Annotated in this window: 45 protein-coding genes, 6 tRNA genes and 3 rRNA genes (2 of these 54 running past the window's edge); 33 read left to right on the plus strand and 21 right to left on the minus strand. The window is 65.8% G+C overall.

Annotation, left to right across the window (positions count from 1 at the left end):
* The 16 genes from ACGHC0_RS07705 to ACGHC0_RS07780 form a co-directional block, all read left to right on the plus strand.
* A 16S ribosomal RNA gene (locus ACGHC0_RS07705) occupies positions 1 to 310 on the plus strand (it extends 1,219 nt beyond the left edge of the window).
* Positions 311 to 381: 71 nt separating this feature from the next.
* Positions 382 to 458 (plus strand) — tRNA-Ile (locus ACGHC0_RS07710).
* 31 nt (positions 459 to 489) lie between these two features.
* Positions 490 to 565, plus strand: a tRNA-Ala gene (locus ACGHC0_RS07715).
* Positions 566 to 926: 361 nt separating this feature from the next.
* Positions 927 to 3,804 (plus strand): 23S ribosomal RNA (locus ACGHC0_RS07720).
* Positions 3,805 to 3,918: 114 nt separating this feature from the next.
* Positions 3,919 to 4,031, plus strand: a 5S ribosomal RNA gene (gene rrf / locus ACGHC0_RS07725).
* Together the 16S, 23S and 5S rRNA genes with 2 tRNA genes alongside form the textbook arrangement of a ribosomal RNA operon.
* A gap of 67 nt (positions 4,032 to 4,098) precedes the next feature.
* Positions 4,099 to 4,845, plus strand: coding sequence for a pseudouridine synthase (locus tag ACGHC0_RS07730; protein WP_415267852.1), 747 nt, complete (start codon positions 4,099 to 4,101; stop codon positions 4,843 to 4,845).
* Between the two features lie 130 nt (positions 4,846 to 4,975).
* Entirely contained in the window at positions 4,976 to 5,896 is a 921-nt protein-coding gene (locus ACGHC0_RS07735) for a YncE family protein (RefSeq protein WP_368354676.1), read from the plus strand.
* Entirely contained in the window at positions 5,883 to 6,722 is an 840-nt protein-coding gene (locus tag ACGHC0_RS07740) for a polysaccharide deacetylase family protein (protein WP_415267853.1), read from the plus strand. The genes ACGHC0_RS07735 and ACGHC0_RS07740 overlap by 14 nt, the downstream gene beginning before the upstream one ends.
* Before the next feature lie 39 nt (positions 6,723 to 6,761).
* Positions 6,762 to 7,748, plus strand: a complete 987-nt coding sequence (locus ACGHC0_RS07745) for a sterol desaturase family protein (protein WP_415267854.1) — start codon at positions 6,762 to 6,764, stop codon at positions 7,746 to 7,748.
* Positions 7,749 to 7,781: 33 nt separating this feature from the next.
* Positions 7,782 to 8,666 (plus strand): EI24 domain-containing protein, encoded by an 885-nt coding sequence (locus ACGHC0_RS07750; protein WP_415267855.1) that lies wholly within the window; start codon positions 7,782 to 7,784, stop codon positions 8,664 to 8,666.
* 2 nt (positions 8,667 to 8,668) lie between these two features.
* Positions 8,669 to 9,490, plus strand: a complete 822-nt coding sequence (locus tag ACGHC0_RS07755) for a competence/damage-inducible protein A (protein WP_415268391.1) — start codon at positions 8,669 to 8,671, stop codon at positions 9,488 to 9,490.
* 157 nt (positions 9,491 to 9,647) lie between these two features.
* Positions 9,648 to 11,063, plus strand: coding sequence for a type I glutamate--ammonia ligase (gene glnA, locus ACGHC0_RS07760; RefSeq protein WP_368354680.1), 1,416 nt, complete (start codon positions 9,648 to 9,650; stop codon positions 11,061 to 11,063).
* A 203-nt stretch (positions 11,064 to 11,266) separates the two neighbouring features.
* Entirely contained in the window at positions 11,267 to 11,779 is a 513-nt protein-coding gene (locus ACGHC0_RS07765) for a hypothetical protein (protein WP_415267856.1), read from the plus strand.
* Between the two features lie 2 nt (positions 11,780 to 11,781).
* Positions 11,782 to 12,861, plus strand: coding sequence for a nitrogen regulation protein NR(II) (gene glnL, locus ACGHC0_RS07770; protein WP_415267857.1), 1,080 nt, complete (start codon positions 11,782 to 11,784; stop codon positions 12,859 to 12,861).
* Between the two features lie 41 nt (positions 12,862 to 12,902).
* Positions 12,903 to 14,561 carry a nitrogen regulation protein NR(I) gene (ntrC, locus tag ACGHC0_RS07775; RefSeq protein ID WP_415267858.1) on the plus strand — a complete coding sequence of 553 codons (1,659 nt, stop codon included), beginning with the start codon at positions 12,903 to 12,905 and terminating at the stop codon, positions 14,559 to 14,561.
* Positions 14,562 to 14,748: 187 nt separating this feature from the next.
* On the plus strand, positions 14,749 to 15,741 hold the full coding sequence (locus tag ACGHC0_RS07780; protein WP_415267859.1) for a ferritin-like domain-containing protein: 993 nt from the start codon (positions 14,749 to 14,751) through the stop codon (positions 15,739 to 15,741).
* Positions 15,742 to 15,849: 108 nt separating this feature from the next.
* Here ACGHC0_RS07780 and xth read toward each other — a convergent pair whose 3' ends face one another.
* Genes xth through ACGHC0_RS07800 form a run of 4 tightly spaced genes read right to left on the minus strand, consistent with a single transcriptional unit; the run spans position 15,850 to position 18,648 of the window.
* Positions 15,850 to 16,626: an exodeoxyribonuclease III gene (xth, locus tag ACGHC0_RS07785; RefSeq protein ID WP_368354685.1), complete on the minus strand. Its 777-nt coding sequence runs from the start codon at positions 16,624 to 16,626 to the stop codon at positions 15,850 to 15,852.
* 47 nt (positions 16,627 to 16,673) lie between these two features.
* On the minus strand, positions 16,674 to 17,171 hold the full coding sequence (locus ACGHC0_RS07790) for a dihydrofolate reductase (protein ID WP_368354686.1): 498 nt from the start codon (positions 17,169 to 17,171) through the stop codon (positions 16,674 to 16,676).
* An 8-nt stretch (positions 17,172 to 17,179) separates the two neighbouring features.
* Entirely contained in the window at positions 17,180 to 17,770 is a 591-nt protein-coding gene (locus tag ACGHC0_RS07795) for a DUF4337 domain-containing protein (protein WP_368354687.1), read from the minus strand.
* Between the two features lie 38 nt (positions 17,771 to 17,808).
* On the minus strand, positions 17,809 to 18,648 hold the full coding sequence (locus tag ACGHC0_RS07800; protein ID WP_368354688.1) for a thymidylate synthase: 840 nt from the start codon (positions 18,646 to 18,648) through the stop codon (positions 17,809 to 17,811).
* Positions 18,649 to 18,799: 151 nt separating this feature from the next.
* Between ACGHC0_RS07800 and ACGHC0_RS07805 the strand changes: the two genes are divergently transcribed.
* Positions 18,800 to 19,339 (plus strand): hypothetical protein, encoded by a 540-nt coding sequence (locus tag ACGHC0_RS07805; protein ID WP_415267860.1) that lies wholly within the window; start codon positions 18,800 to 18,802, stop codon positions 19,337 to 19,339.
* 10 nt (positions 19,340 to 19,349) lie between these two features.
* Here ACGHC0_RS07805 and ACGHC0_RS07810 read toward each other — a convergent pair whose 3' ends face one another.
* Positions 19,350 to 20,792: an FAD-binding oxidoreductase gene (locus ACGHC0_RS07810; protein ID WP_415267861.1), complete on the minus strand. Its 1,443-nt coding sequence runs from the start codon at positions 20,790 to 20,792 to the stop codon at positions 19,350 to 19,352.
* Positions 20,793 to 20,858: 66 nt separating this feature from the next.
* Positions 20,859 to 21,284, minus strand: coding sequence for a DUF2069 domain-containing protein (locus ACGHC0_RS07815; RefSeq protein ID WP_368354691.1), 426 nt, complete (start codon positions 21,282 to 21,284; stop codon positions 20,859 to 20,861).
* A 21-nt stretch (positions 21,285 to 21,305) separates the two neighbouring features.
* On the opposite strand from ACGHC0_RS07815, the gene ACGHC0_RS07820 reads away from it, so the two are divergent.
* A complete protein-coding gene (locus ACGHC0_RS07820) occupies positions 21,306 to 22,583 on the plus strand; it encodes a YihY family inner membrane protein (protein WP_415267862.1) in 1,278 nt (425 codons plus the stop codon).
* 33 nt (positions 22,584 to 22,616) lie between these two features.
* Here ACGHC0_RS07820 and hpnE read toward each other — a convergent pair whose 3' ends face one another.
* From hpnE to ACGHC0_RS07880, 12 genes are all read right to left on the minus strand, one after another.
* On the minus strand, positions 22,617 to 23,936 hold the full coding sequence (gene hpnE, locus ACGHC0_RS07825) for a hydroxysqualene dehydroxylase HpnE (protein WP_415267863.1): 1,320 nt from the start codon (positions 23,934 to 23,936) through the stop codon (positions 22,617 to 22,619).
* A 93-nt stretch (positions 23,937 to 24,029) separates the two neighbouring features.
* Positions 24,030 to 24,872, minus strand: coding sequence for a presqualene diphosphate synthase HpnD (gene hpnD / locus ACGHC0_RS07830; protein WP_415267864.1), 843 nt, complete (start codon positions 24,870 to 24,872; stop codon positions 24,030 to 24,032).
* A gap of 164 nt (positions 24,873 to 25,036) precedes the next feature.
* Positions 25,037 to 25,112 (minus strand) — tRNA-Gly (locus tag ACGHC0_RS07835).
* A gap of 112 nt (positions 25,113 to 25,224) precedes the next feature.
* Positions 25,225 to 25,298: transfer RNA gene (locus tag ACGHC0_RS07840), tRNA-Cys, on the minus strand.
* 55 nt (positions 25,299 to 25,353) lie between these two features.
* Positions 25,354 to 25,429 (minus strand) — tRNA-Gly (locus ACGHC0_RS07845).
* Between the two features lie 89 nt (positions 25,430 to 25,518).
* Entirely contained in the window at positions 25,519 to 27,945 is a 2,427-nt protein-coding gene (gene lon, locus ACGHC0_RS07850; RefSeq protein ID WP_368354695.1) for an endopeptidase La, read from the minus strand.
* Between the two features lie 134 nt (positions 27,946 to 28,079).
* On the minus strand, positions 28,080 to 29,345 hold the full coding sequence (gene clpX / locus ACGHC0_RS07855) for an ATP-dependent Clp protease ATP-binding subunit ClpX (RefSeq protein WP_011794599.1): 1,266 nt from the start codon (positions 29,343 to 29,345) through the stop codon (positions 28,080 to 28,082).
* A gap of 103 nt (positions 29,346 to 29,448) precedes the next feature.
* A complete protein-coding gene (gene clpP, locus ACGHC0_RS07860; RefSeq protein ID WP_011794600.1) occupies positions 29,449 to 30,057 on the minus strand; it encodes an ATP-dependent Clp endopeptidase proteolytic subunit ClpP in 609 nt (202 codons plus the stop codon).
* Between the two features lie 122 nt (positions 30,058 to 30,179).
* Entirely contained in the window at positions 30,180 to 31,490 is a 1,311-nt protein-coding gene (gene tig, locus ACGHC0_RS07865) for a trigger factor (protein WP_368354697.1), read from the minus strand.
* A gap of 68 nt (positions 31,491 to 31,558) precedes the next feature.
* Positions 31,559 to 31,645, minus strand: a tRNA-Leu gene (locus ACGHC0_RS07870).
* 127 nt (positions 31,646 to 31,772) lie between these two features.
* Complete coding sequence (locus ACGHC0_RS07875; protein ID WP_415267865.1) at positions 31,773 to 34,979, minus strand: efflux RND transporter permease subunit; 3,207 nt, start codon at positions 34,977 to 34,979, stop codon at positions 31,773 to 31,775.
* Positions 34,980 to 34,988: 9 nt separating this feature from the next.
* Positions 34,989 to 36,215 (minus strand): efflux RND transporter periplasmic adaptor subunit, encoded by a 1,227-nt coding sequence (locus ACGHC0_RS07880; RefSeq protein WP_415267866.1) that lies wholly within the window; start codon positions 36,213 to 36,215, stop codon positions 34,989 to 34,991.
* A gap of 102 nt (positions 36,216 to 36,317) precedes the next feature.
* Between ACGHC0_RS07880 and hpnC the strand changes: the two genes are divergently transcribed.
* Positions 36,318 to 37,268 (plus strand): squalene synthase HpnC, encoded by a 951-nt coding sequence (hpnC, locus tag ACGHC0_RS07885; protein ID WP_415267867.1) that lies wholly within the window; start codon positions 36,318 to 36,320, stop codon positions 37,266 to 37,268.
* 42 nt (positions 37,269 to 37,310) lie between these two features.
* Here hpnC and ACGHC0_RS07890 read toward each other — a convergent pair whose 3' ends face one another.
* From ACGHC0_RS07890 to ACGHC0_RS07900, 3 genes are all read right to left on the minus strand, one after another.
* On the minus strand, positions 37,311 to 37,967 hold the full coding sequence (locus ACGHC0_RS07890) for a hypothetical protein (RefSeq protein ID WP_368354700.1): 657 nt from the start codon (positions 37,965 to 37,967) through the stop codon (positions 37,311 to 37,313).
* Positions 37,964 to 38,521, minus strand: coding sequence for a pesticin C-terminus-like muramidase (locus ACGHC0_RS07895; RefSeq protein ID WP_415267868.1), 558 nt, complete (start codon positions 38,519 to 38,521; stop codon positions 37,964 to 37,966). Before ACGHC0_RS07895 ends, ACGHC0_RS07890 begins: the two co-directional genes overlap by 4 nt.
* A 292-nt stretch (positions 38,522 to 38,813) precedes the next feature.
* Positions 38,814 to 39,296, minus strand: coding sequence for an Hcp family type VI secretion system effector (locus tag ACGHC0_RS07900; protein WP_368354702.1), 483 nt, complete (start codon positions 39,294 to 39,296; stop codon positions 38,814 to 38,816).
* 573 nt (positions 39,297 to 39,869) lie between these two features.
* Between ACGHC0_RS07900 and ACGHC0_RS07905 the strand changes: the two genes are divergently transcribed.
* The 14 genes from ACGHC0_RS07905 to tssE all read left to right on the plus strand — a co-directional run.
* Positions 39,870 to 41,867 (plus strand): serine/threonine-protein kinase, encoded by a 1,998-nt coding sequence (locus ACGHC0_RS07905; RefSeq protein ID WP_415267869.1) that lies wholly within the window; start codon positions 39,870 to 39,872, stop codon positions 41,865 to 41,867.
* 105 nt (positions 41,868 to 41,972) lie between these two features.
* Entirely contained in the window at positions 41,973 to 42,479 is a 507-nt protein-coding gene (locus ACGHC0_RS07910; RefSeq protein WP_415267870.1) for a TssQ family T6SS-associated lipoprotein, read from the plus strand.
* Positions 42,480 to 42,500: 21 nt separating this feature from the next.
* The gene (gene tagH, locus ACGHC0_RS07915) at positions 42,501 to 44,816 is read left to right on the plus strand and encodes a type VI secretion system-associated FHA domain protein TagH (protein WP_415267871.1); all 2,316 of its coding nucleotides are present in this window, start codon (positions 42,501 to 42,503) and stop codon (positions 44,814 to 44,816) included.
* Positions 44,813 to 45,601: a PP2C family protein-serine/threonine phosphatase gene (locus tag ACGHC0_RS07920; RefSeq protein ID WP_013593952.1), complete on the plus strand. Its 789-nt coding sequence runs from the start codon at positions 44,813 to 44,815 to the stop codon at positions 45,599 to 45,601. The genes tagH and ACGHC0_RS07920 overlap by 4 nt, the downstream gene beginning before the upstream one ends.
* A gap of 58 nt (positions 45,602 to 45,659) precedes the next feature.
* Positions 45,660 to 46,226, plus strand: a complete 567-nt coding sequence (gene tssJ, locus ACGHC0_RS07925; protein WP_368354706.1) for a type VI secretion system lipoprotein TssJ — start codon at positions 45,660 to 45,662, stop codon at positions 46,224 to 46,226.
* 46 nt (positions 46,227 to 46,272) lie between these two features.
* The gene (gene tssK / locus ACGHC0_RS07930) at positions 46,273 to 47,607 is read left to right on the plus strand and encodes a type VI secretion system baseplate subunit TssK (RefSeq protein ID WP_415267872.1); all 1,335 of its coding nucleotides are present in this window, start codon (positions 46,273 to 46,275) and stop codon (positions 47,605 to 47,607) included.
* Between the two features lie 14 nt (positions 47,608 to 47,621).
* A complete protein-coding gene (locus ACGHC0_RS07935; RefSeq protein WP_368355603.1) occupies positions 47,622 to 48,974 on the plus strand; it encodes a DotU family type VI secretion system protein in 1,353 nt (450 codons plus the stop codon).
* A gap of 3 nt (positions 48,975 to 48,977) precedes the next feature.
* On the plus strand, positions 48,978 to 52,610 hold the full coding sequence (gene tssM, locus ACGHC0_RS07940; RefSeq protein WP_415267873.1) for a type VI secretion system membrane subunit TssM: 3,633 nt from the start codon (positions 48,978 to 48,980) through the stop codon (positions 52,608 to 52,610).
* Entirely contained in the window at positions 52,592 to 53,305 is a 714-nt protein-coding gene (tagF, locus tag ACGHC0_RS07945) for a type VI secretion system-associated protein TagF (RefSeq protein ID WP_368354709.1), read from the plus strand. Before tssM ends, tagF begins: the two co-directional genes overlap by 19 nt.
* Before the next feature lie 45 nt (positions 53,306 to 53,350).
* Positions 53,351 to 54,391: a type VI secretion system protein TssA gene (gene tssA / locus ACGHC0_RS07950; RefSeq protein ID WP_415267874.1), complete on the plus strand. Its 1,041-nt coding sequence runs from the start codon at positions 53,351 to 53,353 to the stop codon at positions 54,389 to 54,391.
* A 160-nt stretch (positions 54,392 to 54,551) separates the two neighbouring features.
* On the plus strand, positions 54,552 to 55,100 hold the full coding sequence (gene tssB, locus ACGHC0_RS07955; protein ID WP_013593959.1) for a type VI secretion system contractile sheath small subunit: 549 nt from the start codon (positions 54,552 to 54,554) through the stop codon (positions 55,098 to 55,100).
* A 13-nt stretch (positions 55,101 to 55,113) separates the two neighbouring features.
* Entirely contained in the window at positions 55,114 to 56,613 is a 1,500-nt protein-coding gene (gene tssC, locus ACGHC0_RS07960; RefSeq protein WP_013593960.1) for a type VI secretion system contractile sheath large subunit, read from the plus strand.
* A 124-nt stretch (positions 56,614 to 56,737) separates the two neighbouring features.
* Entirely contained in the window at positions 56,738 to 57,526 is a 789-nt protein-coding gene (locus ACGHC0_RS07965) for a type VI secretion system accessory protein TagJ (protein WP_368354712.1), read from the plus strand.
* Between the two features lie 16 nt (positions 57,527 to 57,542).
* A protein-coding gene (tssE, locus tag ACGHC0_RS07970) for a type VI secretion system baseplate subunit TssE (RefSeq protein WP_368354713.1) crosses the window boundary here: on the plus strand, positions 57,543 to 57,671 show its start. 393 nt of this gene lie beyond the right edge of the window; 129 of the gene's 522 nt are visible here — the first part of the coding sequence; it begins with the start codon at positions 57,543 to 57,545; its stop codon lies off the right edge, out of view.

The raw sequence follows: 57,671 nt of genomic DNA on the forward strand, positions 1-57,671 counted from the left end.
CATACAATGGCTGGTACAGAGGGTTGCCAACCCGCGAGGGGGAGCTAATCCCATAAAGCCAGTCGTAGTCCGGATCGCAGTCTGCAACTCGACTGCGTGAAGTCGGAATCGCTAGTAATCGCGGATCAGAATGTCGCGGTGAATACGTTCCCGGGTCTTGTACACACCGCCCGTCACACCATGGGAGCGGGTTCTGCCAGAAGTAGGTAGCCTAACCGTAAGGAGGGCGCTTACCACGGCAGGGTTCGTGACTGGGGTGAAGTCGTAACAAGGTAGCCGTATCGGAAGGTGCGGCTGGATCACCTCCTTTCTGGAAAACAGCATTCAATATTGAACGCCCACACTTATCGGTTGTTGGAAGAAGTCGGTGCTAACCGACATGGGTCTGTAGCTCAGCTGGTTAGAGCACCGTCTTGATAAGGCGGGGGTCGTTGGTTCGAGCCCAACTAGACCCACCAAATCTTCCGAACATAAGATGCGAGGATCAGTGGGGGATTAGCTCAGCTGGGAGAGCACCTGCTTTGCAAGCAGGGGGTCGTCGGTTCGATCCCGTCATCCTCCACCAACCAATACGCCCTGCGGTAGGGTGAAGAAACTAACACCAAAGCGGCTTCGCGAGAGGCCTCTTTGTTGTTGGTCCGGTATAGACCGGGTCAATCGGCTGTTCTTTAAAAATTCATAGAGTCGAATCAGCGTTGCCGGCGGAAAGCAGGAAACTGCACCGTGCCGCCGGTGACAAAAATTTGATTGCGTCAAAACGAATGTTCAATTGAGCGAAAGCTTGTTGAAATTCAGTAATGACGAATTGTTCTCTAGGTAGCAATACCGAAGAAGAATTCACATTACGGCATAACGCGCGAGGTGAAAGACCTCGCAAGTCCTTGAAAGAAAGCGGAGATGTCTCGCAAGAGATGTCAAAGTTATAGGGTCAAGTGACTAAGAGCATGTGGTGGATGCCTTGGCGATGATAGGCGACGAAAGACGTGATAGCCTGCGATAAGCTTCGGGGAGCTGGCAAATAAGCTTTGATCCGGAGATTTCTGAATGGGGAAACCCACCTCGCAAGAGGTATCGCATGATGAATACATAGTCATGCGAGGCGAACCGGGTGAACTGAAACATCTCAGTAGCTCGAGGAAAAGACATCAACCGAGATTCCGAAAGTAGTGGCGAGCGAAATCGGAGGAGCCTTCTAGTGATAGCACGACTGTTAACAAAACGGAATGGAAAGTCCGGCCATAGTAGGTGATAGCCCTGTATGTGAAAGCAGACGTGTGGTACTGAGCTAGAGAAAAGTAGGGCGGGGCACGAGAAACCCTGTCTGAATATGGGGGGACCATCCTCCAAGGCTAAATACTCATCATCGACCGATAGTGAACAAGTACCGTGAGGGAAAGGCGAAAAGAACCCCGGGAGGGGAGTGAAATAGATCCTGAAACCGCATGCTTACAAAAAGTCGGAGCCCGCAAGGGTGACGGCGTACCTTTTGTATAATGGGTCAGCGACTTACATTCAGTGGCAAGGTTAACCGAATAGGGAAGCCGTAGAGAAATCGAGTCCGAATAGGGCGTCCAGTCGCTGGGTGTAGACCCGAAACCAAGTGATCTATCCATGGCCAGGATGAAGGTGCCGTAACAGGTACTGGAGGTCCGAACCGACTAGTGTTGCAAAACTAGCGGATGAGCTGTGGATAGGGGTGAAAGGCTAAACAAACTTGGAAATAGCTGGTTCTCTCCGAAAACTATTTAGGTAGTGCCTCAAGTATTACCTTCGGGGGTAGAGCACTGTTTTGGCTAGGGGGTCATGGCGACTTACCAAACCAAGGCAAACTCCGAATACCGAAGAGTAGAGCTTGGGAGACAGAGCACCGGGTGCTAACGTCCGGACTCAAGAGGGAAACAACCCAGACCGCCAGCTAAGGTCCCTAAAATTGGCTAAGTGGGAAACGAAGTGGGAAGGCTAAAACAGTCAGGATGTTGGCTTAGAAGCAGCCATCATTTAAAGAAAGCGTAATAGCTCACTGATCGAGTCGTCCTGCGCGGAAGATGTAACGGGGCTAAGCCAGTTACCGAAGCTGCGGATGCACAGTTTACTGTGCGTGGTAGGAGAGCGTTCTGTAAGCCTGTGAAGGTGTCTGGTAACGGATGCTGGAGGTATCAGAAGTGCGAATGCTGACATGAGTAGCGTTAAAGGGGGTGAAAAGCCCCCTCGCCGTAAGCGCAAGGTTTTCTACGCAACGTTCATCGGCGTAGAGTGAGTCGGCCCCTAAGGCGAGGCAGAGATGCGTAGTTGATGGGAAACAGGTCAATATTCCTGTACCGATGTGTAGTGCGATGTGGGGACGGAGAAGGTTAGCTCAGCCAACTGTTGGATATGTTGGTTCAAGCCTGTAGTCGTGCCCGGTAGGCAAATCCGCCGGGCTTAGATGAGGGGTGATAACGAGTCTGCTTGCAGACGAAGTGAGTGATACCCTGCTTCCAGGAAAAGCCACTAAGCTTCAGCTACACACGACCGTACCGCAAACCGACACTGGTGCGCGAGATGAGTATTCTAAGGCGCTTGAGAGAACTCAGGAGAAGGAACTCGGCAAATTGATACCGTAACTTCGGGAGAAGGTATGCCGCAAGTAGGTGAACTTGTACAAAGGGAGCCCAAAGCGGTTGCAAAAAATCGGTGGCTGCGACTGTTTAATAAAAACACAGCACTCTGCAAACACGAAAGTGGACGTATAGGGTGTGACGCCTGCCCGGTGCTGGAAGATTAAATGATGGGGTGCAAGCTCTTGATTGAAGTCCCAGTAAACGGCGGCCGTAACTATAACGGTCCTAAGGTAGCGAAATTCCTTGTCGGGTAAGTTCCGACCTGCACGAATGGCGTAACGATGGCCACACTGTCTCCTCCTGAGACTCAGCGAAGTTGAAATGTTTGTGATGATGCAATCTCCCCGCGGAAAGACGGAAAGACCCCATGAACCTTTACTGTAGCTTTGTATTGGACTTTGAACGGATCTGTGTAGGATAGGTGGGAGGCTTTGAAGTGAGGACGCTAGTTCTCATGGAGCCAACGTTGAAATACCACCCTGGTGCGTTTGAGGTTCTAACCTAGGTCCCTTATCGGGATCGGGGACAGTGCATGGTAGGCAGTTTGACTGGGGCGGTCTCCTCCCAAAGCGTAACGGAGGAGTTCGAAGGTACGCTAGGTACGGTCGGACATCGTGCTAATAGTGCAATGGCATAAGCGTGCTTAACTGCGAGACTGACAAGTCGAGCAGATGCGAAAGCAGGACATAGTGATCCGGTGGTTCTGTATGGAAGGGCCATCGCTCAACGGATAAAAGGTACTCTGGGGATAACAGGCTGATACCGCCCAAGAGTTCATATCGACGGCGGTGTTTGGCACCTCGATGTCGGCTCATCTCATCCTGGGGCTGTAGCCGGTCCCAAGGGTATGGCTGTTCGCCATTTAAAGAGGTACGTGAGCTGGGTTTAAAACGTCGTGAGACAGTTTGGTCCCTATCTTCCGTGGGCGCTGCAGATTTGAGGAAGCCTGCTCCTAGTACGAGAGGACCGGAGTGGACACACCTCTGGTGTATCGGTTGTCACGCCAGTGGCATTGCCGAGTAGCTAAGTGTGGAAGAGATAACCGCTGAAAGCATCTAAGCGGGAAACTCGTTTCAAGATGAGATCTGCCGGGGCCTTGAGCCCCCTGAAGAGTCGTTCAAGACCAGGACGTTGATAGGCTGGGTGTGGAAGGCGTGCAAGCGCTTAAGCTAACCAGTACTAATTGCTCGTGCGGCTTGACCCTATAACTTTGACAACACCGTCAAGGTTGTTATGCCAAGTGACGCAATCAAACACAAACTGATTCACTCTATGAATTCGCCGTCATGCCACAAAGGCACGACAGCAACCCTTTATGCCTGATGACCATAGCAAGTTGGTCCCACTCCTTCCCATCCCGAACAGGACAGTGAAACGACTTTGCGCCGATGATAGTGCGGGTTCCCGTGTGAAAGTAGGTCATCGTCAGGCTCCTACAGCCCAAACCGCCCTCAGATCCACTCAGATCTGAGGGCGTTTTGCTTTTTGGAGATCGCGATTGCAGTTGCAAGAAATCCTGTATTCCCAAGGGTTTGGCACCAGAAGGGTGTGCGCAGGCCTGATTCAGCACGGCCATGTGCAACTGCGCGAGAAAAGCGATACCGGCGATGCATGGGTTTGCACCGATGCCAGTCTGGAAATAGATCCCGAGGGTCTGATATTCCACGTCCAGGGCAAGGTGTGGCAATGGCACGAGCGTGCCTACGTCATGATGAACAAACCTCCGGCCGTAGAGTGCTCACAAAAGCCATCCACCTATCCCAGTGTCTATACCCTGTTGCCCGATCCTCTGCGACAGCGGCCGGGGCCGGGAAAGATCCTCGGGGTGCAGACCATCGGCAGACTGGATCAGGATACGACGGGACTGTTGCTGCTGAGCGATGACGGCGGTTTCATCCACCGCGTGAGCTCCCCGAAGAAACAAATACAAAAGACCTACAGAGTGCATGCCAAGTATGATCTTTCTCAACAGCAGAAGGATCAGCTACTGCAGGGCGTCGTCTTGAACGATGATCCGAAGCCGGTGATCGCTGCGGACTGTGTGCTGCAACAAGGTTCGGTCTTCGACCTCACGGTCACTGAGGGCAAGTACCACCAGATCAAGCGGATGGTGGCTGCCGTGGGCAATCGTGTGGAGCAACTGCACCGCATCCGCATCGGCGGCCTGCATCTTCCCGAAGATCTCCAGCCCGGGGATTGGCGGTGGCTTGGGCAAGAGGATATTCGCAGGGTCTTCGAAGGTTGAGCTTCGGTGTGATACCGGTTGCAGTGGAAATGGTAGTGGCGGTGCAAGCCGCTTGGATATGAATATGCGCAAGTGCCCTCGGTGGCTTTTTTCGATCGTGTGCTCCGGCCTCTTCTGGACCGGGGTCGCCATGGCCTCAACCACACCACCTCCGGTGTTCGTGCTGAACTCTCTCGACGCCGACGTCAGCATCATCGACCCAGCCACATGGCAGGAAGTGCGGAGGATTCCCACAGGCAAGGAGCCGCACCACATGTATCTCACGCCCGACGAGAAATCGCTCGTCGTGGCGAATGCGCTGGCCGACAGCCTGACCTTCATCGATCCGCGCACGGCGCAGGTCCAGCGAACGGTAAGAAACATCGTCGATCCGTACCACCTTCGTTTCACGCCCGACATGAAGTGGCTGATCACGGCGGCGAACCGACTGAACCATGTGGATTTCTATCGCTGGGATGGCCATGACCTGACGCTGGTTCAGCGCGTGGCCACGGGGCGCACGCCAAGCCATCTCTGGGTGGACAGTGGCAGCCGCGTGGTGTATTCGACCATGCAGGACAGCGACGAGCTGGTGGCCATCGACATTGCCACGCAGAAGATCCGCTGGCGCACCAAGACGGGGCCCATGCCTGCGGACATCTACGGTTCCACGGACGACAAGTTCCTCTTCGTGGGGCTGACCGGCGGCGATGGCGTCGAGGTGTTCGATGTCTCGGGTGCGGAGCCCAGGCTGGTCCAGCGCATCAAGACCGGTAGCGGGGCGCATGCGTTCCGCGGGGCCGGCGACAAGCGCCACATCTTCGTCAGCAATCGCGTGGCCAACACCATCAGCAAGATCGACATGACCACGCAGAAGGTGGTGGATGTGTATCCGGCCCCCGGCGGACCGGACTGCATGGATGTCTCCCCTGATGGCCGGTGGATTTACGTCAGCGCCCGTTGGGCGAAGAAGATGCTGGTCATCGATACCGTGGAGCGCAAGGTGGTTCAGCGCATCAATGTGGGCAAGTCTCCGCACGGTGTGTGGACTCTGCAGCATGCGCCCCGGTAAGGCCTGGATGCCACGAGCGGGCCAGGTGTTGCGCGCGGGCTGCATCATCTGTACGGTGGCCGCGTCCCTGGCGCTGCCTGCCGGCGCTGCGCGCGCGGCATGCGACAAGCCTGTCTATCTGACCCTGGACACGGGCCACATGGGCGTCGCTCCCCTCATCGCCGATGTGTTGAAGCGCCAGCATGTGCTCGTGACTTTTTTCGCGGCGAACGAGAAGACGCAGGAAGGCGATGGCAGCCTGGGCAATTTCTGGGCGGGCTGGTGGAAGGCGCGCGCTGCCGAGGGCCACGCATTCGCATCCCATACCTACGACCACGTCTATTGGCGTGCGGATGCCGGTTCGGCGCAATCCCCGAGCTTCCGGGTGCGACCATCGGCCGGGCCGCAGGCGGGCAGGGAGTTCACTGTCACGGCGCAGCAGTACTGCGAGGAGATCGCAAGGTCGGAAGCCCGCCTGAAGGAGATCACGGGACAGGCGCCTTTGCCGCTGTTCCGGGCACCCGGTGGCAAGACTTCCGCTCGCCTGCTGCAAGCCGCCAAGCGCTGCGGCTACGCCCATGTGGGATGGTCTCCCGCCGGCTTCCTGGGCGATGAGCTCCCGAGCGAGCGCTACAGCAACGCGGCGCTGCTCCAGCAGGCGCTGGAACATATCCGGCCGGGCGACATTCTGCTGGCGCACCTGGGTATCTGGTCTCGCAAGGATCCGTGGGCGCCCGCGGTGCTCGAGCCCCTGATCGAAGGGCTCAAATCCCGCGGATTCTGCTTCCGCACGCTCCGGGAGCATCCGGAGTACCAGGGCTGGATTGCCGTTCATCCGGTGCGGTGACGGGAACCTGGGCGATCTCGGCGGATCGGAGCGAGGGCTATGGACGGGCTCAGTCAAGTATTCGATATGGCGCAGCAATGGCTGTTCGAGACCATCGTGCAGCCGGCGATGTTTTCGTTCGGTTTGGCCAACCTGCTGGAGGACGGCTACGCGGCCACCGGCTGGTTGCTGGTAGGTATCCTGCAACTGGGCGTCATGCTGTGCCTCATCGCGCCGTTGCAGCGGTGGAAGCCCGTGGAGCCGGTGACTGACCGCGCGTCCATTCGCACCGATGTGCTCTATACGCTGATCCACCGGCTGGGACTCTTCCGGCTCGCGCTGTTTTTCAGCGTGGATCCGCTATGGGATTCGCTGTTCGGCACCCTTCGGGTCGAGGGCTTCAGCACGTTCCACCTGGATGAGGTCTGGCCGGGCGTCACCGACGTGCCCTGGGTCAGCCTGCTGATCTACCTCGTGGTGTTCGACTTCCTGAACTACTGGATCCATCGGGGGCAGCACCATTTCGAATGGTGGTGGAAGCTGCATGCGCTGCACCATTCCCAGCGGCAGATGACCATGTGGAGCGACAACCGCAACCACCTGCTGGACGACGTGCTGACGGATGCGATCGTCGTGATCGTGGCGCAATTGATCGGGGTGCCGCCGGGCCAGTTCGTCGCCATCGTGGCGGTGACCCAGCTGAGCGAGAACTTCCACCACGCCAACCTGCGGGTGTGGTTCGGGAAGTGGGGCGAACGCTTGTGGGTGAGCCCGCGCTTCCATCGCTTGCACCATTCCATCGGCCTGGGTCACGAAGGGCCCGCCAGAAACGGGGAACGGACGCCGGCACTGGGGGGGCACAATTTCGGCGTGCTTCTGCCCTGGTGGGACATGCTGTTCGGAACCGCCAACTTCGAACTCCGGTACGACCCCACCGGTATCCGTGACCAGGTCGAGGCAGACTCGGAAGGCAGGGTGCGCGACTATGGCAGGGGCTTCTGGCGGCAGCAGTGGCGTGGATTGATGAGGCTGGCCGGCAAGGACTGAAGGGTTTCATCCTTCGGCGCTATGCTTGCGTCCATGAGGCTGCTCATCGATTCGTTCTGGCGTGCCGTGGGCTACTGCCTGCATCCGCGGGTGGTCGCGCTCTCGTTGCTGCCGCTGCTGGTGATCGCTCTGCTGACTGGATTGTTCTGGTACCTCTGGTGGGACGGCGCGGTGGCTTCCGTCGGTTCCCTGCTTGCGGGTTCCGGGTGGCTGTCATTCCTCTGGGGGTGGCTGCAGGGATTCGGGGTGGAGGGGCCGGCGCTACTGGCGCCCGTGCTGCTGGTGGTTTTGATCACCCCCGTCATCGTCGTGCTGTCGGTGCTCGCGGTGGCGATATTGATGGCGCCCGCGCTGGTGTCCCTGGTCGCGCGGCGCCGGTTCCCGTCGCTCGAGCGCCGGGGAAGCGGCTCCTTTCTGGCCAGCGTGGCCTGGTCACTGGGTTCGACCGTGGCAGCGCTGGTGGCGCTGGTCCTTTCCATTCCATTGTGGTTCATTCCGCCGCTGGTGCTGGTGTTGCCGCCGCTGATCTGGGGATGGCTGACCTACCGCGTGATGGCTTTCGATGCACTCGGCGAACATGCCGACAAGGCAGAGCGCGAGATGATCATGCGGCAGTACCGGATGCAGTTGCTCGGTATCGGCGTGGTCACGGGCTACCTGGGTGCCGCTCCCGGCATCGTCTGGGCCTCGGGCATCGTGTTCGCTGCAGCGTTCGTGGTGCTGATCCCCGTGGCCGTCTGGATCTACACACTGGTATTCGCCTTTTCTTCCCTGTGGTTCGCGCACTACTGCCTGGCAGCGCTGGAGCAGTTGCGGACCTCGGGCGCCAGTGGCCGGGCGGCGGCCGCGGCACCTGGTGCACCGGGCGGCTCGCCATCTCCTGTTCCTCCGACCTCCCTTCCTGGGCAACAGCCATGACCATGGTTCCATCGTTCGGTCTCATCATCGTCGGCGACGAGATCCTTTCCGGAAAGCGCGCCGACAAGCATCTGGCGAAAGCCATCGAGTTGCTCGGTGCCCGCGGCATTCCTCTGGCCTATGCGGACTATGTCGGAGACGACCCTGCGCGTATCACTGCCACCCTGCGAAGGGCGTTCGGGTCGGGCGATGTCGTTTTCTCCTGCGGCGGCATCGGTGCCACGCCCGACGACCACACTCGCCAGTGCGCCGCCAGCGCGCTCGGCACGGAGCTGGAGTTGCATCCCGAGGCTGCGGAGCTGATCCGCGAGAGGATGCGGGATGTCGCCCAGGAGCAGGGCGTGCCTTACGAGCCGGAACGCGCAGACAACGTGCATCGGCTGAACATGGGGGTGTTCCCCCGGGGCGCACGGATCATTCCCAACCCTTACAACAAGATTCCCGGCTTCTCGTGCGATGGCCAGGGCGGTGGTACCGTGCATTTCTTTCCAGGCTTTCCGGTGATGGCCTGGCCGATGATGGAGTGGGTGCTCGACGAGCACTGCCGGCAGTGGTTCAATCGCCGGCCGCATACCGAACGGTCAGTGGTGGTGTACGGTGCCATGGAGGCCGCGCTCACGCCGCTCATGGAGAAGGTGGAGACAGGGCATGCCGGCGTGAAAGTGTTCAGCCTGCCCAGCGTGGACCATCCGGTCCATGGCCGTCATATCGAGCTGGGGGTCAAGGGCGACTCGGCCCTGGTTCCGCCGGCGTGGAGTGAATTGCTCCAGGGGTTGCACGATTTTGGTGCGAGCCTTGGCCCCGAATTGGTGCGAATCACCTGACGCGGGGCCCTGGAGAGAGTGGGGCCCTTTTCTGGTGCATGCCGGACAACGGGCTGTTGCGGAAGACGTGCATGCTCCGCGTTAGTGCATGCTGGCACGTTATCTGCTTTTTGTAGGCCGTGTTTTTTTCAACAAACGCTAAATCCTGGAGATCCTGATGGCAAAGACCGTTGCAGACGTGATGAAGATGGTGAAGGAGAACGAAGTCAAGTTTGTGGACTTCCGCTTCACCGACACCCGCGGCAAGGAGCAGCACGTCACCGTGCCCGTGTCCGCCTTCGACGAGGACAAGTTCTCTTCGGGCCACGCTTTCGACGGTTCTTCGGTGGCAGGCTGGAAGGGCATCGAGGCTTCGGACATGCAACTCATGCCCGACCCCAATACCGCCAACATCGATCCCTTCTTCGAGGAAACCACGCTGTTCCTGCAGTGCGACGTGATCGAGCCGGGCGACGGCAAGGCCTATGACCGCGATCCCCGCTCCATCGCCAAGCGTGCCGAAGCCTACCTGAAGGCCTCCGGCCTGGGCGATACCGCCTATTTCGGACCGGAGCCCGAATTCTTCATCTTCGACGGCGTGCGCTGGAGCAACGAGCCCGGCCGCGTGATGTTCGAGATCGAGGAATACGAAGCCCCCTGGAATTCCGGCGCCAAGCTGGAAGGCGGCAACCGGGGGCACCGTCCCACCGTCAAGGGTGGCTACTTCCCCGTGCCTCCCGTGGACAGCACGCAGGACATGCGCGCTGAAATGTCCCTGATCCTGGAATCGCTGGGCATTCCGGTCGAGGTGTTCCACCATGAAGTGGCTGGCGCCGGCCAGAACGAAATCGGTACCAAGTTCAGCACGCTGGTCGAGCGCGCCGACTGGACCCAGGTGCTCAAGTACGTGGTGTGGAACGTGGCCAATGCCTACGGCAAGACCGCTACCTTCATGCCCAAGCCCTACGCCGGCGACAACGGCTCCGGCATGCACGTGCACCAGTCCATCTGGAAGGATGGCAAGAACCTGTTCGCTGGCGACGGCTATGCCGGCCTGTCCGATTTCGCGCTGTACTACATCGGCGGCGTGATCAAGCACGCACGTGCCCTGAACGCCATCACGAACCCTGGCACCAACAGCTACAAGCGCCTGGTGCCTGGATTCGAGGCTCCGGTGAAGCTGGCCTACTCCGCCCGCAACCGCTCGGCATCGATCCGCATTCCGTACGTGGCCAACCCGAAGGGCCGCCGCATCGAGGCACGCTTCCCCGATCCTTCCGCCAACCCGTACCTGTGCTTCTCGGCCCTGATGATGGCCGGCCTGGACGGCGTGGAGAACAAGATCCATCCGGGCGAAGCCGCCACGAAGGACCTCTACCACCTGCCCCCGGAAGAGGACAAGCTGGTGCCGACGGTGTGCCACAGCCTCGACCAGGCCCTGGAGTACCTCGACAAGGACCGCGCATTCCTGACCAAGGGCGGTGTGTTCACGGACTCGATGCTGGACGCCTACATCGAGCTCAAGATGCAGGAAGTCACGCGTTTCCGCATGGCTCCCCACCCTGTGGAATACGACATGTACTATTCGCTGTGATCGTGTGGCCTCCGGCGGTGCCGGAAGCTTCGATCCAGGAACGAAAGGCGGCTTCGGCCGCCTTTTTTCATGGCCGTGGCGATCGCCTGCCAGGGCCGCGCAAGACCCTGCGCCGCAGGGCTCATGCATGGCGGCACCGGGGCGATTGGGGGATACTTCCGGTCAGCTTCCGCGTGCCGCTCGCACGCATCGCGAGGACTTGAATGAAAAAAATTGTCTCTGCGCTCATGGCCCTGGCGGCCCTGGCACCGGCCGCCTGGTCGCAGGACCGCATCTACCGCTGCGGCAACGAATACACCAACAACGTGAGCCAGGCCCGGGAAAAGGGCTGCAAGCTCGTGGAGGGCGGCAATGTGACCGTGGTGCAGGGATCCCGGCCTTCGGGAGGCGGGGCTGCGCATTCCTCTGCACCGGCAGGCGCCGCCGCCGCATCGCCTTCCAATGCCCCGCGCGTGGACGCCAATGACCAGCGTGCCCGCGACTCCGACGCCCGGGCGATCCTGGAGGCGGAGTTGCGCAAGGCAGAGGCCCGGCTGGCGGATCTGTCCCGCGAGTACAACAACGGCGAGCCCCAGCGTACTGCACTGGAACTGCGCAATCCGCAGGTCTATATCGAGCGGACCGCCGAGCTCAAGGCCGCCGTGTCCCGTGCGGAAAGCGACGTGGCCGGCATCAAGCGCGAACTGGCACGCCTGCCGGCGCCAGCGGGCCGCTGAGCGTGGCTTCGAGCTCTTCCGCGCGTCCGGCCGCGCGTTATATAGCCCTGGATCTCGTGTCCACGCTGGTGGCAGTGCTGCATCAGGACGGTTCCGTGATGTTCGCGAACGCATCGCTGGAGAACATGCTGGGCCTGTCGCGGCGCACGCTGGAAAGCGCCGACTTCTGCTCCTTCTTCACGGATCCGGCGTTGCTGCAGACGGCCCTGGCCGGTGCCCGCGGGCAGGATTTCGCGGCATTGCGCTTCGAGGCCGGGCTGCGCCGCGGGCCTCTTCAGGAACAGATACCCGTCCACGTGAACGTGGCCGTGGCAGAGCAGACCGGCGAGATCCTGGTGGAGATGTGGCCGCTGGAAGCCCAGGCGCGGCAGGACCGGGAGGAACGCCTGCGGGAGCAGGCCCTGGCCAACAAGGAACTGATCCGCAATCTGGCGCACGAGATCAAGAATCCGCTCGGGGGCATCCGTGGCGCGGCCCAGTTGCTCGAGATGGAGCTCGACAATCCGGAGCTCACCGAATACACCCAGGTCATCATCCACGAGGCCGACCGCCTGCAGAGCCTGGTGGACCGGCTGCTGGCGCCGCACCGGCATCCGCACCTCGTGGGCGACGTGAACATCCACGAGGTGTGCGAGCGCGTGCGTTCGCTGGTTCTGGTGGAGTATCCCCACGGCCTGCGCGTGCTGCGCGACTATGACACCTCGATACCGGAATTCCGCGGTGACCGGGCGCAGCTCATCCAGGCGGTGCTGAACATCGTGCAGAACGCGGCGCAGGTCCTGACGGAGCGCATTGCCGCCGGTGATGCCGTGATCACGCTGCGCACGCGCGTCGCGCGGCAGGTGACTTTCGGACGGCAGCGGTATCGCTTGGCACTGGAATTGCATGTCATCGACAACGGACCGGGCGTACCCGAAGCGATCAAGGAGCGGATCTTCTATCCGCTGGTGACGGGACGCGATGGAGGGTCGGGGCTGGGGCTGACGCTTGCACAGACTTTCGTGCAGCGCCACCATGGCTTGATCGAATGCGACAGCGTTCCGGGTCGCACCGATTTCCGCATCCTCATTCCCTTGCCCTGAGGTCCGGAGACATTCATTTCGAGACAAGGTAGAACTCACACATGAAGCCGATCTGGATAGTAGATGACGACCCCTCGATCCGCTTCGTCCTTGAAAAGGCGCTGGCCCGAGAGAACCTGCCGACGCGCAGTTTCACCCATCCGCGCGAAGTACTCGACGCGCTGGCCGACGTAGCGGCCGGGGACCCGGCGCGGCAGGGGCCCCAGGTGCTGGTCAGCGACATCCGCATGCCGGGGGGCTCGGGCCTGCAGTTGCTGGAGCAGGTGCGGCAGCAGCAACCTGGCCTGCCGGTCATCATCATGACCGCGTATTCCGACCTCGACAGCGCCGTATCCGCGTTCCAGCGCGGCGCATTCGAATACCTGCCCAAGCCGTTCGACCTGCCCAAGGCGGTGGAACTGATCCGCCGTGCGGTGGAGGAAAGCCAGCGGGAGGAGGTCACGGAGGAGCGCCAGACCGCCACGCCCGAGATGCTGGGCCAGGCCCCCGCCATGCAGGACGTGTTCCGTGCGATCGGGCGGCTGAGCCAGAGCCAGGTGACGGTGCTGATCACCGGCGAGTCCGGCTCCGGCAAGGAACTGGTGGCCCGCGCGCTGCACAAGCATTCGCCGGTGTCCGAAGGGCCTTTCGTCGCGATCAATACGGCGGCTATCCCGAAGGACCTGCTGGAGAGCGAACTGTTCGGCCATGAGCGGGGCGCATTCACCGGTGCCCAGACCCAGCGCCGCGGCCGGTTCGAGCAGGCGGAAGGGGGGACGCTGTTCCTCGATGAAATCGGTGACATGCCGTTCGACCTGCAGACGCGCCTGCTGCGGGTGCTGTCCGACGGGCAGTTCTATCGGGTGGGGGGACATGCGGCAGTCAAGGCGCACGTCCGCGTCATTGCCGCAACGCACCAGAACCTGGAGCTGCGCGTCAAGGACGGGGTGTTCCGCGAGGATCTTTTCCACCGCCTCAACGTGATCCGGCTGCGGTTGCCCGCATTGCGCGAGCGGCACGAGGATGTACCGATGCTGACGCGGCACTTCCTGCAGCAGAGTGCACGCCAGCTGGGCGTGGAGCCGAAGCGCATTTCCGATGCGGCGCTGGCCCGGCTGGGGCAGTTCTCGTTCCCCGGCAACGTGCGGCAGCTGGAGAACATCTGCCATTGGCTGACGGTGATGGCGCCAGCGCAGCTCATATCGCTGCAGGATCTGCCTCCCGAGGTGCTCGATGGGCCTGCGTCCGTCGATGCGCCGCTTCCGGTGACCGATACGGCACGTCCGGATGCACCGGTGCAATCGACGGGGATCGCCGATGTGTCCGGTTCCGGCATGCCGTCGGGTACGGCGCTGCGGGATGAGCGCAGCAGCGGGTGGCCGGCGGGACTGGGCGGCGGTTCCATGGCCACGGGTCTCGGTGCTTCCCTGCCGGGCGCCGCCCCTGCCGTTCAGGCGCTGGCGCCGCAGGGCGCGGCGGGCGATCCGTCCGGGTGGGAGCATGCGCTGGAGGCGGAAGCCCAGAAGCTGCTGGCCACGGGGCAGCCGGAAGTGTGGGATGTGCTCACCCGCCGATTCGAATCGCGCCTGATCCGCACGGCACTGTCCACCACCCACGGGCGGCGCATGGAGGCCGCGCAGCGCCTGGGCATCGGCCGCAACACCATCACCCGCAAGATCCAGGAACTGGGGCTCGGCCCCTCCGACGACCCTGCGGGCTGACACGAAGCGGAGTTTCCGCCATGAAAGCCATGCTCTCATTTTTGTAGCAAAAAGGCGAGATGGGGCGCGTGTTTGCTCATCCGTTGCGCTGGCGGATATCCTACAGAGCAGCCACGCACGCGCCGACCCTCCGGACAAGCAGTGCCTTCCAGAATGAAGGCACTGTTCAACCAACCGGAGCGAATTCATGTCGGATTTCAACGATGCAAACCGCGACCCTTTGACCAATGAGCCTGGTGCCCATCCCGTGGGCACCGGCGTGGGCGCCGCGGGTGGTGCGGTGGCCGGTGCGGCCGCTGGCTCCTTCGGCGGGCCGATCGGCGCGGCCGTGGGCGGTGTCGCGGGCGCCGTGGTCGGCGGCCTGGCTGGCAAGGCCGCTGCGGAGTCCGTGAACCCCACGGTGGAAGACGCCTACTGGCGCGAAAGCTACCAGCGGGAGCCGTACTACCGCAACGGCCGCACGTACGACGAGTACCGCCCCGCCTATGAACTGGGCTGGAGTTCCGTGGGGCGCTACGAAGGAGACTTCGATACGGTGGAGCCTCATCTGGCGCGTGACTGGGGCCAGGCGCGGGGCACCAGCGGCATGGAGTGGGACGAGGCACGTCCGGCGACCCGCGCTGCCTGGGAACGCGCCGGCAGTGGCAGGGCCACCACCGCGGGCGGAGCCGGTGTGGGCGCTGCCGTGGGCAGCATGACGCAATCCACGACCGGTGATACCGCACTGGTGGACAACGACGACGTGGTGGACGTGCTGGACGATCTGCTGGAATCCTGCCGCGATGGCGAGTACGGATTCCGCGCATCGGCCGAGCATGCCGAATCCCCCGAACTCAAGGGCATCCTGCTGCGCCATGCCAGCGAGTGTGCCTCCGCGGCTGCGGAACTGGAACGCGAGATCCGCAACCACGGCGGGGAACCGTCGAGCGGCGGCTCCGTGTCCGGGGCGCTGCACCGGGGCTGGGTGTCCGTGAAGACCGCCTTGAGCACCCGTGACGACAAGGCTGTCCTGGAGGAGTGCGAGCGCGGCGAGGACGCTGCGGTGGCGCGCTACCGCAAGGCGCTGAAGGCCTCGCTTCCCGCTTCCGTGCGCAGCCTGGTCGAACGCCAGGCGGAGGGGGCCCAGCGCAACCATGACGAGGTGCGGGACCTGAGGGACCGTTACAAGGCTGCTCCCTGAGTTCGGCCGTAGGCATCGCCTGCCTGACGGCGAGCGATAGGCCGTGGCCCGCAGCGGAAGTCCTGCTGCGGGCCGCGGCGTTTTCACGCCGGGTGTATGCGCACCATGTCAGCCGAGCGTGGCGACAACCGGCGCGTGGTCGCTGGGCTGCGGGTTCTTGCGAGGCTGCCGGTCGATCGTGCAGGCGGTCACCTGGCCGCGCAGGGCTTCGCTCACCAGGATGTGGTCGATGCGCAGGCCCCGGTTTTTCTGGAAGCCCAGCATGCGGTAGTCCCACCACGAAAAGCTCTTCTCGGGCTGGTCGAACATGCGGTAGGCGTCCGTGAGACCCAGTTGCAGAAGACTCTGGAAGTGGGTGCGCTCTTCCACGGTGTGGTGGATGGTGTCTTTCAAGCCCACGGGATCGAAGGAGTCACGGTCTTCCGGCGCCACGTTGAAGTCGCCCACGAGCACCAGCCGGGGGTGGGCGAGCAGTTCCTCCCTGATCCATCGGTGCAGGGCGCCCAGCCAGAGCATCTTGTATGCGAACTTTTCCGTGCCCGGGGCCTGGCCGTTCACGAAGTAGCAGTTGATGAACCGGAGCGGACCTTGGGGCGTGTCCAGCGTCGCTGCGATCACGCGGGCCTGGGCGTCTTCGTGGCCGGGGATATTGCGCACCACGTCGCGCACGGGCGCGCGGCTGAGGATGGCGACTCCGTTATAGGTCTTCTGCCCGAAGCTCACGGCGTGGTAGCCGGCGGATTCGAAGGCATCGTGGGGAAATTTTTCATCGACGAGCTTGAGTTCCTGCAGGCCGATGGCATCCACGGGGTTGTCGGCCAGCCAGGCCAGCACCTGGGGCAGCCGTACGGAGAGGGAGTTGACGTTCCAGGTGGCCAGCTTCATGGGAGGAGATTGATGAGGGGAAGGACGGAGCTTGCCGGCGGGCGGCTTCAGCGGCGCCGATAGCTGACGAAGGAAAACGGAAGGGCTGCACTGCCGGAAGAGGTCTGCACGGGGGTGCGTGCGGTTTCCTCCCATTCGGGGCCCAGCGCGGGGGCGAAGGCGTCTGCTTCGAAATCCCGGTGTATTTCGGTGACCTCCACGCCGTCCGCCATCGGAAGGGCCTGGGCGTAGATCTGCGCCCCGCCCATCACCCACACCGTGTCACCATGCGGCCGGGCCAGTTCCAGCGCCTGCTCCAGGCTGGATGCGGGCAGTGCTCCGTCCGAATGCCAGCCGGCCTGGCGCGTGACCACGATGTTGGTGCGGCCGGGCAGGGGGCGGAAGCGGGGGGGCAGGGAGTCCCAGGTCTTGCGCCCCATGACCACCGTGGCACCCAGGGTGAGCTGCTTGAAATGCGCCAGGTCTTCTGGCAGGTGCCAGGGCATGGCGTTGTGGAGGCCGATGCCGCCATTGGCAGCACGGGCATAGATGAGCCGAAGGTTCATGGCTCGCCTCAGAGATGAAGGGCCGCGAGGGCGCCGATGGCGATTCCGAGGCCGGCGACGCCATACATGCCCCACTGCAGCCACTTGCGGCGCGTGAGCAGGGCGATGGCCGCCAGCGCGATGGCGACCTGCAGCACGGTGGTGGCCTGGGCCCACCGGTGGTGCTGGTGCATCTGCTGCTCGCTTTGTTCATCCAGCGCCAGCGACTGGGCTTCCAGCGCCTCGGCCTTGCGCTTGATGTCGTTTTTCTCCTGCTCGTAGCGTTCCAGCCGGGTCTGCAGCTCGGCCTTGCGGTTGTCCGGCGCCAGGTCTCGCGCGAGTTCGGTGACCGATTGCTTGGTGCTCTTGGACTGGTAATAGGCCCACTGGTTGGCCGCCTCGGTCTTCTTGATGGCGGCATCGTTCTTGATGAGGCCCGCATTGGCCTGCGTGGCGCCGCCCATGTACGAGAAGACGGCGCCCACCGTGGCGATGATGGCTGTCGCCATGGCGATGCGGTTGGTCATGCCGCCGTGGTCGGCATCGGGATGGGCGTGCTGGGCGGCGTGCTCGACGGCGTGGTCGTGCGGCCCATGGACGTGAAAGCCGTGGGAGGACATCGGGAAGAAGGTGGAAACGTTTGGAAAGAACGGGACGGTCAGACTGCGACCGGTGCCTTGATGGCGGGATGGTGCGCGTAGTCGCGCACGTCGAAGTCCTCGAACCGGTAGTCGAAAAGGCTGTCCGGCCGGCGCAGGATGTGCAGCGTGGGGTAGGGGTGAGGAGCGCGCGAAAGCTGCAGTTCCACCTGCTCGAAATGGTTGCTGTAGATGTGGCAGTCGCCGCCCGTCCAGATGAAGTCGCCCACGTCCAGGTCGCACTGCTGCGCCATCATGTGGGTCAGCAGCGCGTAGCTGGCGATGTTGAAGGGCACGCCCAGGAAGATGTCGGCGCTGCGCTGGTACAGCTGGCAGCTCAGTCGGCCTCGCTCGCCGGCGGCCTGTGGCGGTGCCACGTAGAACTGGAAGAACGCGTGGCAGGGCATGAGGGCCATCTTGTCCAGGTCGGCCACGTTCCAGGCGCTGACGATGATGCGGCGCGAGTCGGGCTGGGTCCTGAGCGTTTCGACCACCTGGCTGATCTGGTCGATGTGGCCGCCGTCCGGCGTGGGCCAGCTGCGCCACTGCACGCCGTAGACCGGCCCCAGGTCGCCATCCTCCCGTGCCCATTCGTCCCAGATGGTGACGCCGCGCTCCTTCAGCCAGTGGTTGCTGCTGGAGCCGGTGAGGAACCAGAGCAGCTCCGTGATGATGGACTTGAGATGGACCTTCTTGGTGGTGACCAGCGGAAAGCCCTCGTTCAGGTCGAACCGCATCTGGTAGCCGAACACGCTGCGGGTGCCCGTGCCGGTGCGGTCGCCCTTGGCCACGCCATGGGTGTAGACGTGGCGCATGAAGTCTTCGTACTGGGAGCGCACGGGGCGGGCGGGGGCATTCATGGGCAGCAGGCGCAAGCGCGTTCGCAACTATGGAGCCGTGGATTCTAGGGCGTGGGCCGGCGGGCTGCCGGAGCCGGACCTGGAGCCCGTGAAGGCGCTAAGCTCGGGCGTTGCTCCATTCATCCCAGGCCCCCGGGCCGGCTCTGCCTCCATGCCCCATACATCGTCGCGATTCTCCGTTCCTTCCCTGGCGGGGTGGCCGCTGGCCGCACTGCTGTCGCTGGCGGGTTGCGCCAGCAACGTGCCTCTGTCACCTGCGCCGGCGCCCACCACGCTGCCGCCCGCCCCGGCAGCAGCGGCTCCTGCCGCTGCCGCTCCTGCGGCGGCCGATCGCTGGGCCGGAATGCAGGCACTGGTAGGGCGCTATCCCTCGGACGGCGTGGATTTCCTGCGCGCAGGGCCGATGGCCGAGCGCCTGAAGGGCCTGCTGGGGCCCGTGAACTACCCCGTGCTGCTGCAGAACATGGGCACCAGCGGACCGCTGCGCAAGGAAGGAAACCTGCTCTACATTACCGGCAACCGGCCGCACCAGGGCGGATCGGAGTCGGCGGCCGTGGTGCTCGACCCCACGCGCGACGCGATGCGCGTATGGCTGCAGACGGGCGATGAGGAGTGGGACGTGCAGGACTACGGCCGCGGCGTGCAGATGCCGGCTGAAGTGCGCACGATGATGGAGAACGCGCGTCGCTGAGCCGCTGCCATCAGGCGGTTGCCTGGTCTGCCCGTACCGGCAGCAGGCATTGCGGGTTCATCAGTCCCTGCGGGTCCAGCGCGCCCTTGATGGCGCGCATCATGGTGAGGGCCACGGGCGACTGGTACTGCTGCAGCTTGTCCACCTTGAGCGCGCCCACGCCGTGCTCGGCGGAGAACGAGCCGCCGAACGCGGCCACGGCCTCGTAGACGAGATGGTTCACGCGGTCTTCCTGGTCGCGCAGGAAGGCCTTGGCATCGCCCTCGGCCGGCGCCTGCACGTTGTAGTGCAGGTTGCCATCCCCCAGGTGGCCGAAATTCACCAGGCGCACGCCCGGGATCTCGCGCTGCAGCAGTGCATCCGCATGCTCCACGAAGGCCGGGATGCGGGAGATGGGCACGGAGATGTCGTGCTTGATGTTCAGCCCTTCCTCGGCCTGTGCGAGCGGAATGTTCTCGCGGATGTGCCACAGCTGGTGCGCCTGGGCGAGGTTCTCCGCCACCACGGCGTCCACCACGCAGCCGGCATCGAAGGCGGTCTCCAGCAGTGACTCGAAGCGGGCGCGGGCGTGCTCCTCGGATTCACTGTCGCTGTTTTCCAGCAGCACGCCGTAGGGCAATTCCTCCTGGTCGATGAAGGGCACGCGCAACTGCGGCATGTGTTTGTTCACGAGGCTGAGCGCGAAGCGGCCCATGACCTCGAAGCCCGTCAGGCCGGCACCGAGGTGGCCATGGGCCAGCGCGAGCAGCTGTACCGCATGCGCCATGGACGGTACCGCGGCCCAGGCCGTGAGGCTGGCTGCCGGACGGGGGTAGAGCTTCATGGTGGCGGCGGTGATGATGCCCAGCGTGCCCTCGCTGCCGATGAACAGGTCGCGCAGGTCGTAGCCGGTGTTGTCCTTGCGCAGGCCCTTCAGCCCGCTCCAGACCTCGCCCTGCGGCGTGACCACTTCCAGCCCCAGGCACAGGTCGCGCGTGTTGCCGTAGCGCACCACCTGCGTTCCGCCGGCGTTGGTGGCGAGGTTGCCCCCGATGGTGCAGCTGCCTTCGGCTGCCAGGCTGAGCGGAAAGAGCAGTCCGGCCTTTTCTGCCGCGTCCTGCAGGTTCTGCAGGATGCAGCCGGCCTCCACCGTCATGGTGAGGTTGTCCGCATCGACGTTGCGCACCGCATTCATGCGCGTGAGGCTCAGCACCACCTGCGTGCCCGATGCATCGGGGATGGAGCCCACCGCCAGGCCGGTATTGCCGCCCTGGGGCACCAGCGCCGTGCCGTGGGCGGCGCAGGCTTTCACCACGGCTGCCACCTCGGCGGTGCTGGCCGGACGGACCACGGCCAGGGCCTTGCCACGGGCTCGCCGGCGCCAGTCCTGCTCCCAGGCCGTGAGGTCGCCATCGGCCAGGACATGGTGGGCGCCGACGATCTGGCGCAGGGTGTCGATCAGGGAGGCGGTCATGGAAATCTTCTCGCAGCAACGGAACGGAACGGAACAGGAACGCAGGGCGGCAGCGGCGGACCGGTGTCAGCCTGGAGGTGTGGCGGAGCGCGTCCGCGCAGTGCGGACGCCTGCATGGCGCTGCCGGAGCCGCACGTGGAGGGCGCATGCCGTGAACAGGCCCAGGCAGAGCACGATCTCGACGCATGCCAGCCAGCGGCCCGGCGGGGCATCGCTCCACGCGCGCACCACCCCTTCGGTGAAGTACAGCCACACCACCAAGCTGACCCAGCGGTAGGTGTACATGCGGCGCTTGAGCAGGCCCGCCAGCGGGAGGGCGAGCGGCAGGGCCTTGAGTGCCAGCCAGGAGCCGCCGGGGCGCAGCGGCGCCAGCCAGAGTTCCCAGGCCAGGCACAGGACGATGAGGCCCAGCAGGCTGCCCACGGCGAGCCAGCGGGTGAGCGCGACGGTGGGGGCCGATGGGGCGGGGATGGACGCGGAGGATGCAGGCATCGGGATGGCATCATATCGGCCATGTCCATTGCCCACCTCGCGCAGCGCTTCGAAGCCGTGCTGTCGGACCTGTCGCGCTTTCCCTGGCGCACGACCGCGCACACGCTGCGCGAGCGCTTCCGGGAAGACCGCCTGGGTCTCACGGCCAGCAGCCTGACGTTCACCACGCTGCTGGCACTGGTGCCTTTCTTCACCGTGGCGCTGGCCATTTTCACGGCCTTCCCGATCTTCCGCACGCTGCAGACGGGGTTGCAGCGCTGGCTGGTGGACAGCCTCGTGCCTGACAGCATTTCACGGCAGGTGCTGGGATACCTGACCCAGTTCGCCGCCAAGGCGAGCGGGCTGGGGGTGGCGGGTTTTTCCATCCTGCTGGCCACGGCCCTCGCGCTCATCCTCACGATCGACCGCACGCTCAACAACATCTGGCGCGTGCCCCGCTTGCGCCCGCTGGGGCAGCGGGTGCTGATCTACTGGGCCGTCATCACGCTCGGACCCCTGGTGCTCGCCGCGAGCCTGGCACTGACCACGTCGGTTGCCTCCAGCGCATCGCGCGGCCTCGAAGGTGCGTTGCCGGACAGCGCCCGGCTGCTGTTCGACTCCATCGAATTCCTGCTGCTGGCCGGGGGCACGGCGGCGCTGTACCGCTATGTGCCCAACACACAGGTGCGTTGGCGGCATGCCTGGTCCGGCGGGGTATTCGTGTCGGTGGGCATCGAGGTGGCCAAGAAGGTGCTGGGGCTCTACATCGCCTCCGTGCCCACCTATTCGGTGCTCTACGGCGCTTTCGCGACCCTGCCCATCCTGCTGGTCTGGATCTACGTGGCGTGGGTGATCGTGCTGCTCGGCGCGGTGGTGGCGGCCTACCTGCCCAGCCTGCTCACGGGGGTGGAGCGAACCGCCAACGAGCAGGGTTGGAGCTTTCAGCTGGCGGTCGAGGTGCTGCAGCAATTGCATGCAGCCCGCTGCACGCCACAGCGCGGGCTGGATGCCGGCGGACTGGCCCAGGCGCTGCGCGTGGATGTACTGCAACTCGAGCCGGTGCTGGAAGTGCTGACCGGGCTGGACTGGGTCGTGCAGGTCAACGAGGCGGCCCATGGAGCGGCCGACGACGAAGCTCCTCGGTATGTGCTGCTGGCGGAACCTGCCACCACCTTGCTGGAGCCTCTGGTGCAGCGGCTGCTCGTCGAGCGTGGAGAGAGCCTGGAGCGCTTCTGGGGCAACACCGGCATGGCCGTGCTCAAGCTCGCCGACGTGCTTCCCCGGCCCGGTGCTGCAGTGGCCGGTACCGGGGCTTCGTGAGGCACGCCCGCTCCGCGCAGTCCTGAATAGCTTTCAGAGGCTGCGGCCGGCCGCGGTGCCTGACAGCACGGCGCCTTCGAGGGTGGCGGGATAGGGCCCCGCGACATAGTCGCCGCAGGCCACCAGGCCGGCGACGATGTCCTGCGCAGGTCGATCCAGTGCAGGCACGCAGGCGAAGGTGGCGCGCTTTTCGACCACCGTCCGCAGCACCTGCAGCCCCTCCAGCCCCAGTTGTTCCCGTGCCTGCCGGAGGACGGCCTGCTCCAGCACCGTCCGCTCGCCTTCGAACGCGCTGGCCACGAACGCGAGCAGCCCTGGCTCACCGCCCAGGCGACCGCGGTCGAACACGAACTGGGCCGGAGCCCCGGGACCGCTGTGCAGGGCCAGCATGGGGGCATTTGCTGCCAGCGCAGGTGGCAGAGGCCCGGCCGCCTTCGTGTACACGGTGGCGATGGCGGTGAAACGCAGTGCCGCCGCGGCGGCCGCCCATGTTCGCAGGGCTGCGGCGGGGCGCGGCGGGGCTGTGTCCGCCGCTGCGGCCACCAGCCGGGCGGCCTCGGTGCTCGTGGTCGCCACGATGACGGCGTCGAAAGCCTGGCCATCCAGGCGCCAGGCCTGACCTCCGCCGCCCGGGGCGATCTCGAGGGACTGGATGCGTCGGCCGGCATGCACGGCATGCCCGTGGGCCTGCAGCCAAGCAGCCGCAGCCTCGGGCCACAACGCGCTCAGGTCCCGGCGAGGCAGCAGCAGGTGGGAACCGCCACGCCCACTGAACAGGCTGTCGCGCAGCACCCGCAGGAACACGGCGCCGCTGGCGGCCCCGATCGGCGTATTGAGCGCAGAAACGCACAGGGGATCGATGAATTCGCGCAGCAGCCGCCCGGAAAGCCCTTGGCAGAGCTCTTCCACGGTGACGTGTGGTGGGCAGCGAAACCCTGAAAGCCGCCAGCGCACCGCGCGGCGCAGCAGGGCCATGCGGTCGGCCAGGGGCCAGCCACGGGCTCCCGCGATGCCCCGGATCGCATCCCAGGGCGGCGCCGCGTCGGGAAAGCGCAGTCCCTTGCCATCCGGGAACACGAGCGCGAGCGGGGTGCGCAGCAGCGCGGCATCGGGATCGATGCCCACCAGTTGCATCAGCCGCAGGCATTCGGAGTAGGCGCCGATCAGGATGTGCTGGCCGTTGTCCAGGCGGCCGGGGGCCTGGGTGTTTGCGCCTTCCGCAGGCGCCAGGGCACGGGCACGGCCTCCCAGCATGCGGGCTGCCTCGAAGACGGAAACGGTGTGGCCTGCCTGCGCGGCAGCGATGGCCGCGGCCAGGCCGGCCCAGCCCGCGCCGATGATGGCCACCTGCATGGCGTCAGCCGACAGTGCGAGGGCAGGGGGCCACCCTGCGGGTGCGACAGGCGGCCAGGGGCGGGCTTGGCCGGAACGAGCGGCGCAGCGCCATCACATCCGCCCCAGCGCCTGCATCTTCCACGCCAGCCACAGCTTGCGCAGGGGCGTGAGTGCGATCCGCTGGTGCAGCACCTGGAACTGGTCCCTCTCGATTTCCCGCAGCAGGGTCCGGTAGATGCTGGCCATCATCAATCCGGGCTTCTGTGCCCGCCGCTGGTCGCCCGGGAGCAGGGAGAGCGCCTTGTCATAGAGACCATGGGCGCGTTCGGCCTGGAAGCGCATCAGCGCCGTGAAACGGTCGGAATACTGCCGCTTCAGGATTTCGTGGGCCTTGACGTCGAACTGCTGCAACTCTGCCACGGGAAGGTAGATGCGGCCCATCATCGCGTCCTCGCCGACGTCCCGGATGATGTTCGTCAGCTGGAACGCGAGGCCCAGGGTATGGGCGTACTCCACGGTGCGCTCGTCGGAAGGGCCGAAGATGCGGGCCGCCACTTCGCCGACGATGCCGGCCACCAGGTGGCAATACCGTGAAAGGCCCTGGAAGTCCAGGTAACGGGTCTGCTCGAGGTCCATCTGGCATCCCTCGATCACGGCCTGCAGGTGGCGCTCCTCGATGCCGTAGGTGCCGGTGTGCGGCATCAAGGCCTGCATCACGGGGTGCGTAGGGGGCTGGCCTGTGAACGACCGGGCGACTTCCGCCTGCCACCAGGCCAGTTTGGTACGGGCCACGCCGGCGTCCGACACCTCGTCCACCACATCGTCCACCTCGCGGCAAAAGGCGTAGAAGGCGGTGATGGCAGCCCGCCTGGCGGGGGGGAGGAACAGGAATGCGTAATAGAAGCTGCTGCCGGACGCCGCGGCTTTTTGTTGGACGTACTGTTCCGGTGTCATGAAGGAGGATTGTCCCATGCAGAAGCAGCATCCCGAGCCCGTACGTACGCCGCAAAGAGCACGGACGCGGATGCCGGAAGAGGGGGCATATCGGCCGGATGAAAAACAAAAAAGGCCCCGAAGGGCCTTTTTGCTGAACACCCGCATTGCGCATGTTCCATATATGGAGCGGGAAAAGAGTCTCGAACTCTCGACCTCAACCTTGGCAAGGTTGCGCTCTACCAACTGAGCTATTCCCGCATTGGATGTTGATTCGTTGCCTCGTCAACAAGCCTTGAATTGTAGCACTGTTTTATGGTGCTTTGCCAAGTGGGCTTGAACACCGATCGATGTACAAGCCACTGTCCGTATCTGGAGGCGCGGGCCGGAGTCGAACCGACCTACACGGATTTGCAATCCGGTGCATAACCGCTTTGCTACCGCGCCGAAGATGCTTCCCTTGGCAAAAAGGGGAAGCTTTGGCTTCCCCTTTTTTGGAGTCTGGAGCGGGAAAAGAGTCTCGAACTCTCGACCTCAACCTTGGCAAGGTTGCGCTCTACCAACTGAGCTATTCCCGCATTTACCGAAGCCTTGCATTCTACAACGTTTGGCGTCGATGAAGTGAATTGTAGCGCACTTTTTGGGTGGTTCCGGAAAAATTTCGCGTTCAATGCTTCACGGAGTCCGTGGAGCCCTGCGCCTGGCGGTTTTCCCGGGCAGTGATGGACGCGGCGATCTCTTCTTCCGTCAGTGCGATCGGCTTGCGTTCGAGGGCAACTTCCAGCACCTTGTCGATCCACTTGACCGGAATGATCTCCAGGCCGCTCTTCACGTTGTCCGGGATCTCCTGCAGGTCCTTGACGTTCTCCTCGGGGATCAGCACCGTCTTGATGCCGCCACGCAGCGCCGCGAGCAGCTTTTCCTTCAGTCCGCCGATGGCCGTGACCTCGCCGCGCAGGGTGATCTCGCCGGTCATCGCGACATCGCTGCGCACGGGGATGCCGGTGAGGGCCGATACGAAGGCCGTGGTCATGGCAGCACCGGCGCTCGGGCCGTCCTTGGGCGTGGCACCGTCAGGCACGTGGATGTGCATGTCGCGTTTCTCGAACACCTCGTCCTTGATGCCCAGGCGGTGGGCGCGGCTGCGCACCACGGTGCGGGCAGCTTCGACGGATTCCTTCATGACGTCGCCGAGCGAGCCCGTGCGCGTGATGGTTCCCTTGCCGGGCATGGTCGCGGCTTCGATGGTGAGCAGGTCGCCACCGACCTCGGTCCACGCGAGGCCGACCACCTGGCCTACCTGGTTCTGCTGCTCGGCGCGGCCGTAGGTGTGCTTGCGCACGCCCAGGTATTCGGCCAGGTTGTCTGCCGTGACCACCACCTGGGGCTCGAGCTTCTTGAGCTGCAGGCCCTTGACCACCTTGCGGCAGATCTTGGAGAGTTCGCGCTCGAGCGAGCGCACGCCTGCCTCACGGGTGTAGTAGCGGATGACGTCGCGCACCGCGCTTTCCTCGACCCGCAGTTCCTCGTCCTTGACGCCGTTGTTGACCATCTGCTTGGGCAGCAGGTACTTGATGGCGATGTTCGCCTTCTCGTCTTCCGTGTAGCCCGAGAGGCGGATGACTTCCATCCGGTCCAGCAGGGCAGGGGGGATGTTCATGGAGTTCGAAGTGGCGACGAACATCACGTCGCTCAGGTCGAAATCGACCTCCACGTAGTGGTCGCCGAACTTGTGGTTCTGCTCCGGGTCGAGCACTTCCAGCAGTGCGCTGGAGGGGTCTCCGCGGAAATCCGTGCCCAGCTTGTCGATCTCGTCGAGCAGGAAGAGCGGATTGCGGGTGCCGACCTTGTTCAGGCTCTGCAGCACCTTGCCGGGCATGGCGCCGATGTAGGTGCGGCGGTGGCCGCGGATTTCCGCCTCGTCGCGCATGCCGCCCAGCGCCATGCGCACGTACTTGCGGCCCGTCGCCTTGGCGATGGACTGGCCGAGCGAGGTCTTGCCGACCCCGGGCGGGCCCACCAGGCAGAGGATGGGGGCCTTGACCTTGTCCACGCGCTGCTGCACCGCGAGGTATTCGAGGATGCGGTCCTTGACCTTGTCCAGGCCGTAGTGGTCCTCGTTGAGCACTTCCTCCGCGTTGGCGAGGTCGTGCTTGATCTTGGTGCGCTTGCTCCAGGGCAGGCCGGTAAGGACCTCGATGTAGTTGCGCACGACGGTGGCTTCCGCCGACATGGGCGACATCAGCTTGAGCTTCTTGAGTTCGCTCTCGGCCTTCTTGCGCGCGTCCGCGGGCATCTTCGCGGCCTTGATCTTCTTCTCGATCTCCTCGATGTCCGCGCCTTCCTCGCCCTCGCCCAGTTCCTTCTGGATGGCCTTCACCTGCTCGTTCAGGTAGAAGTCGCGCTGGTTCTTCTCCATCTGGCGCTTGACGCGGCCGCGGATGCGCTTGTCCACGTTGAGGATGTCCACTTCGCGGTCGAGCTGCTCGAACAGGTTCTCGAGGCGTTCCTTCACGTCGGCCAGGTCCAGCACGGCCTGCTTGTTCTCCAGCTTGAGGGGCAGGTGGGCGGCGATGGTGTCGGCCAGGCGGCCCGGATCGTCGATGCTGGCGATGGAGGTGAGGATCTCGGGCGGGATCTTCTTGTTCAGCTTGACGTACTGGTCGAACTGCTGCATCACCGCGCGGCGCAGCGCTTCGATCTCGCTGGGCTTGTGGTCGCCGTCGCTGGCGGGCACGGGCGTCACGGTGGAGGTGAAATGGCTCTCGTGGTCCTCGATGGAGGCGACCTGCGCCCGCTGCTGGCCTTCCACCAGCACCTTGACGGTGCCGTCGGGCAGCTTGAGCATCTGCAGGATGGTGGAGACGCAGCCCACATCGAACATGTCGGAAACCAGCGGCTCGTCCTTGGCCGCCGTTTTCTGGGCCACCAGCATGATGCGCCGCTCGGCGTCCATGGCCAGTTCCAGGGCCTTGATGCTCTTGGGCCGGCCCACGAACAGCGGAATCACCATGTGGGGGAACACCACCACATCGCGCAGGGGCAGCAATGGGAGGTCGATGGGGGTGGCTGGCAGGGGGGTATGTCCGGACATGGGAATCCTTGTGAAACTGAGTGGAATATGGTCCACCAGCCGGTATTTTCAACCCGCGGCACCATCCTGGATGAGCGGGGCCGCGGCAGGGTATCCGGCCGCGGGCGCGCACCTCCCCGGCAGGGGAGGGCGGCTCAGGCCTTCTTGGCCGCTTCCCGGTAGACGAGCAACGGGGCCTTGTTTTCCTCGATGGTGGATTCGTCCACCACGACCTTCTCCACGTTGCTGGTATTGGGGAGATCGAACATGGTCCCGATCAGGGACTGCTCGAGGATGGAGCGCAGGCCGCGGGCGCCGGTCTTGCGGGCCAGGGCCTTGCGGGCGATGGCCTTCAGGGCGGCGGGGCGGATCTCCAGCTCCACGCCTTCCATGGCGAGCAGCTTGCTGTACTGCTTGACCAGGGCGTTCTTGGGCTCCGTGAGGATCTGCACCAGGGCGTCCTCGCTGAGTTCCGCCAGCGCCGTGACCACGGGCATGCGGCCGACCAGTTCGGGGATGAGGCCGAACTTGATCAGGTCTTCCGGCTCGATCTCGGTGAACACCTCGGTGAGCGAGCGCTGCTTCTTGCTCTTGACGGCGGCACCGAAGCCGATGCCCGAGGCCTCCGTGCGGTTCTCGATGACCTTCTCCAGGCCGGCGAAGGCGCCCCCGCAGATGAACAGGATGTTGGTCGTGTCGATCTGCAGGAAATCCTGGTTGGGATGCTTGCGGCCACCCTGGGGGGGGACGCTGGCCATGGTGCCCTCGATCAGCTTGAGCAGCGCCTGCTGCACCCCTTCGCCGGAGACGTCGCGCGTGATGGACGGGTTGTCGGACTTGCGGGAGATCTTGTCGATCTCGTCGATGTAGACGATGCCGCGCTGCGCCCGCTCGACCTCGTAGTTGCAGCTCTGCAGCAGCTTCTGGACGATGTTCTCGACGTCCTCGCCGACGTAGCCGGCCTCGGTGAGCGTGGTGGCGTCGGCCATCACGAAGGGCACGTCGAGCATGCGGGCGAGGGTCTGGGCCAGCAGGGTCTTGCCCGAGCCGGTGGGCCCGATCAGCAGGATGTTGCTTTTCGCGAGCTCGACCTCGTCCTTGCCTGCCTTGTCCTTGTGGCGCAGGCGCTTGTAGTGGTTGTACACGGCCACGGCCAGGGTGCGCTTGGCGATTTCCTGGCCGATCACGTAGTTGTCGAGGTTGGCCTTGATCTCCGACGGGGTCGGCAGGTCGCCGCGGGAATCCCGCGCGCCTTCGGTGGAGGGCAGCTCGTCGCGGATGATCTCATTGCACAGGTCGATGCACTCGTCGCAAATGAAAACCGACGGGCCAGCGATGAGTTTCTTCACCTCGTGCTGGCTCTTGCCGCAGAAGGAGCAGTAAAGGGTTTTTTCGCTGGAAGAGCCTTTTTTCTCGGCCATGGGGGCATTGCCTCGTGTTGCGGGAACTGTGGGCGGGATGATAACGAAATGGCGGCGGACGCTTTCCCCGGGAGGAAAGCGCCGCCGGAGGCAACGCCGCCGGTCAGGGACGCTGGGTCACCACCTGGTCGACCAGGCCGTATTCCTTGGCCTCGTCGGCAGTGAGGAAATAGTCGCGCTCGGTGTCGGCCTTGACCTTTTCCAGGGGCTGTCCGGTGCGTTCCGCCAGGATGCGGTTCATCTGGTCCTTGGTACGCAGGATGTCCCGTGCATGGATCTCGATGTCCGTGGCCTGGCCGCGGGCGCCGCCGAGCACCTGGTGGATCATGATCTTCGAATTGGGCAGCGAGAAGCGCTTGCCCTTGGCGCCGGCCGCCAGCAGGAAGGCGCCCATGCTGGCCGCGAAGCCCAGGCACATGGTGGACACGTCCGGCTTGATGAACTGCATCGTGTCGTAGATGGCCATGCCGGCCGTCACGCTGCCGCCGGGGGAATTGATGTAGAAGGAAATGTCCTTGTCGGGGTTCTCGCTCTCCAGGAACAGCAGCTGTGCCACGACCAGGTTGGCGGTCTGGTCGTTCACCTCGCCGATCAGGAAGACGATCCGCTCCTTGAGCAGGCGCGAATAGATGTCGTAGGACCGCTCGCCGCGTCCCGACTGCTCGATCACCATGGGAATCATGCCCAGGGCCTGTGTTTCCAGTGCGCTCATGTTTTCTCCAGTCATGCAGATACTGTACCGAGAAATGAATTGGGGCCTGTGCTCGCCAGCACAAGCCCCGGATGGCAGGCAGGAGCCGGCGCGCTGCGGATGCATGCGCCGGCGCCGCGGTTTCAGCCCTGGCCCATCAGTTCGTCGAAGGAAATGGCCTTGTCCGTGACCTTGGCCTTGTCCAGCACGAAGGCCGTGACGTTGTTCTCGATGACCACGGCCTCGACTTCGGCCAGGCGCTGGCGGTCGCCGAAGTACCAGCGGACCACGTCCTCGGGCTTCTCGTAGCTGGCGGCGAGCTCGTCCACGTGCGCCTTCAGCTGCTCGGGGGTGGCGTGCAGGTTGTTGGCGCGCACGAGTTCGGCCACGACCAGGCCCAGGCGCACGCGGCGCTCGGCCTGCGGACGGAACACGTCCTCGGGGATCTCGGCCTTGTCGGCGTCCTTGATGCCGCGCTGCTTCAGGTCGGCACGGGCGCCTTCGAGCAGGCGGGCGATCTCGGACTGCACGCTGGCGTTGGGCAGGTCCAGCTCGGCCTTGGACACCAGGGCTTCCATCACGGCCTGCTTGTTGCGGGCCAGCAGGCGGAACTTGACCTCGCGCTCGAGGTTCTTCTTGATGTCGGCGCGCAGGCCTTCCACGGTGCCGTCGGCGATGCCCAGGGACTTCGCCAGCTGCTCGTTGACTTCGGGCAGGTGGGCTGCCTCGATCTTCTTCACGGTGACCAGGAAGTCGGCGGTCTTGCCGGCCACGTCCTTGCCATGGTAGTCCTCGGGGAAGGCGAGGGGGAAGGTCTTGCTCTCGCCGGCCTTCATGCCGCGCACGGCGTCTTCGAATTCCTTGAGCATCTGGCCTTCGCCCACCAGGAACTGGAAGTCTTCGGCCTTGCCGCCGGAGAACGTCTCACCGTCGATCTTGCCTTCGAAGTCCACGGTCACGCGGTCGCCGTCTTCGGCAGGCGTGCCCTGGGCGCGCTGGGCGAAGGTGCGGCGCTGCTTGCGCAGGATGTCGATGGTCTTGTCGATGGCGGCGTCGGTGACGTCGGCGGAGATCTTCTCGACCTCGGCCGTGGACAGGTCGCCGATCTTCACTTCGGGGAACACCTCGAACACGGCGTCGAAGGTCACCTGGCCTTCGGGAGCGCCTTCCTTCTCGGTGATGCGGGGCTGGCCGGCGACGCGCAGGTTGGCTTCGTTGGCGGCCTGGGCGAAGGCTTCGCCGACCTTGTCGTTCAGCACCTCGTATTGCACGGAGTAGCCGTAGCGCTGGGCCACGACGTTCATCGGCACCTTGCCGGGACGGAAGCCGTCCATCTTCACCGTGCGGGCCAGGCGCTTGAGGCGCGAGTCCACTTCCGACTGGATGGCGGTCAGGGGCAGGCTCAGCGTGATCTTGCGCTCGAGCTTTTCAAGGGTTTCAACAGTAACGGCCATGGCTCTTCCTCTATGTAATGGGACCGTGACGGCCGTCCCGTGCCGGGACCGCCTCACCGTGTTGTTCGTGGTGCGCGGGGGGGGACTCGAACCCCCACACCATTGCTGGCGTCAGGACCTAAACCTGGTGCGTCTACCAATTTCGCCACCCGCGCTTTTCCCACTTGGCTTTCCGCCTGCTGTTCCCAGCGGGCTACCGACAAAAAGCGGCGGACCCGGGGGACCGCCGCTGTGTGAAATTGGTCAACCTTCGATTTTACCCTGTCGGCGAAGCGTCCCCGGTCAGGCGGGTTGCGGCGGCCGCGTTTCGGGCCGCCGAACGCGGAACCACGCAGCGTACATCGCAGGCAGTGCCAGCAGCGTGAGCACCGTCGCGACGATGAGCCCACCCATGATGGCGACGGCCATCGGCCCCCAGAAGACACTGCGCGACAGGGGGATCATCGCCAGCACGGCGGCGGCGGCGGTGAGCACGATCGGGCGCAGCCGGCGCACGGCGGATTCCACGATGGCATCCCATGCCGGCACGCCGCGCGCGCGGTCGCTCTCGATCTGGTCGATGAGGATGACGGAGTTGCGCTGGATCATGCCCATGAGCGCGATCACGCCCAGCAGCGCCACGAACCCGAAGGGCCGGCCGAGCAGCAGCAGCGCACCCGCCACCCCGGCGATGCCGAGCGGACCGGTGAGGAACACCAGCACGGCGCGGCTGAAGCTGTGCAGCTGGAGCATGAGCAGTGTGAAGGTGATGAACAGCATGATGGGCACGCCCGCCGCGATGGAGGCAGAGCCCTTGGAGCTTTCCTCCACGGAGCCGGCGACCTCGATCCGGTAGCCTGCGTCTCCCGATGCATGCCATCGGGCTTCGAGCTGGCGCAGTCCGGGCAGCAGTGCCTCGGTGACGGTGGCGCCCTGCAGGCCCTCGATCACGTCGCCCTGCACCGTGATGGCGTACTCGCGGTTCTGCCGCCACATGACCCCGGGCTCCCAGGCGAACACGGGGCGCGCGATCTGGGTCAGGGGAATGGCCTTGCCCGACGCGGTGGGAAGGTAGGCGTTCGCGATGTCCGTGATGGCCTGCCGCTCGTCCGGAGGCTGCCGGAACACGATGTCGATCAGCCGGTCGCCCTCGCGGTACTGGCCGACGGTGGTGCCGGTGAACACGGTGCGTGCAGCCTGGGCGATGGACTGGCTGGTGACGCCGAGTGCGCGCGCCTTGTCCTGGTCGATCTCCAGGCGCATGGTCTTCACGGATTCGTTCCAGTTGTCGTTCACGCCGAGCATCTGCGGGTGTTCGCGCAGGATCTTGCGCACTTCGTCCGCATGCTGGCGCAGCCGCGCCGGATCGTTGCCGATCACGCGGAACTGCACGGGATACGCCACGGGCGGGCCGTTGGGCAGCAGCTTGACGCGGGCGCGCACTTCGGGGAACTCTTGCGCCAGCATCGCCGGCAGCGCGTGCCGCAGCGCTTCGCGTTGCTTCAGGTCCTGGGGCAGCAGGATGATCTGCGATACGTTGGATTGCGGGAAGACCTGGTCCAGCGGCAGGTAGAAACGCGGCACGCCCGAGCCGATCCAGGTGCTGACCGAGGTCACGCCGGGCTCCTCGACGAGGCGCTTTTCCATGCGCTTGAGCACGGCCTCGTTCGCGGCGAACGAGGTGCCTTCGGGGAACCAGGCGTCGATCAGGATTTCCGGGCGGCTGGAGTCCGGGAAGAATTGCTGCTGGACGCGCCCCATGCCCATGATGCCCAGCGCGAAGAGCAGCAGCGTGACGCCGATGGTGATCCAGCGGTGCTCCACGCACGCATCCACGGCGCGGCGGAAGGTGTTGTAGAAAGGACTGTCGAAGACCTCGTGCGGCCCTTGCTCCGCACCGGGGGCGGCTCCGGCCGGATGGTCTTGCGCCTTCGGGTGATCGGGCACCTTGAGCAGCAGCGTGCCCAGGTACGGCACGAAGTACACCGAGACGAACCACGACAGCACGAGCGCGATCACGGTGACTGCGAAGATCGCGAAGGTGTACTCACCCGTGACCGACTTGGCGATGCCGATGGGCAGGAAGCCCGCCGCGGTGATCAGGGTGCCGGTGAGCATCGGCATGGCCGTGATCTCGTAGGCGAAGGTGGCGGCGCGGACCTTGTCGTAGCCTTCTTCCATCTTCCGCACCATCATCTCGACGGCGATGATGGCATCGTCCACCAGCAGCCCGAGCGCGATGATGAGCGAGCCGAGGGAGATCTTGTGCAGCCCGATCTTCCAGTACCACATGGCCAGGAAGGTCACGGCCAGCACCAGCGGGATCGTGATGCCCACCACCAGGCCGGGGCGGATGTCCAGCGTCCAGCGGCGCCACAGCGGCTGGCGGCCGGGGCGCGTGTGCAGGCCGAGGCTCAGGAAGCTCACGGCGAGCACGATCACCACGGCCTCGATGAGGACCTTGACGAACTCGTTCACGGACGACGACACGGCGCGGGGCTGGTCCTGCACATTCACGAGGCGCACGCCGGCCGGCAGGGTCTGCTCGATGCGGCGCGCGGCTGCGTGCAGCGCTTCGCCGAGGCGGATGATGTCGCCGCCCTTGGCCATCGACACGCCCAGCGCGACGACTTCCCGGCCCTGGTGGTGCACCTTGATGGAGGGCGGGTCGATGTAGCCGCGGCGGACTTCCGCGATGTCGCCCAGCCGCAGCTGTGCACCGGAGGCGCCCCGGATCGGCATCGCGCGCAGTTCCTCGACGGCGCCGAACTGCCCGGCCACGCGGACCTGCACCTGGTCCTGCGGGGTCTGGACGGTGCCCGCGCTCTCGACGGCGTTCTGCTGGCCGAGCTGGTTCAGGACCTGGTTCATGTCCAGGCCGAGCTGGGCGAGCCGTTTCTGCGAGATCTCGATGTAGATCTTCTCGTCCTGGATGCCGAACTGCTCGACCTTGGCCACGTCCTTGACGCGCAGCAGCTGCTGGCGGATGTCGTCGGCGAAGGTCTTGAGTTCGGCCGGGCTGAAGCCTTCCGCCTCGATCGCGTAGATCACGCCATAGACGTCGCCGAATTCATCGTTGAAGAAGGGCCCCTGCACGCCCTGCGGCAGGGTGGCGCGCATGTCGCCGATCTTCTTGCGCACGGTGTACCAGACGCCGGCCACCTCGCCGGGCGGGGAAGAATCCTTGATCTCGAAGATGATCTGCGACTCCCCCGGCTTGGAGTAGCTGCGCATGCGGTCCGCGTAGGGCACCTCCTGCAGGGTGCGCTCGAGCTTGTCGGTGACCTGCTCCGCCACCTGCTGCGCCGTGGCGCCGGGCCAGTAGGTGCGCACCACCATGGCGCGGAACGTGAAGGGCGGATCCTCGTCCTGGCCGAGCTGGAAGTAGGCGGCGATGCCCAGCACCATGAGCACCACCATGAGATAGCGCGTGAGCGCGGGATGGTCCAGGGCCCATCTGGACAGGTTGAAGCCCCCGGACGGCTGCGGTTGCGATGTCGCTTGTTCCATGGGGTGCTCTCAGCGGGGGGATTCGGCCGCGGAGGCGGGCAGGGCGGCGGGCGCGGGAGTGTCGGCGGAAGGAACGCGGGGCCGGTAGATCTGCACCTTCTGGCCCGGCGAGAGCACATGCACGCCCGTGGCGACGACCTGCATGCCGGGAGTGAGCCCGGCGCCGACCACCACCTCGTTGCCGTCGGCCCGCGCGATCCGGATCACCTGCGAGCGCACGGTGCCGCTCGACGGTTCATAGACCCAGACGGCGGTTTGCGTGCCTTCCTGCCGCAGTGCGCTGGTCGGCAGCTTGATGGCTTGCGCGCCATCCTGGTCCGGCATGTCCGGCGTGACGTAGGCCGTGGCGCCCAGGGGCGGCGGGTTGTCCGACGCCAGGGCGACCTTGGCGAGGAAGGTGCGGGTGACGGGGTCTGCGCTGGCCGCGACCTCCCGGATGCGGCCCTGCACGGAGGGCCCGCCCGACCAGAGCCGCACGGATACGGATTGCCCCGGGCGCACCCTGGCCACCCGGTCTTCGGGGACGGAGAACACCACGTCCCGCGGGCCGTCCTGCGCGATGCGCACGACGGGCGTGCCCGCCGTGACGACCTGACCCGGTTCGGCGTCGATCCCCGTGACCACGCCGGCCGCGTCGGCCAGCAGGCGCGTGTAGCCCGCCTGGTTGCCCTGGGAGGCCGACTGCGCCCGCGCCTGATCGAGTGATGCTTCGGCGGCCTTCAGCGTGGCTGCGCGGCGGTCCAGCTCCGCTCCGCTGATGAAGTTCTGGGCTTTGAGCGCGGAAAAGCGCTGGTAGTCGGCGGCTGCGAGATCCCGCTGGGTCTGCGCGGACGCCACCTGGGCGCGCGCGGCCTCCAGGGACAGCTGGTAGTCGCGGGGGTCGAGTTGCGCCAGCAATTGCCCCGCCTGCACCCGCTGGCCGAGCTCTGCCTGGCGCTGCACGATCTTGCCCGCAACGCGGAAGCCCAGGCGGGATTCCACCCGTGCCCGCACTTCCCCGGCGTACTCGAGGCGGGTCTGCAGCGGGGCCGTGCCCGTGGTCAGCAGCTTGACGGAGCGCTCCGGTTCGGGGGCGGGCGCAGGCTTGGAGCAGCCGAAGAGCGCGAAGGTGGCGGCCAGAACCGCCAGCGCAGTCCGCTTCCGGCCTGCACGAAGCTGCTTCCACGAAAAAGCCCCACGGAGGGGCTGGGCTGGCGGGGGCAGGCGGTGCATGCGGGGCGGCGCGAGAGGCGGCATGGCGATCCCAAAAGTTGTTAATGACTGACTGGTTAGTAATCTAGGTGAAAGCCTCGGCAGCTGTCAAGCGACAATCGAGGGGTGTCCAAACCCTCGCCCTCCATGCCCCGTCCCGAGTCCCGCGACCTTCCTTTGGGGGGCGGAGATTTGCATTCCGCTTCCCCGCCTGCCGGCACGGATGGCGCTTCCGGATCGGGGGGGCTGCCTGGCGTCGTGCGCGCCCGGCCGGTGACGCACTACGAGAATTTTCCCGTGGCCTCGTGGCTTTGCCCTCCCGCTCTGCGGGAGCCCATTGCCGCCGTCTATGCGTTCGCCCGTACGGCGGACGACCTGGCCGACGAAGGCGAAGCCACCGCGGCCGAGCGCCTGGATGCGCTGGACGAATACACCCGGGAATTGCATCGCATCGCCGCGGGTGCCCCGCCGCAGGCGCGATGGGCGGAGGTGTTCGGGCCCCTGCAGGGTGCCATCGGCACACATTCCCTTCCCGTCGCACTGCTGGAGGACCTGCTCGGCGCCTTCACCCAGGACGTTCTCCGGACCTCGGAGGGGCTGACCTACGCGGACAGGGACATGTTGCTGGACTACTGCCGGCGGTCGGCCAATCCCGTGGGCCGCCTGCTCCTGCACCTCTACGGAATCGCCGATCCCCTGGCGCTGCGCCGGAGCGATGCGATCTGCACGGCCTTGCAGCTCGTCAACTTCTGGCAGGACCTGAGCGTGGACCTTCCGCGGGGGCGGCATTACGTCACGGATGCCGATCTGGCCCGGTTCGGTATCGACCGCGCGCTGCTGCAGCGGCAGCCGCTTTCCCCGCAGGCCCGGGCCCTGGTGGCCGACTGCGCGCTCTGGGCGCGGGCGCTCATGGTCGAAGGGGCCGGGCTCGTGCATCAGTTGCCCGGTCGGATGGGATGGGAACTGCGCCTGGTCGTCCAGGGAGGGTTGCGCATTCTCGACAAGGTGGAGGGCATGCGTGGTGACAGCCTGTTGCGGCGCCCTGTCCTGGGGCCCGGCGACTGGATGCGCATGGCAGTGCGCGCCGTGGCGATGTAGGTGCGGGCAGGCCTGGCATGCGCCGGGCCTGCTCCTGCGGGATCACCGGGCCGGGGCTGCCGCGGTATAAGAGCCTGTCGCCGTTCGCGGCGGGTGGACGACCATGCTGGCATACCCGCGGTAGGTGCCGGTCTTCGATTCGTCGGTCACCCAGACGAGCAGGTCCTGCTTGCCGGCCTTGCCGTTGTCGATGAGGGCCACGACCTCCAGGCGGAAGAACTGGTCAGGGGTATCCACCTGGACGGCGTTGCCATCGAAGCGGGGCACGCCGGGCAGCAACGCCTTCAGCGAGTGCTTGCCGGCATCGGCCCTATTGCGCAGGGACGACGGGAACGAGCGCAGATCCAGTTTCTGGTAGAGGGCCTTGGCCTGCCGTGCGGCTGCCGGAGCCCCTGCCGCCGCGAATGGCCTTCCGCCTACCTGCCGGATGCTGTCGCAGAGCCGGTATTCGCTCCGGATCTCGAAATTGCGGGTGGACTCGACGGGTTGGGCCTTGCCCAGGAGTTCCGAGTAGTCGAGGCAGTTCTTCGCCGAGGCGCCGTTGTCGAATGCGAGCGGCGTGCGCGCTGCCGTGAGCGACGCCTTGGGGTTCTGCAGTGCCGCCAGCAGCTCCGCGTTGGCGATATGCGCGGCACCGTCCGCGGCATGCGCGGCAACCGAGCCCAGGACGGCGGCAGCGAGTGCGATCCATCGCTTCATTTGATCTTCTCCAGCAGGGCGGCTTCCTTGCCGCGTCGGGTAGGGTACACGTCGCCGAAATTCTTGAGCAGCTTCACGGCCTCGGTCCAGTCCTGCCCCGTCACGGCCTTCCAGAATTTCGGCGTGGCGGAGTCCAGGTTGACGCCGTACTGGAACGACACCGACGCGATGACGGTCTGCGCTTCCGCGGGCAGGTCGATGAAGTGCTTCTTGTCGGTGGTGGCCGAGTCGTACTTGAGTTTCAGGCTGGCGATGTGGCTGGCCTTGGTTGCCTTGTCGATGGATTCGGCTTCGGCGGCGGAGATGGCCAGGGGGGTTTTCTCGACGAGCTTCTTGGCGTCGGCCCCCTTGGAGCCCAGGTAGGGCTTGAGCTTTTCGATCAGATTGCTGGCCAGTCCCAGGTTCTTGAGGTCATTCTCGGACCGCTGGCCGAGGTCAAACCCCGTCGCGATGGTCACGCCGCTCTTGCTGACATTTGCCGCGGGTACGTACCCGGTCGTCTGGGAGCCCCCCTCCAGGGCACTCAAAAATGCGTAGTCGATTTGTTCTGGCATGGTTGATGGATGAGGGTGTTGATTTTATCGTATTTGCATATTTGGGGAATCTCGTGACACCCCTGTGCGGAACGGATTTTGGGTCGTCGGAGAATGGCGGGCGCCGCCAAAAATCAAGGCATGGCGAATTCGGCCTTGGAGTCACTATTTCTGCGAAGGCGCGGCATTCTTCTCAGGTATTTTTTTGCATCGACCCATGCAAAAAAAGTGTGATGGTTCGCCTGGCTATCTGGCAGCAATAAAAAAAGCCGGAGCCTCATGAGGCATCCGGCTTGCGCGGGGACGCAGGAAATTAAATTTCTTTGTTGAGCTTGATGTCGTAGCCTGCCTGGCTTTCGGCGCCCTTGCCGCCCTGGTTCGTCTGTTCCCAGTATTGCGTCTTGATTTTGGCTGCCTGGAAGGCGTAGTTCACCAGCACTGCGTCGCTGCCGTCGGTGCCGCTCACCGTCACGCTCGTGACGAGCACGTCGGTGAGGGTGATCTTGCCGAATTCGATCTGCGTGCCACCCGCCTTGCACATCGAGATCTCCACCTGGCCGAGGTGCTTGCCGGTCGCGCAGTGCTTGAGGACGGCCGGATACGCCTTGTCGATCTTCGCCACGACGTTCAGGTCGTGGAAGGTGACCTTGCCGGCGCCAGCGCCGCTGCCCGTGGACATCGAATTGGGCTGCGTAGCGCCCCAGGTGAAGGAACGGATGTCGGTCCAGCTCTTGTGATTGGCGTCTTGGGATTCGCCGCTGGCACCTTCAACCTTCATGAACATATCGACGGACATGGAATGCTTCCTTTTTGGATGGACTGCGCAGATGCGCTTTTGAGATAGAAATGGAACCGGTCCGCTCTTGCTGTGCGGGGCCTGCTCCTCACGAACGGGGCCTTCGCCAGGAGAAGCCCTGACCATAATCGCTTGCGACGTCCCCCCTCCCAGGGGCTGCGCGAAAGTGCTCGGGCCGGCTTCTCCGGATGCCTAGTTGCGCCGCCGATCATAGGGAGGGGGCATGCATTTGGAAATACTCCAATTTTCAACATTGTTCATCCGAGAGAAACAAAAGAAACAATTTGTCTTTTTGCTCGACGGGATGCGGGATGACAGGGCTGTGTCACATGTTCCCGTTACACTTGCCGGTCCCCGCCGAGCCGCTTGCGCAACAGCTCGGCGGTAGCCAGCGGGATTGCGGCCGGCAATACACTTTTCCGCCATCTCCATACAGATTAGAAACACAGCCGCCTGGGAGTGATGCCTTGACTTTGGTGCTCGACGTGCAGGAGACGGGATTTCGCGGCAGGGCAGTGCCCGGCGGCGGGCGACGTTCGCGCCGTCTGCAGCGGTGCTTGGAAGCGTGAACTCATGGACAAGGAATTCAGTGGCTCGGCGAACTGCCTAGGTCCCGGCGTGCAGGTCGGTGAATACCGGCTGAACGATGTCGTGGGCGAAGGCGGGTTCGGCATCGTTTACAAGGCGCGCGACCTGAGCCTTGACCGCATTGTGGCGATCAAGGAGTACATGCCGGCCACCCTGGCGGGCCGCAAGGACGGCAACGAAGTGCATGTGCGGTCCCAGCACCGCGGCGCGTTCGACGCGGGCCTGCGCAGCTTCATCAACGAGGCGCGGCTCCTCGCCAAGTTCTCGCATCCTGCGCTGGTGCATGTGTACCGCTTCTTCGAAGCCAACGGCACGGCCTATATGGTCATGCAGTACTACGAGGGGCAGACCTTCCGCTCCTTCCTGACGCAGCAGCACACGGTGGACGAGGCATGGCTGTCGGCGGTGCTGGTTCCCATCCTCGACGTGCTGGAGATGCTCCACGCGGCGGATTGCTATCACCGCGACATCGCGCCGGACAACATTTTCCTGCAGGACTCCGGCATGCCGGTGCTGCTGGATTTCGGCGCGGCGCGCCGCATCATCGGCGACATGACGCAGGCGCTGACCATGGTGCTCAAGCCCGGTTTTGCTCCCATCGAGCAGTACGTGGACGACGGTGCGATGCCACAGGGGGCCTGGACGGACATCTACCAGCTGGGCGCGGTGCTCTACCAGGCGATCACCGGTCGTCCGCCCGCGACGTCCGTCGCCCGGATGATCAACGACCCGCTGGCCCGGCTCACTCCGGAGAACTGCCCGGGTTTCAGCGCGCGTTTCCTGCACGGCGTGCAGAACGCGCTCGCGGTCAAGCCGCAGGAGCGGCCGCAGAGCATTGCCGAATTGCGGCAATTGCTGGGCCTCAAGACGGTGACCATTTCCTGGCCGCATGCGTCTGCTGCGGCGGCCGGCGCGGAAGTCGCGGTCCGTGCTTCGGATCCGGTGCCCGAGGCTTCCGCCGCCGCCCCGACGCTGCGCCCCGTGGAGGCCATGGCCTCCATGATTCCCTCGCACCTCGCTCCTGCCGGTGCCCAGGGAGGCGGTGCAGAGCACCACATGGCCGAGGAGCCGGCCTATCTGCAGACCACCCAGCCGATGCCTTTGCAGGACACTCGTCCCGCAGGGCTGGAGCCGCCGCCTGCCGCTGCCATGCCCGTGGCGCGTCCCGAGGCCGGCAGCCGGGCCGAACGGGCGTCCTCCCGTGCCGCTGCTGCACCGTCGGCGGGCGCTGCTGCTGCCGCGCCTGCCGTGGCGGCGTCCATCCCTGCCCCTTCAAAGCGCCAGCGGCCGGTGTGGCTCGTTCCGCTGCTGGCGTTTCTTGCGTTGCTGCTGGTCGGCGGAGTGTGGTGGACGGTGCAGTCCTCCAGCGAGGCGGCCGCGCGCGAGAGGATGGCGGTGCAGGAGGCCAGCCAGTGGGAGTTGGCATCCCGCATCAATACCGTGGAGTCCGTGCAGGCCTATCTGAGCGCATTCCCGAACGGCGCCCACCGGATGCAGGCCGAAGAGGCCCTCACTCAGCTGACGGCGCGTTCGCTGCAGGCGACGGCCGTGCCGCCCGCAGAGCAGGCGCCGGCTTCTGCGCCGACCGTGGCGGCATCCGCCGCGTCGTCCCCGGTGGAGCCCGCGGCGCGGGCCAGCGCCCCTGTCGTGGCGGCCCTTCCTCCGGCGTCGGCGGCGCATGCCGGCCCTGCGCCTGCGCCTGCGCCTGCGGCTTCGGTGCCCGCCGCGGAGGATCCCGCGCGGTCCCAGCGGACATCCGGCCGGGAGGCGGAAAACACCGGCAGGGTGATCCTGCGCGTCATGCCGTGGGGCAATGTCACCGTGGACCGGATTCCCGCGGGCACCACGCCGCCGCTGACCCAGCTGACCCTGTCGGAGGGCTTCCACCGCATCGAGATATCGAACCCTGCGTCGCAAACGGTGACCCGGATGGTGCAGGTGCGGCGGGGCGAATCCGTGGTGCTCACGCACAAATTCGAATGATGTCGTCCCGTCGGCAGGTCTTCCTGCCGGTGGGGCGTGGAACTGCGAGACCGGTGTCCGGCGGCGGGCAGCCGCCGGGGCATCTGCCATTTTGACGAGGAAAGCATGGCATCTAAGACGAAGCTCATTGGTGGAATGTGCCTGGTGGGCATCTTGCTGAGCGGCTGCCAGACGCCCCCTGCGGGCCAGGCGGGCGCGGGCGGCACCCCTGCGCAGGCGGAAGGCGCTGCTGCGAGCACGGACGCCAAGGAGACGGCGAAGCCCAAGGACCCCGCGGCCTTGAAGGAAGAGGCGCTGGCCCAGGCTCTCGACATCTATGCCGACGGGCGCTACGACGAGGCGATCGCGGCCCTCACGCCCCTGAGCACCGCCCCCGAACTGTCTTCCGCATCCCAGGTCAAGGCCTACAAGTTCATCGCGTTCAGCCACTGTGCCATGGGGCGCCTGCGCCAGTGCCGGCAGAATTTCGAAACCGCGCTGCAGCAGGATCCCAACTTCCAGCTGAGCGATGTCGAGAAGGGCCATCCGGTCTGGGGCAAGGAGTTCAACACCGCGCGTGCGGCGGTCGCCGCGCGCGCGAAGCGCGCCGCCCCGGCCAAGAAGACACCCTGACCCCGACGGGCCGTACCGGACATGGATAAAGTCGAACTCAGGGTCATCCGCCATGCGGACGAAGCGGTGGACCGCCTATGGACGGCGGTATTCGGCGTGGCGGGCGGGACGATTGGCCGCGGGGGGCAGAACAAGCTCGTGCTGTCCGACAGCGATGCCGGCGTCGCCCGCGTGCATGCGATGGTGCGCATCGAGTCGGAGGCTGCCTTCATCGCCAATCTCTGCGAACGCCGTTCGATCTTCGTGGCGGGTGCCGAAGTGCGCTCGGGCGAAGAGGTCCGCCTGTCCGTGGGGGACGAGATCCGCATCGGGCCCTATGTCCTGCATTCCGTCGTGCCGGGCTCGCCCTTCGTTCCCGTGGCGGCTGCTCCGGCTTCCGTTCCCGAGCCCGTATCTGCATCCGCTCCGGTAGCGATTCCATCGCCTCCGGTTTCTGCTGCCGGCGTGCCCGTGGCCGATACCGCTCCGGTGGCGAACGTGCCACAGGGCGAAGGGCCTCCTGTCGCACCGCCGCAGCCTGTGGCCGGAACGGGCGACGGCCTGGCGGCGCTGGCGTCTTCCGCGGAGGATGATGACAACCCATTCGCGATGCTCGGTCGCGTGGAGGGGCCGGCCATCAACACCGCGGCCCCGTCCCAGGCGCCGGTGCCGGCCGCCTCTCCCACGGCCTCGCCCGTGCCTGCACCTGCGCCTGCGCCTGCGTTCAGCCCCGTTTCCACCGGCGCACCCCCGCTGCCCTCCGAGCCCGCGTCCGCTCCCGCCCCGGGCGAGGCCCATGGCTTTGCCGCGTCTCCCGCTCCGGTGCCTGCCGATGCTGGCCGACAGGGCCATGCCTGGCCACCGGCGGTGCCGCAGGGCAAGCCCGCCGCGGCACCCCGGGCCCTCGTCATTCCGGAGGACTTCGATCTTTTCGCGGTGGATCCCCGCAAGGGCGAGGAGAAGAAGGACGCCTGGGGAAGCGGTTTGCAGGCGAAGAGCCTGAGCGAGATCGCCAACATGCGGCACGACGAGCTTCTGCAGTCGCTGCCCGCCAGCGGCGCGAAATTCGCGCACGACATGGACAACCCGGCCCATGCCGGACTGCCCAAGGCGCTGGACCCGCGCGACGAACTCGATCCGCTGCGGCTCTTCACGGGCGACCCGGATGCGGCGCCGGCACTGGTGCCCGAACGTTCGGCGATGGCACTCGGTTCGGGATCCGACCTGTCGCAGTCGTTCAGCCTTCCCCGGGGCGTGCAGGCCCCGGCGGGCCAGGGGATTCCCGGTGCGGCACAGGTGCCTGCAAGCCCTGCGCCGGTCGTCCAGGGTGCCAGTACCGGCCCGGGGATGGCGCCCGCCGTGCCGTCGGCCCCTCCGCTGGACGGGCTGCAGCGTGTGGAGGGCCTCGACCTGGGCGCCTTCGGCTCCGGTTCCACTTCGGCCGATCCACTGGGCTGGCCTCCCGTGGAGAGCGGGCCCGTACCGGCACCCGCGTCCGCTGCTGCCGATGTGCTGCCGCCGGCCACGCCTTCAGGGCTGGCCGCCGGCGATGCGAAGGTGGTACCCATCGAGGAAGTGGCGCTGGCGCATTTTCCCGCCGCGGTGGGCGCCATGCCGGCGCCCGTACCGGCCCCTGTTCCGGCCATGGCAACCGCTCCTGCGCCCACCGCACCCCATGGCCAGGCACGGGAGGAGGGCGCCGTAAAGTCGCCCCTGGTTCCGGTGCTGCCGGAGCTGGAAGCCGCTTCGCCGGCGGAGCTGCAGTCGCTGATCGCGGCCTTCCTGGATGGCGCAGGCGTGCTGCAGAAGAAGGTCGAGCCGCAGAGGCTCAGCCCCGAGTTCATGCGGTCTTTCGGGGAAGCCTTCCGCGTGGCCGTGCAGGGCACCATCGACCTGCTGGCGGCCCGCTCCGAGATCAAGCGCGAGTTCCGTGCGGGCGTGACGGTGATTTCCTCCGGCGCGAACAATCCGCTGAAGTTCCTGCCGACGCCCGAGGGCGTGGTCATGCAGATGATCGGACAGAACTTCCCGGGTTTCATGAAACCCATTCCCGCCATGCAGGAGGCCTACGACGACCTGCGTGTCCACCAGGTGGCCCTGATGGCCGGGCTGCGTGCGGCCTATGCCGAGGCACTGGAGCGCTTCGATCCCGCGGCCCTGGAGCAGCGCACCGACGTGACCGGAGGGGTGTTCGGCAAGCTGTCGGCCACGAGCCGCAAGGCTGCGCTGTGGGACGAGTACAAGCGCAATTTCGCCGAGATCCGGCGCGGCGCCGAGGACGACCTGGCGGCCTTCTCCGGCCAGGCCTTCCTGGAAGCCTATGAAAACGCCGAGGCGGCAGCGAAGGCCAGGACGTGATCTTCCATATCGCAGGCGAGGAGTTCCGGTTCCGGGTGATGGCGGCTTCGCTGTCGGAAAAGGGCGGCCGGGACGTGAACGAGGATTTCCTGGGCCTGGTGGACATGGGCCACCGCGGCCTGTGCTGCGTGCTGGCCGATGGCGCGGGCGGGCACGGGCACGGCGGGCTGGCGGCACGGATCACCGTGAATGCGGTGCTCGAAGGTTTCGGGCACAACCCGCTGTTCGCGCCCGCGGGCCTGGCATCGCTCATTTCGCTGGCGGAGCATGCGGTGGCCGGTGCCCAGCCGCTCTCGGTCTCACGCAAGCACATGAGCGCCACCGTGGTGCTGCTGTGCATCGACCGCAAGACCGGGCGTGCGCTCTGGGCGCACTGGGGGGATTCCAGGCTGTACTGGTTCAGGGACCAGAAGGTGCGGCAGATCACGGAGGACCACAGCGTGGTGCAGCAGCTGTTGCACGCGGGCGTGTACCGCAACCAGGACCCGCGCCGCCTGCCGAACCGCAGCGTGCTGGCGGGCGCCATTGGTGCGGAGTCGCAGATCCCGCCCACGGTGCTTCCGCGGCCGATCGAGCTGGCGGCCGGCGATGCGTTCCTGCTGTGCTCTGACGGGCTCTGGGAAGGGCTGCACGAGGAGCAGATGGAGAGCGCCCTGCGCCACAGCCAGTCGCCGCAGGAGTGGCTGGAGCAGATGGAGGCGGCCGTGCGGGCCCAGGCGAAGTCCTACCAGGACAATTTCAGCGCCCTCGCGGTCTGGGTCGCGGACAGCGAGGATGGCGCCTGACAGGGCGGATGTGGCGTTTTCACCGGAACCTAAGGAGTCGGATATGCATCGGGAAGCGATGGCACGGAAGGGATTCGTCAGGGCGGGGCTCGCGGCCGCGGTGGCGGCATGGCTGCTGGGCGGCTGCGGCATGATCAGCAACCTGAACCGTCCGCAGGAGGCCCCCACGGCCGTGCCGCCGGCCGTCTTCGAGATCGTCGCGGACCCCGGCGTCAATCCCGATATCCACGGCACGCCCAAGCCCATCCTGCTGAGGATCTACGAACTGCGCGCGGCAGCGGCCTTCGACCGGGCCAGCTACCTGGACCTGCAGGACAAGGACGAAGCCCAGCTGGGGGCCGATTTCGTGCGTCGCGAGGAAATCCTGCTGCAGCCGGGCGAGCGGCGCACGATCGAGCGCAAGGGCAGTGCGGACGTCCGCACCTTCGCGGTGTTCGCAGGCTACCGCGACCTGGAGCGCAGCACCTGGCGCGCGACTGCCGGCGCTCCCAATTCCGTCGAAATGCGCCGCCGCTGGTGGGGCCTGGGCGAGACCGAGCGGCTCAAGCCCGTGCAGTACAGCATCACGGTGGGCAAGGACGCGGTGAAGATCCAGACCGCTCCCGCCCCCGCTCCCGCTCGTTAATCCAGGCATCGACGAACGACAACACAAAGAAAGCCCGAAATCCACCATGGTTTGGCAGCGCAAGGTCGTCTGGGCCGAAGGGATGTTCCTTCGCCCGCAGCATTTCCAGCAACAGGACCGCTATACCGATTTCCTCGTGCAGTCCCGCACATTGCCGGCGCAGTTCTTCTTCTGGGGGTTTTCCAAGCTGGCGCTCGACACCGAGCTCCTCGGGCTGGGCAAGCTGGGCCTGCTGTCCGGAGAGGGCGTGCTGCCGGACGGAACGCCGTTCAGCTTCCCGCACCACGACCAGGCCCCCGCCGCGCTGGCGATCGGCAAGGATGTCAAGGACACAGTCATCCACCTGGCCCTGCCGATGCGGCGCCGGGCGGGCGCGGAGGTGACGCTGGGCGCGCCCGGCGGCGCGTCGGTGCGCTATGCGGCCGAGGTCGCGGAGGTGCAGGATGCCAACGACATGGGTGCGCAGGCGGCCGAGGTGCAGATCGGGAACATCCAGCTGTCGCTGCGCGCTGCGCAGGATGTCACCGACGGGTGGGTGAGCCTGCCCGTGGCCCAGGTGGTGGAGCGCCGGGCGGATGGATCCCTGCTGCTGGATCCATCCTTCATTCCCACCGTGGTCAACAACTCGGAGATGTCGGGACTGGCCACGTTCTGCCGCGAGCTCTTCGGCCTGCTGCGGCAGCGGGGAGCGGCGCTGGAAGAGCGGCTGAGCCAGCCCGGGCGCGGCGGCGTGGGCGAGGTCGGCGATTTCCTGATGTTGCAGTTTTTGAACCGCTGGGAGCCGGCGGTGGAGCACTGGGTCCGCGTGCGGGCCATCCATCCCGAGCGGCTGTTCGACGATCTGCTCAAGATGGCCGGCGAACTGGCGACGTTCACCCGCGAACAGCGCCGGCCGGCGGCCATGCCGACCTATGACCACGACGATCTGCGCAGCTGTTTCCTGCCGCTGATGCTCGAGTTGCGCCGGGGCTTGTCCTCGGTGCTGGAGCAGAACGCGATCCAGATCGAGCTGCAGGAACGCCAGTACGGCGTGCATGTGGCGCTCATCCCCAGCACGGAACTGCTCACCAGCTGCGATTTCGTGCTGGCCGTGCACGCACAGACCGCCGTGGAGTTCCTGCGGGCGCATTTCCCCACGCAGATCAAGATGGGGCCGGTGGAGCGCATCCGCGACCTCGTGAACCTGCACCTGCCCGGCGTGCCGCTGCGTTCGCTGCCTGTCGCTCCGCGCGAGATTCCCTACCACGCAGGCTATTCCTACTTCGAGCTGGACACCGGGCACGACCTGTGGCGCCAGCTGCAGAACTCGGGTGGCCTGGCACTGCACGTCTCGGGGGGCTTTCCTGAGCTGCAGCTCGAAATGTGGGCCATACGGCGCTGAAAGCGGACATGTCCATGCAGAACTCCGTCAACGTTTTCGCCTCCGGCCATCCGGGCCAGCCCGCCGGGGCCGTGCCCGTGTCCGCGCCGCCCGGCGGCACGGGTTCCGAGTCCGGCGCCAAGCCCTCGGGCCTGCCCGACGTCGTGAGCGGCGGCAATCCGCTCGTGGCCGCGGCCAATACCCTGCTGAACCTCATCCCGCAGATCCGCCGCATGGCGACCAACCCCGATCCCGCGGCATTCCAGCACTACCTGCTCGAATGCATCCGGCATTTCGAGAGCCGGGCGGGCGGCGCCGGCGTGCCGATGGAAACCATCATCGGCGCGCGCTACTGCATCTGCACCGCGATCGACGAGGCGGCGGCCCAGACGCCCTGGGGCGGTTCGGGCGTGTGGCCACAGTACAGCCTGCTCGTGGCGCTGCACAACGAGACCTGGGGCGGGGAGAAGTTCTTCCAGCTGCTGTCCAAGCTGGTCCAGACGCCCCACCAGCACATCGACCTCATCGAGCTCATGTACTTCTGCCTGACGCTCGGTTTCGAGGGGCGCTATCACGTCATCGACAACGGGCGCAGCCAGCTGGAGAGCCTGAAGGCCCGGCTGCTGCAGGTGATCGAGAGCACCCGCGGGGACCGCAGTGGAGCGCTGTCCCTGCACTGGCGCGGCGTGCAGCGCGCTGCGGTGCCGCCCTGGAGCCTGGTGCCGTTCTGGGTGGCGGCCGCGCTGACCCTGCTCATCGCCTTCCTGATCTTCCTCTGGTTCAACTACCGGCTGGCATCGCGCTCGGACGAGCTGTTCGCAGCGATCAATGCGATCCGGTTGCCGAAGATGCCCTCCGTGGTGGCCGTGGCGCCGCCGAAGCCGCGCCTGCGCCAGTTCCTGGAGCCCGAGATCCGCGAAGGCCTGGTCGAGGTGAACGACCAGGCGGACCGCAGCACCGTGACCCTGCGCGGGGACGGCCTGTTCGAGCCGGCTTCCACCGAGGTCAAGCCGCGCTATGTCGCGGTGATCCAGCGCGTCGCGTCCGCGCTCAATGAGGTGTCCGGCAAGGTGGTGGTGAACGGATATTCCGACAACCAGCCGATCCGCACGGCACGCTTCCCGTCGAACTGGCACCTGTCGCAGGAGCGCGCGCAGGCGGTCGCGGCCATGCTGCAGAGGACCATCACCGACGGCTCCCGGGTGAAGGCCGAAGGCCGTGCCGAGAGCGACCCGATCGCCCCCAACAGCACGCCGGAGGGCCGGGCGCTGAACCGGCGGGTGGAGATCGTGCTGCTGGTTCCGCCCCAGGCCCGCGATGCCGAGCTGCAGCTGACTCCCGGCCCGGCTGCGGCCGGCACGCCCGCTCCCGGCACACCGAAGAACTAAAACATGCTGCGCAAGATCTTTTCTTTCTTCTTCAACCGGTTCACGCTGGTGCTGTGCGGACTGGTGCTGCTCAGCCTGCTGATCTGGTTCGTCGGTCCGCTGGTCTATATCAAGCCCTACCAGCCTCTCGAAAGCGAGGCGGTGCGCGGCTGGATCATCGCCGCGCTGTTCGGCATCTGGTTCCTGCGGCTGTTCATCCGGTGGTGGCGCGCCAAGGAGATGAACGCGCGCCTGCTGGGCCAGCTGGCCCGCATCGGGGCGTCGGATGCGTCCACTCCCGAGGCCGGCCCCGGCAAGGAGGAGGTGGCCGAGCTCGAGAAGCGCTTCAAGGAAGCGGTCGATGTCCTGGGCAAGACCCGCTTCGGTCAGACGGAGCAGGGATGGTTCGGCCGCCTGTCCCGGCGCTATGTCTACCAACTGCCCTGGTACCTCATCATCGGCTCGCCGGGTTCGGGCAAGACCACGGCGCTGGTCAATTCGGGCCTCGACTTCCCGCTGGCCGCCCAGTTCGGCAAGGCGTCGATCCGCGGCGTAGGCGGCACGCGCAACTGCGACTGGTGGTTCACCGACCAGGCCGTGCTGCTGGACACCGCCGGCCGCTACACCACGCAGGAAAGCGATGCGGCCCAGGACAGTGCCGCATGGTCGGGCTTCCTGAACCTGCTGCGGCGCTTCCGCGGCCGCCAGCCCATCAACGGCGTGCTGGTCACGCTCAGTGTGCAGGAGCTGCTGAGCGGCGGCGATGCGGAGCGCGAGCGCCTGGCCCGGCTGATCGGCCTGCGCCTGGCCGAGCTGTGCGAGGGCCTGTCCATCAAGTTCCCGGTGTACGTGCTGGTCACCAAGACCGACCTGCTGGCGGGCTTCAACGAGTTCTTCGGGAACATGACCCGCGAGGAGCGGGCCCAGGTCTGGGGCTTCACCAATCCCTATGTGGAAGGGCAGGCTCAGGAAGATCCGGGGCTGCAGTTCCGCAAGGAATTCGACGGCCTGGCCGACCAGATCAACCGGTTGCTGCCGCAGCGGCTGCTGGCCGAGCCCGACCTGGCGCGGCGCGGCCAGATCTACGGCCTGCCGCAGCAGTTCGTCGGGCTGCGGGACGTGGTCCAGCAGACGCTCTCCACGATCTTCGCCTCCTCGCGGTTCAAGGAGAAGCCGCTGTTCCGCGGCGTCTATTTCACCAGCGGCACCCAGGAAGGCATGCCGTTCGACCGGGTGCTGTCGGCCCTGTCGCGGCGCTTTTCGGTGTCGCCTCCGTCCAACCTGGCCGGGGAAGGGCGCGCGGGCAAGAGCTACTTCATCGAGACCCTGCTCAAGGGGGTCATCTTCAACGAGGCCGGGCTGACGGGGCGCAATGCCAAGAAGGAGCGCCAGCTGCGGCTGCTGCAGGCCGCCGGATTCTTCGCCCTCGCGGCGGGGCTGGCGGGCGCCACCATCGCCTGGACGATCAGCCACGGCAACAACCAGAAGTACCTGGACGAGGTGGCCGCGAAGGTGCCCACGCTCAAGCAGGCGGTGGAGGAGTCGCGCGACGCGGATCCCGAGAACATGGTGGCGCTGCTGCCGCTGCTCAACCACGCCGAATCCCTGGCGACCAGCCAGCGCTACTCCGGCGATTCGCCGCCGCTCAGCTGGCGCTACGGGCTGCTGCAGGTGCCCAAGGTGCAGACCGCGGCCGATGCGACCTACATGCGCCTGCTGGAGGATGCGTGGCTGCCCCGCCTGGCCCGGCACCTGCGCAATTCGCTGCAGCAGGCTTCGACGGCCAATCCGGAGGCCAGCTACGAGGCGCTCAAGGTCTACCTGATGCTCTACGATCCGGAGCGCTTCAACCCCCGCGTGGTCAAGGCCTGGATGCTCAACGAATGGGAGTCCACGCTGCCTCCGGCGCTGGTGCAGTCGGGCATGCTGGACCAGCTGGCGCATCACCTCGACCGGCTCATGGAAGACCGCGCCCTGGTGTCGCCGATCCCGATCGACCAGCCGCTGGTGGACGAAGTGCGCCAGCGCCTGGCGCAGCTGTCGCCCGCGCAGCGGGCGTACAGCCGGCTCAAGCAGCTGCTGACCACGGGCACCGCGCTGCCGCCGGATTTCACGCTGGTGCGCGCGGCCGGTCCCGAGGCCCCGCAGGTCTTCACCCGGCGCAGCGGCAAGCCGCTCACTCAGGGGATCTCGGGGCTCTTCACCTATGACGGCTACTACGGCGTGTTCTCGCACGAACTGCCCAAGGTGACCACGCTGCTGGCGCAGGAGGAGACCTGGGTGCTGGGCAAGGCCCAGGGGCAGCGCAGCGTGGCCAACGAGGTCATGACCGGCCAGCTCGCGCAGGAGGTCAAGCGCCTCTACCTCATGGAATACGCCAAGGTCTGGGAGGACTTCCTCGCCGATGTGCGGCCCGTGCAGATGGCGTCGCTCGACCAGGCCGGCGAGCAGGCGCGGCTGTATTCGTCTGCCAATTCCAGCCTGGAGCAATTCATCCGCGCGGTGGCCAAGGAAACCACGCTGGGACAGAAGCCCGGTGCCGGGGGCAGCAGCACGAGCAGCTGGCTGGGCGAGAAGATCAACCGCATCAAGGAAGAGCAGGAGCAGCTCAGCCGCCTGACCGGCAAGCGGGTGAACGTCGGCGGGCTCGCGGCCACCAGCAGCAACCTGGAAGCCGACCTGGTGGATTTCCGCTTCCGCGAATACCGCCGCCTCGCCGCCTCCAATGGGTCGGGCCCCGCGCCCATCACCGCCAGCCTGCAGGTGCTCAACGAGGCGGCCGCGGTCATCTCGTCCGCGCGCCAGCAGATCAGTGCCGGCGGCACCGTCCCCGCGTCGCTGTCGCCGGCCCTGGAGCGCGTCCGCATGGAGGCCAAGCGCGTGCCGCCGCCGCTCAACACCATGTACGAGGACCTGGCATCGTCCACGTCGGCGCTGGTCGGCCGCGATGTGCGCGCGACCGTGGGCAGCAACCTCAATGCCACGATCGGGACGTTCTGCCGCCGCGCGATCGGCGGGCGCTATCCCTTCACCAAGGGATCGTCCAGCGACGTGACGAGCGATGACTTCGCCAGCCTGTTCTCGCCGGGCGGCATGATGGACGAGTTCTTCCGCAACACGCTGCAGCCGATGGTGGACATCTCCGCCACGCCCTGGCGCTTCCGCCAGGGCGTCGATGGAACGCCGGTCGGCGGATCGGCCGCGCTGGCGTCGTTCCAGCGCGCCGCGACCATCCGCGACGTGTATTTCCGGGCGGGCGGCAAGGTTCCGTCCATCCGCATGGACATCAAGCCGCTGGAGATGGACGCCTCCATCTCGCAGATGGTGCTGGACATCGATGGCGAGGTGCTGCGCTACCAGCACGGCCCGCAGATCCCGAAGTCGATGACCTGGCCCGGTACCCGGGGCACGGGCCAGGTGCGCCTGCAGCTCACCGGGGGCGGCGCCGAGAACACCGGCCTGGTGACCGAGGGTCCCTGGGCGGTGCACCGTTTCTTCGACAAGGCCCAGATCCTGCCGGGCAGCACGCCCGAGCGCTTCGTCGCTGCCTTCGATATCGGCGGGCGCAAGCTGCGCTTCGAGGTCACCACGGGCAGCGTGCTCAACCCGTTCCGTCTCAAGGCCATGGAGGAATTCGCGTGTCCTGGCAATCTCTGATGCCGTGGTCCCGCGCGCAGCCGCGCGTGGCCTGGTTCGGGAAGCTGCCCGGCCAGGGGGACTTCGTGGGCCGGCGCATGCCGCGGGCCATGAGCGGCGCCTGGGACGAGTGGCTGAGCCACGGCCTGGGGCACCTCCGGTCCACCGCGCATGGCGACTGGGAGCGCACGTTCACGCAGGCGCCGCTGTGGTCCTTCGTGGCCAGCGGCAGCAAGGGGGCCGCGCCCTCGTGCGGCGTGCTCGCGCCCAGCATCGACCGCGTGGGGCGCTGCTATCCGCTCACCGTGATGGCGGTGGGCGAGAGCGGCCGGCAGTCGCTGGCCGCCGATGGCGTGCTCGGACAGTTCTTCTCGGAGGCCTGCGATGCCGTCATCGAGGCACGCAGGCTGGCCCTGCCGGCGGATGCGCTCGACAGCCGTCTCTCCCGGTTGCCATGGCCTTTCACCGCCACCGCGGCGGACGGCAAGGGGCAGGGCGCCGACATGGCGGGCATCCTCTCCGACCTCGGCATGGGCGGGGCTGCCGGCCGTGGCGAGGCGATGTTTTCCCGCGGGCGCGACATCCTGCGTGCTGGGCAGGCCGCCAGCTTCTGGTGGTCCCATCCGCCCGGAGCCGGGGGCCGCAGCTGCGAGCACTGGGGCGACCCCAACGAAAGCCTGTTCCTGCGTCTTTTCGGCGGAGGCCCGAATGCATAGTGCCCCGCAACGTGGCGCGGGGCGCACTGGACCGACCACTCCATCATGATCGACATCGAAGAGCTTCTTGAACCTGCCGCGGACATGCCACCCTGCGGCCAGGACCTGACCTACGACGCGGAGTTCCTGGCCCTGGAGACCGCGGCCACCGGCAAGCCGGAGCAGCAGTTCGGGGAGATGGTGATTCCCGCCGAGCCGCCGGACTGGCGGGATGTGGAGCGCCGCGCCCGCGCACTGCTCGTGCGCACGAAGGACGCGCGCGTCGCGGCCCTGCTGTGCCGGGCGCTGACCAACATCCAGGGCGTGCGCGGCATGTCCCAGGGCGTGCAGCTGATGGCCGGGATGTTCGCGCGGTACTGGGACGACCTGCACCCGCTGCCCGAGGACGGCGACTACTTCATGCGCATGAATGCCGTGTCGTCGCTGAACGAGATCACCGGCCTGCTGCGCGATCTCCGCCAGCAGGATTTCGTGCGGCTGCCCGGCGGCTCGATCAGCGTGCGCGATGCAGAGGCGGTGGCGCGCGGCACCGCTGCCGAAGGCGGCGCGCGCATATCGCTGGATCAACTCCGGGTGGCGCTGGCGCAGGCGTGGCAGCAGGGCGACGAGTCCCTGCGCGCCTGGAGCACGGCCAGCGAAGCGTTGCGCAGCCTGCAGACGACGTTCCGCGACCGGCTGGAAAGCGCGCAGGTGCCGGACCTGGAGCAGTTCCAGTCGCTGCTGGTGGTACTGAACGACCTGGTGCCGCATGCGCCCATCGGGGTGGCCGACGCCGCCGCGGCGGCGCCGGAGGATGGAGTCGCTTCCGGGTCCGTCGCCGTCACGGCGGGGGCTGTCGCGGCTGGCGAGCCCGCCGGGGTGGCCGCCCGGCCGGCAGGGTTGCGGACCCGCGACGACGCGCTGGCGCAGCTGCTGCTGGTGGCCGAGTTCCTGGAGCGCACGGAGCCCACCAATCCCGCACCGCTGCTGATCCGCCGGGCGGCCAGGCTGATGGGCCTGAGCTTCCTCGAGATCCTGCGCGAACTGTCCCCCGACAGCGTGGGCCAGGTCGAGACGATCACGGGAGGGCAAAACCCGTCGTCCTGATTTGGAAAACGAAATGTAACAGCGGTATTTTGTTGCCGGCTGGATACTTGTTCAGCAGGCACGCTGCCGGAAGAGGTGGTGGAGGGCCCGCCGTGCGCCCGCACAGGCGGTGAAGGCCGGCCGATCTCTGTTTTTAGCCTTACGAGAGAGAAGATTCACTATGGTGACCTTAAGCAAGACCGGCAAGAGCGGTCAGAAGTTCATTGCCCGCAACCGCGCCCCGCGCGTGCAGATCGAGTACGACGTCGAGATCTACGGCTCCGAGAAGAAGGTGCAGATTCCCTTCGTCATGGGCGTGATGGCGGACCTCTCGGGCAAGCCGGTGGACCCCCTGCCGGAGATCGCGGACCGCAAGTTCCTCGACATCGATATCGACAACTTCGATGCCCGCATGAAGTCGATCAAGCCGCGTGCTTCCTTCAACGTGCCCAACACGCTGACGGGCGACGGCCGCCTGCACATCGACCTGACGTTCGAGAGCATGGACGACTTCTCCCCCGCCTCCATCGCGCGCAAGGTGGGCGCCCTCAACTCCCTGCTGGAAGCCCGGACCCAGCTGCACAACCTGCTGTCGTACATGGACGGCAAGCAGGGCGCCGAGGAACTGATCGGCAAGGTGCTGAAGGACCCGGCGCTGCTCAAGTCGCTGGCCGCGATGCCCAACCGGCCTGCCGGCGGCGTGACCGAGAAGACCGACGACGCTCAGTGAAAGGGACAGCCGCATGAACACGACGACCTCTCTGGACGCGGTGCAGGGCACCCAGACGCTCGAAGGCAGCGAATTCACCTCGCTGCTGCAGAAGGAATTCAAGCCCAAGACCGACCAGGCGCGCGAGGCGGTCGAATCGGCCGTGCAGACGCTGGCGCAGCAGGCCCTGGCCGCTTCGTCCACGCTGTCCGACGACGCCTACCAGACCGTCCAGGCCATCATCGCCGAGATCGACCGCAAGCTCTCCGAGCAGATCAACCTGATCATCCACCACAGCGAGTTCCAGCAGCTCGAGGGTGCCTGGCGCGGCCTGCACCACCTGGTCCACAACACCGAGGTGGACGAGCTGCTCAAGATCCGCGTGATGAACATCTCCAAGAAGGAACTGCACCGGAACATGCGCCGCTTCAAGGGCGTGGGCTGGGACCAGAGCCCCATCTTCAAGAAGGTGTACGAAGAGGAATACGGCCAGTTCGGCGGCGAGCCGTTCGGGTGCCTGGTGGGCGACTACTATTTCGACCACAGCCCGCCCGACGTGGAACTGCTCGGCGAGATGGCGAAGGTGTCCGCTGCCGCCCACTGCCCGTTCATCGCCGGCGCGTCTCCCGCGATGATGCAGATGGATTCCTGGCAGGAGCTGGCCAATCCCCGTGACCTGACCAAGATCTTCACCAACACCGAGTACGCCGCGTGGCGCAGCCTGCGCGATTCCGACGATTCGAAGTACATCGGCCTTGCCATGCCGCGCTTCCTCGCGCGCCTGCCGTACGGCGCCAAGACGAACCCGGTGGACGAGTTCGACTTCGAGGAGGAAACGGCCGGAGGCGACCACAGCAAGTACGCGTGGGCCAACTCCGCCTATGCGATGGCCGTGAACATCAACCGCTCGTTCAAGTACTACGGCTGGTGCACCTCGATCCGCGGGGTGGAGTCCGGCGGCGCGGTGGACAACCTGCCGGCGCACACCTTCCCGACGGACGACGGTGGCGTGGACATGAAGTGCCCGACCGAGATCGCCATCAGCGACCGGCGCGAGGCCGAACTGGCCAAGAACGGCTTCATGCCGCTGGTGCACCGCAAGAATTCCGACGTGGCGGCCTTCATCGGCGCGCAGTCGCTGCACAAGCCGGCCGAATACTATGATCCGGACGCCACGGCCAACGCCAACCTGTCGGCGCGCCTGCCCTACATGTTCGCGTGCTGCCGCTTCGCGCACTACCTCAAGTGCATCGTGCGCGACAAGATCGGCTCGTTCAAGGAACGCTCCGACATGGAGCGCTGGCTCAACGACTGGATCATGAACTACGTGGACGGCGACCCGGCCAACTCCTCGCAGGAGACCAAGGCCCGCAAGCCGCTGGCCGCGGCCGAGGTGCAGGTGGCGGAAGTGGAAGGCAATCCGGGCTACTACACGTCCAAGTTCTTCCTGCGCCCGCACTACCAGCTCGAAGGCCTGACCGTGTCCCTGCGGCTGGTGTCGAAGCTGCCGTCGGTGAAGCAGGCGGGCAACTGACCCACCGGGGCGTGCGGCAGCCTGCTGCCGCGCCCGCTGGGCGGCAGGGCGGCGTGGCAGGGCGCGCCCCTGCCGCCGGTTCCCCGCCAGCGGAGAACCCATAACTATTTTTGCGGACCACCGCATGCAATCCATGAATTTCGATTTCAAGCGCCCGCTGGACCGCCAGCTGGCCGAGCTCAAGGACGCGATCCGGGCCAAGCCGCAGGATGCGTCGCTGCGGGTGTTCTATTTCCAGGTCCTGGCGGTGTACGGCGAGTGGCAGAAGGCGCTGGACCAGCTGCAGATCTGCGCGCAGCTGGACCGCAAGGCGGAAGCCATGGCGCGTGCCTACCGCGAGGTGATCCTGTGCGAGGTCGCGCGCCGCGACGTGTTCGCGGGCAAGCGCACACCCAACATCGTCGGCGAGCCTCCGGAATGGCTCGGATGGATGGTGGAAGGCCTGCAGTGCCTGGCCGAGGGCCGCGCAAGCCAGGCCGCGGAACTGCGCGCCGCCGCGTTCGAACAGGCACCGGCGTCGGCCGGCGAAATCGACGGCGAGGCGTTCGAGTGGATCGCCGATTCCGACGCACGCCTGGGCCCGGTCTGCGAGTTGTATGCCAACGGCAGCTACTACTGGGTGCCGTTCTCCAGCGTGTCGCAGATCGCCTTCGAGAAGCCGCAGGACCTGCGCGATCTGGTCTGGTCGGCCTGCGAGGTCACGCTCCGGAACGGCGGCGTGATGCATGGCTTCATCCCCACGCGCTATCCGGGCTCGGAGACCGCGGAGCGCGACGAGATCCGGCTGGCACGGGCCACCGAATGGCGAGAGCTGGGAGACGACCAGGCGACGGGCTGGGGCCAGCGCGTATGGGCCACGGACCAGGGCGACGCCGCGCTGCTCGACGTGCGCCGGGTGAAGCTGTCCCACTGACCGGAGCGCGCAGGCCATGGCGACGCAGGGCAGGGAGAAGTACGGGCATGGCAAGGACCGGCTGCAGCCGGCGCTGCTGGACCGGCTGACCGACCACGAGCCCTCCCGGCGCACGGAGCGGGCCGAGGCGGTCTATGTGACCGAG

This window comes from Acidovorax sacchari, from assembly GCF_042847045.1.
Lineage (GTDB): Bacteria > Pseudomonadota > Gammaproteobacteria > Burkholderiales > Burkholderiaceae_C > Paracidovorax > Paracidovorax sacchari.

Bases quoted from the DNA above. Each gene is read 5' to 3' on its own strand.
- ACGHC0_RS07735 (WP_368354676.1), top strand. From the start codon at position 4,976: ATGGCCTCAACCACACCACCTCCGGTGTTCGTGCTGAACTCTCTCGAC.
- ACGHC0_RS07740 (WP_415267853.1), top strand. From the start codon at position 5,883: ATGCGCCCCGGTAAGGCCTGGATGCCACGAGCGGGCCAGGTGTTGCGC.
- ACGHC0_RS07745 (WP_415267854.1), top strand. From the start codon at position 6,762: ATGGACGGGCTCAGTCAAGTATTCGATATGGCGCAGCAATGGCTGTTC.
- ACGHC0_RS07750 (WP_415267855.1), top strand. From the start codon at position 7,782: ATGAGGCTGCTCATCGATTCGTTCTGGCGTGCCGTGGGCTACTGCCTG.
- ACGHC0_RS07755 (WP_415268391.1), top strand. From the start codon at position 8,669: ATGGTTCCATCGTTCGGTCTCATCATCGTCGGCGACGAGATCCTTTCC.
- glnA (WP_368354680.1), top strand. From the start codon at position 9,648: ATGGCAAAGACCGTTGCAGACGTGATGAAGATGGTGAAGGAGAACGAA.
- ACGHC0_RS07765 (WP_415267856.1), top strand. From the start codon at position 11,267: ATGAAAAAAATTGTCTCTGCGCTCATGGCCCTGGCGGCCCTGGCACCG.
- ntrC (WP_415267858.1), top strand. From the start codon at position 12,903: ATGAAGCCGATCTGGATAGTAGATGACGACCCCTCGATCCGCTTCGTC.
- ACGHC0_RS07780 (WP_415267859.1), top strand. From the start codon at position 14,749: ATGTCGGATTTCAACGATGCAAACCGCGACCCTTTGACCAATGAGCCT.
- xth (WP_368354685.1), bottom strand. From the start codon at position 16,626: ATGAAGCTGGCCACCTGGAACGTCAACTCCCTCTCCGTACGGCTGCCC.
- ACGHC0_RS07790 (WP_368354686.1), bottom strand. From the start codon at position 17,171: ATGAACCTTCGGCTCATCTATGCCCGTGCTGCCAATGGCGGCATCGGC.
- ACGHC0_RS07795 (WP_368354687.1), bottom strand. From the start codon at position 17,770: ATGTCCTCCCACGGCTTTCACGTCCATGGGCCGCACGACCACGCCGTC.
- ACGHC0_RS07800 (WP_368354688.1), bottom strand. From the start codon at position 18,648: ATGAATGCCCCCGCCCGCCCCGTGCGCTCCCAGTACGAAGACTTCATG.
- ACGHC0_RS07805 (WP_415267860.1), top strand. From the start codon at position 18,800: ATGCCCCATACATCGTCGCGATTCTCCGTTCCTTCCCTGGCGGGGTGG.
- ACGHC0_RS07810 (WP_415267861.1), bottom strand. From the start codon at position 20,792: ATGACCGCCTCCCTGATCGACACCCTGCGCCAGATCGTCGGCGCCCAC.
- ACGHC0_RS07815 (WP_368354691.1), bottom strand. From the start codon at position 21,284: ATGCCTGCATCCTCCGCGTCCATCCCCGCCCCATCGGCCCCCACCGTC.
- ACGHC0_RS07820 (WP_415267862.1), top strand. From the start codon at position 21,306: ATGTCCATTGCCCACCTCGCGCAGCGCTTCGAAGCCGTGCTGTCGGAC.
- hpnE (WP_415267863.1), bottom strand. From the start codon at position 23,936: ATGCAGGTGGCCATCATCGGCGCGGGCTGGGCCGGCCTGGCCGCGGCC.
- hpnD (WP_415267864.1), bottom strand. From the start codon at position 24,872: ATGACACCGGAACAGTACGTCCAACAAAAAGCCGCGGCGTCCGGCAGC.
- lon (WP_368354695.1), bottom strand. From the start codon at position 27,945: ATGTCCGGACATACCCCCCTGCCAGCCACCCCCATCGACCTCCCATTG.
- clpX (WP_011794599.1), bottom strand. From the start codon at position 29,345: ATGGCCGAGAAAAAAGGCTCTTCCAGCGAAAAAACCCTTTACTGCTCC.
- clpP (WP_011794600.1), bottom strand. From the start codon at position 30,057: ATGAGCGCACTGGAAACACAGGCCCTGGGCATGATTCCCATGGTGATC.
- tig (WP_368354697.1), bottom strand. From the start codon at position 31,490: ATGGCCGTTACTGTTGAAACCCTTGAAAAGCTCGAGCGCAAGATCACG.
- ACGHC0_RS07875 (WP_415267865.1), bottom strand. From the start codon at position 34,979: ATGGAACAAGCGACATCGCAACCGCAGCCGTCCGGGGGCTTCAACCTG.
- ACGHC0_RS07880 (WP_415267866.1), bottom strand. From the start codon at position 36,215: ATGCCGCCTCTCGCGCCGCCCCGCATGCACCGCCTGCCCCCGCCAGCC.
- hpnC (WP_415267867.1), top strand. From the start codon at position 36,318: ATGCCCCGTCCCGAGTCCCGCGACCTTCCTTTGGGGGGCGGAGATTTG.
- ACGHC0_RS07890 (WP_368354700.1), bottom strand. From the start codon at position 37,967: ATGAAGCGATGGATCGCACTCGCTGCCGCCGTCCTGGGCTCGGTTGCC.
- ACGHC0_RS07895 (WP_415267868.1), bottom strand. From the start codon at position 38,521: ATGCCAGAACAAATCGACTACGCATTTTTGAGTGCCCTGGAGGGGGGC.
- ACGHC0_RS07900 (WP_368354702.1), bottom strand. From the start codon at position 39,296: ATGTCCGTCGATATGTTCATGAAGGTTGAAGGTGCCAGCGGCGAATCC.
- ACGHC0_RS07905 (WP_415267869.1), top strand. From the start codon at position 39,870: ATGGACAAGGAATTCAGTGGCTCGGCGAACTGCCTAGGTCCCGGCGTG.
- ACGHC0_RS07910 (WP_415267870.1), top strand. From the start codon at position 41,973: ATGGCATCTAAGACGAAGCTCATTGGTGGAATGTGCCTGGTGGGCATC.
- tagH (WP_415267871.1), top strand. From the start codon at position 42,501: ATGGATAAAGTCGAACTCAGGGTCATCCGCCATGCGGACGAAGCGGTG.
- tssJ (WP_368354706.1), top strand. From the start codon at position 45,660: ATGGCACGGAAGGGATTCGTCAGGGCGGGGCTCGCGGCCGCGGTGGCG.
- tssK (WP_415267872.1), top strand. From the start codon at position 46,273: ATGGTTTGGCAGCGCAAGGTCGTCTGGGCCGAAGGGATGTTCCTTCGC.
- ACGHC0_RS07935 (WP_368355603.1), top strand. From the start codon at position 47,622: ATGCAGAACTCCGTCAACGTTTTCGCCTCCGGCCATCCGGGCCAGCCC.
- tssM (WP_415267873.1), top strand. From the start codon at position 48,978: ATGCTGCGCAAGATCTTTTCTTTCTTCTTCAACCGGTTCACGCTGGTG.
- tssA (WP_415267874.1), top strand. From the start codon at position 53,351: ATGATCGACATCGAAGAGCTTCTTGAACCTGCCGCGGACATGCCACCC.
- tssB (WP_013593959.1), top strand. From the start codon at position 54,552: ATGGTGACCTTAAGCAAGACCGGCAAGAGCGGTCAGAAGTTCATTGCC.
- tssC (WP_013593960.1), top strand. From the start codon at position 55,114: ATGAACACGACGACCTCTCTGGACGCGGTGCAGGGCACCCAGACGCTC.
- ACGHC0_RS07965 (WP_368354712.1), top strand. From the start codon at position 56,738: ATGCAATCCATGAATTTCGATTTCAAGCGCCCGCTGGACCGCCAGCTG.